We start from the raw sequence: 57,671 nt of genomic DNA, 5'->3' as shown, positions 1-57,671 counted from the left end.
CCAGCGGTAATCCCAGTGGAGGTGCCACTGCGCAATGACCGCCGGGAGGTTAATCAACACGCCGAGCAGCACCAGCCCGACCCCCGTTCGCCGATAGTGACGCAGGCTGAATTCGCCTTTCAGCCAGCCGGTGCGCATCAGTGACGCGCCCATCAGCATCATCCCCGCCAGCTGCCAGCCGTATTGCGCCCCCAGCGCAAGGAGATTATCCCCCAGCATATCCGCGCGGTTGCTTATCGCTTCCGTACCGCCCTTCAGCTTCCAGTACTGTTCGTACTGCAGGTTTGCGGCATCCGGGATCCAGGCACGGTTTGTCGCCTCGCCGGAGATCATCCCCAGCAGCAGCAGTACAGCAAGCCCCATGACGTAGAGCATCGCGCCGGTGTTAAACAGGCTTTTTACGCTGTGCGCATCGCGAATGAGACGCCAGCAGATGAGCCCGACTAACCCATACGCGAGAAGAATATCGCCGTCCCAGAAGAACAGGCCGTGGATAAAGCCGAGGAGAACCAGCAGCGTCAGGCGCGACTGGATCCAGCGCGTACCGCGTTTGAGGAGCAGTTGCAGACCAGCGCCAAACAGCAGGGCAAACAGCGTGAGGAATTTAACCTGAGCGAAGAGATCGAGGGCAGCCCACGTCCAGGCATCACTGCGCGTGATGTCGCCATACCAGGCAGGATTGAGATAAGCCGCCTTCGGCAGGCCGAAGGCGCTGATATTAAGCAGCAGGATACCGAGAATGGCGACGCCGCGAACAAAATCGAGCGTGACGTTTCGCTCCATGGTTCCTGCCCTGTAAGACTTAGTTGTGGTGACGTACCGCGCGCAGGAACTCCTGGCGGGTATTCTGGCTCGATTTAAACAGGCCGCCCAGCGAGGTTGTTGTGGTCGCGCTGGTTGCATCACGCACGCCGCGCGCCTTCACGCAGTAGTGAACCGCGTCGATAGAGACGGCCACGTTATTGGTGCCCAGCAGCGTTTGCAGCGCGGTCAGGATCTGCTGCGTCAGACGCTCCTGCACCTGCGGACGCTGAGCAAAGAACTGCACGATGCGGTTGATCTTCGACAGGCCAATCACCGTATCTTTTGGGATATACGCCACGGTCGCTTTACCGTCGATGGTCACAAAATGGTGTTCGCAGGTGCTGGTCAGCGTGATATCGCGTACCGTCACCATCTCATCCACTTTCATCTTGTTTTCAATGACGGTGATTTTCGGGAAGTTGGCGTAGTCCAGCCCGGAGAAAATTTCGTCGACGTACATTTTCGCGATGCGGTGAGGCGTCTCCATCAGACTGTCGTCACTCAGATCGAGATTCAGCAGTTCCATGATATCGGTCATATGACCGGCAATCAGACGCTTGCGGGTTTCATTGTCCAAATCCTGTACGGGCGGACGCAGTGGCGTTTCAAGACCGCGCGCAACCAGGGCTTCGTGGACCAGGGCAGCTTCTTTACTGAGTGATGACATTTTGTTCTCCTGCAGGTGTGGCGTCTTTTGCCCTCGTTGTGGCAAAAGTATGCGCTCATTGTGCGTGAGGCCGCGCACATAATCCAGTATTCACGACGATAATTATTGCAATTGCTGTTGCCTTTCAGCGTGACGATTCCAGACCAGGGCTCCCCCGACGAACAGCGCAACGCCCGCCAGCCCCAGCGCAGGCTCCAGCCGGTGGGTAAGCCAGGTTGATAACGCCGAGGTCATCGGGCCAATCAACTGACCAACCGCATACCCGGTGGTGAGCAGGCCGGCCATATAGCGCGTGTGGTTTGGCGCCAGCTCGCGACCGTATAAAAGAGAGAGCTGCACGGCACACAAAAAGCCGCCGCCCACCAGCAGCCCGCCCGTCAGCAAACCGCCAATCCCCGGCAGCAGCCAGGCCGCCAGCACGCCAGCCCCCTGTAACCACAGCACGATAGCCAGCCTGCGGTTAGCCGTTGAGGTGTGGCGTAAAAGAATACTGAGCGCAATGCCCACCACGGCGGCGATGCCAAAAATCGGCCAGACAAACTGGGCAAACAGGCTGCCGGGAAAACGCACCGCCGCCATTTGTGAAAGGAAGGTCGCCGGGAGGATATAGCCAAACCCGGCCAGGCTGTAGCTCCAGACCAGGCGCTTTAAATCCGCCGTCAGCACCAGCGGCTCCGGCGCGGTGCCTGGCCGATGGAGCTGCCCGGACCGCGGCAGGTAACGCGCCACCAGGGCAATCAGCACCAGCGCCAGCACGCCGTAGATTTGCCATGCCGCCCCGGCCGAAAGGGATTTCGCCTGAATATAGACGGCGAGCAGCCCGCTCAGGGCAATGCCCGCCCCCGGTCCGGCAAACACGGCAGCGCTCAGGCCCGGTTTACCCAGCTGCCCCAGCCGTTCGTTGGTCCAGGCGGCAATCAGTACCATGGACCAGCCGCTCATGCAGCCAATCACGAAGCGCAGCAGGCCGTGCACGACGGCATTATCCGCCGCCGCGGAGAGCAGCGTCAGCGCAACCGCACCGGTGATGCCAAGCCAGAGGCGCGTTTCTACAAAGCGATGCGCGCGCATGGCATCCCATGCGCCCACCAGATAGCCCAGATAATTCATCGCCGCGACCAGACCCGCGCTGGTCAGCGTAAGCTGCCCGGCAGCAATCATGAGCGGCACCTGAGGCGTAAAGGCAAAGCGCCCTATCCCCATCGCCACCACCAGAACGACAAACCCACTGAGCGCAATACGCAGCGCCATGACGGCTCCAATTGTTAAAGAAAAGTAAATTTATGATGCAGCATCTCGCCGTCTGGCGAAAGTGAAAGTTACTCACAGGTCAATGAAAAGGCTGTATTATGGTTTTTATGAATACGCATTCTCATTAAGGAGCCCTGCATGGAACTGCTCGAAGAGCACCGTTGTTTTGAAGGTCGACAGCAGCGCTGGCGGCATGACTCCACCGTCCTGAACTGTGCGATGACGTTCAGCATTTTCCTGCCGCCGACGGAAAATCCGCCGGTTCTGTTCTGGCTGTCAGGCCTGACCTGCAACGACGAAAACTTCACCACCAAAGCAGGCGCGCAGCGGCTTGCCGCCGAGCTGGGCATTGCGCTGGTGATGCCAGACACCAGCCCGCGTGGCGATGATGTGGCCGACGATGCAGGATATGACCTGGGCAAAGGCGCCGGGTTTTATCTGAATGCAACCGAGCAGCCCTGGGCGCGCCACTACCGCATGTATGATTACATTCGCGACGAGCTGCCCGCGCTGGTTCAGTCCGGGTTTGCGGTAAGCGACCGCTGCGCCATCAGCGGCCACTCCATGGGTGGACACGGGGCGCTAATCATGGCGCTCAAAAATCCGGGAAAATACGTCAGCGTGTCGGCATTTGCGCCAATTGTGAACCCTACTCAGGTGCCGTGGGGGCAGAAAGCCTTCACCAACTATCTGGGTGAAGATGAAGCAAAATGGCAGGAATGGGACAGCTGTGCGCTGATGCTGGCCAGCAGCTCGGCAAATGCGATCCCGATGCTTATCGATCAGGGCGATGCGGATCAGTTCCTCGCCGGACAGCTACAGCCTGCGGTGCTGGCAGAAGCGGCACGCCAGAAGGACTGGCCGCTAACGCTGCGCATCCAGCCGGGGTATGACCACAGCTATTACTTTATCGGGTCCTTTATTGAGGATCATGTCCGCTTCCATGCGGAGCATTTGTTTGGGTAAGTGCGGGTGATTGCCGGGTGGCGGCTTCGCCTTACCCGGCCTACATTCGTGGTTGTTGTAGGCCCGGTAAGCGAAGCGCCACCGGGCATAAAGGTTACATCAGAACTTATAATCCACACCGACAAAGTAGCGACGGCCATCTTCCGTGTAGCTGTAATCGTCACGGCTGAGATCTTTATCCAGCAGGTTCTGCACGCCCGCGCGCAGCTTCACGCTTTTCGTCGCCTGCCACGCGGCGCCGGTATTCCAGATGACGTAGCCACCCGGCGTTGCTGCACTGCTGGTCAGCGCGCGTTTCTCGCCGGTGTAGTTGCCCTGTACATAGAACGACCAGTCCTGCGTCGCCTTCCAGTCAACGGTACCGTTGGCGGTGTGGAACGGCAGATCGGACAGCGGCTTGTTGCCGCCGTTGCTGATGTCACGACCGTCGTTGTAGGTGTAGTTCAGCGTCACTTTCCAGTCGTCCGCCAGCGGGAATTTCAGCTCGGTCTCCACCCCGCGGATGCGCGCCTTGTTAACGTTGTAGTAGCGGAAAATCGGTTCACCGTCCGCATTCAGGCCAACGTAGTTAGGGTAGCTTTGGGCCTGATTTACATTGGCCGTACGGTTAATGCTGATGCGGTCATCCACATTATTCTGGAAGGTGGTGACGCTGGCCTGCACGCCCTCTAACCAGCCCTCTTCCCCGCTGTAGTAGAGACCGAATTCGAAGCTCTCGCTGGTTTCCGGCTTCAGATCAGGGTTACCGACAATCTCACAGGCACCGCGGCACGAGCCGGTGACCCAGTCCGGGCTTAGCTGCAGCAGCGACGGCGCTTTAAACGCGGTGGCCCAGCCCCCTTTCACCGTTACGGTATCGGTCGCGCTGTAGACCAGATAGGCTCGCGGACTCCAGTGATCGCCGTAGGTATCATGGTCGTCCATACGGATGCCGGTGGTCAGCGCCAGAGGTTCAAAAATACGCCACTCATCTTCCAGGAACAGGGCATACTGGCTTGTCGACGTACTGCTGCTGGAACCGCCCGTCAGGTTGACCGGATCTTTCAGCTTATCGTGACGCCATTCGCCGCCGAAGGTCAGCAGCTGGTTGATTTCGCCCAGCGGCAGCACGTATTTTCCGTCCACCGCGTTGCTCTCGGAGGTGATCGGATTGCTGTTGCCCGGGTTTTTGTTATCCACCTTTTCGCCGTAGACCTTCAGCTCGCTGTTGCCGACGCCCCAACGACCGTTGTGGCTGAGAGAGTAGTTCTGACGCTCAAGGCGGTTTTTATCGAGGGAATCCGAGTCACGATCCTGACGGTCGAAACCGTAGCCCGCCGTAAAGTCATGATTTTCAGACGGTGTCCAGGCGAACTCCACATTCGCATCGCGGCTGGTGAAGCCTTCAATGCGCGGCGTTTCACCGCTCGCCGTGGTAGAGGATTTCTGCTGACCGTCTTTCTCACGCTTCGCGAGGCTACCGTAGGCTTTCAGCCCCAGCAGGCCGTCCACCAGCGGACCGCTGGTATAGAACTGGCCGTTGTACGTATCTCCACGGTCGCGGTGTTCCTGAATCGTGGAGTCGGCGCTCAGGGTGCCCGTCCATTTCTGGCCGATTTTCTTGGTGATAATGTTCACCACGCCGCCCAGCGCATCGGAACCGTACAGAGAAGACATCGGTCCGCGTACCACTTCGATTCGTTCGATGGCGTCAACCGGCACCCAGTTGAGGTCGAAATCATTATGGCGGAACACCGCGTTACGCGAGTTGACGCGCTTGCCGTCGACTAGGATCAGCGTATAGCTGCTGTCCAGTCCACGAATACTTACCCCTTTACGGTTGTCCCCTTCGCTCGTGAGCTGAACGCCCGGCACATCCCGTAACACATCTTTCAGATTCTGAACGGGCTTGCGCTGCAAATCTTCCTGGGTAATCACGCTGATGCTTGCGGGTGCATCTTTCAGGTTTTGCTCGGTCGCGGAGGCCGTTACAACCATTGTGTCGCCGGATTCCGCTGCGATAACAGGCAGGGCCAGGGACATTGCGGACGCAAAAAGTCCTCCCCTGACGAAGGGATTCAACCTAAACATTCCATATCTCCATGAGGTAAATACAACTAAATCAAATCATCATTGCTCACAGCGTCTTCCCTGCCGCCCACATCTGCGGTGGGTCGGTGACACGCTTATTTTTGATAACGATAAAGCAAACGATAATTATTATCAATTAAATTGTTAAGAAATATATCTTTGTTTCAGCCTGCGGGAATAAAAAAACCCGCTCGAATGAGCGGGTTAAAAGAGAGGAAGTGCGGTTATTGTTTAAATCGTTCCGGGAATTCCATTTCACTGTAGCGAACGAATTTTGTTCCTTTCGTCAGCTTGTAGCCAAACCAGATGACGAGGAACAGCGGAATACCAATGTAGGTCGCCGTGACGGCGCCCCAGTCAATGGTGTCCGCCAGGAACGCTTCATAGTTCTGCCCAAGCGTAATGATCAGGCACAGAATGAAAGCGAAAATGGGACCCAGCGGGAAGAAGCCGGAGCGATACGGCAGCGAGTTAATATCGTGACCCTGCTTGACGAAGCCGCGGCGGAAACGGTAGTGGCTAATGGCAATCCCCAGCCAGGCAATAAAGCCCGTCATCCCGGACGTGTTAAGCAGCCACAGGTACACCGTCTGGTTACCAAACATGGAGGTCAGGAAGCACAGACCGGCAATCACCGTTGTGGCATAGAGCGCGTTACGCGGTACGCCGCCACGGGACAGCTTCGCGAAGATACGCGGTGCTTTACCGTCGCATGCCAGCGTGTAGAGCATACGGGTGGACGCGTACATCCCGGAGTTACCGGCTGAAAGCACAGCGGTCAGGATAACGGCGTTCATCACTGCCGCGGCTGAAAGCAGACCGGCGTGCTGGAAGACCAGCGTGAACGGACTGACGCTAATGTCTTTTACGTCATTACGCAGCAGGCTTGGATCGGTGTACGGGATGATCAGGCTGATAATCAGGATCGCGAACACATAGAACAGCAGGATACGCCAGAAGACCTGACGGACCGCACGCGGAATATTTTTCTCCGGGTTCTCTGACTCACCGGCGGCGATACCAATCAGCTCTGTCCCCTGGAAGGAGAAGCCGACAATCATCGCCACGCCAATCATCGCCGACAGTCCCCCGGCAAACGGCGCATCGCCTATCGCCCAGTTACTCCAGCCAGCAGGTTCTGCGCCTTTGAAAATACCAACGATCATCGCCACACCGACGACGATAAAGATGATGACGGTTGCCACTTTGATCAAAGAGAACCAGTATTCCGCTTCGCCGAAACCGCGCACGGAGATGTAGTTCAGCAGGAAGATGACGACCAGGAACAGGGCGCTCCAGATCCAGCCCGGCGTATCCGGGAACCACCAGTTCATCACCAGCTGTGCGGCGACAAGGTCAACGGCGATAGTGACCGCCCAGTTGTACCAGTAGTTCCAGCCCAGCGCGAAGCCGAAGCCTTCTTCAACGTATTTTTGACCGTAGGTCGAGAACGAACCGGATACCGGCATGTACGCGGCCAGTTCGCCGAGACTGGTCATCAGGAAGTACACCATCAGGCCAATCAGGATATAAGAGAAGAGTGCCCCACCCGGGCCTGCTGCCGAAATTGTTGCGCCAGAGGCAACGAAAAGACCTGTACCGATTGAGCCGCCAATAGCGATCATCGTCAGGTGACGCGCCTTGAGTTCACGACGTAGCGTGGGCGCTTCTGTGGTTTTAATTTCTGAAACCATATGAAAATGCTGTCCATTTAATAAATGAGGCGCGATTGTAGCAGACGATCCGCGTTCCTTCCGGCAGAAATACTCAGTTATAAGAGAGCTTCATGACTCGGCCAGGATTATAAGTAAAGCATAAAAATGTGGGGTGACAGGCGCGCGTAGCCCCGGTAAGCGAAGCGCCACCGGGGAGCGTTAAATGGCGCAGTAGCGCAGAAAACGCTGCAGAGAGCTGGAAAGGTGTTTCTGGCGGTGATGAATGCACCATAGCGTGCGCACCAGCTTCGGCAATGGAACCGGGATTTCAACCAGCGACCCCGTTTCAAGCTGTTCGGCAATGACGCGCCGCGAAAGACAGCTGATCCCCAGGCCATGACGCACCGCGTGCTTGATGGCCTCGGAGTTCCCAAGCTCCATCCCTAGCTGGAAATGCGGCAGATGGGAAAGCAGCAGATAATCGACAATTTCACGCGTGCCGGAGCCCTGTTCGCGCAGGATCCACTGCGCCTGCGCCAGGCGCTCCAGCGTCACCTCGCCCTGCAATAACGACGAGGCCGGGGACGCAAACACCACCAGCTCGTCTTCCAGCCAGGGCTCGGCAATGATATCGACGTTATGGCAAGGCCCTTCGATGAGGCCGATATCCACGCGGAAATCGATCACCGCGTTGATCACGTCCTGGCTATTGCCCACGCTCATCTCCAGCGGCAGGGTGGGGAAATCCCGGCGGTAGCGGGCAATCACTTCCGGCAGGATGTAGTTCCCAATGGTGCTGCTGGCGTAGACGCGGATCGCGCCGTTGTCCTCGCGGAACAGCTGTTCGATTTCGATAGCCTGCTCGAGCAGCGCCAGCGCGCGTGGATAAAGAAGACGGCCGTGCTCGTTGACCACCAGACGCTTCCCTACCCTGTCGAAAAGCTGAACGCCCAGCTGTCCTTCAAGATCGGTCAACGCCGCGCTGACCGCAGACTGCGAGAGCGCCAGCATTTGTGACGCCTGGGTCGTCGAACCGCTTTTCAGCACCTCGGCAAACACCTCCAGCTGACGCAATGTAATGTGCATGGTTGCTTACCACTTATATAGATTGATTATAAGTATATAATCAATTTTATTTTTAAGCCAGAGCGCCGTAACCTTTAGCCAGACAAAGGAGAAGGTTATGTCAGAAATCACCTTACAACATCATCGTACAGTGTGGCACTTCGTGCCGGGCCTCGCGCTTAGCGCAGCAGTGACCGCCGTAGCATTATGGGGCGGCAGCATCCCGGCTATCGCAGGCGCAGGCTTTAGCGCGTTGACGCTGGCCATTTTGCTGGGCATGGTCGTGGGAAATACCGTTTACCCGCATATCTGGAAATCCTGCGACGGCGGCGTGATCTTTGCCAAACAGCACCTGCTGCGTCTCGGGATCATCCTTTACGGCTTTCGCCTCACCTTTTCGCAGATTGCGGACGTGGGCGTGAGCGGAATCGCTATCGACGTCCTGACCCTGACCAGCACCTTTTTACTGGCCTGCTTTATCGGCCAGAAAGTCTTTGGCCTGGATAAGCAAACCAGCTGGCTGATCGGTGCCGGGAGCAGTATCTGCGGAGCGGCGGCGGTGCTGGCAACAGAGCCCGTGGTTAAAGCCGAAGCCAGCAAGGTGACCGTGGCGGTGGCGACGGTGGTGATCTTCGGTACGCTGGCGATCTTCCTCTACCCGGCGATGTATCCGCTGGTGGCACACTGGTTTAGCCCGGAAACCTACGGCATCTACATCGGTTCGACCATGCACGAAGTGGCCCAGGTGGTGGCGGCAGGACATGCCATTAACCCGGAAGCTGAAAACGCGGCGGTGATTGCCAAAATGCTGCGCGTGATGATGCTGGCGCCGTTCCTGATTTTCCTCGCCGCGCGGGTTAAGCAGCTGGCACCGGCGGACAGTAATCAGAAGAGTAAAATCACCATTCCGTGGTTTGCGATCCTGTTTATCGTGGTGGCGATTTTCAACTCCTTCCACCTGCTGCCGAAAGCCGTTGTCGATATGCTGGTAACGCTGGATACCGTGCTGCTGGCGATGGCGATGGCGGCGCTGGGGGTCACCACACACGTCAGCGCGCTGAAAAAAGCCGGTGCCAAACCGCTGCTGATGGCGCTGGTACTCTTCATCTGGCTGATTGTCGGCGGCGGTGCCATTAACCTCGCGGTGCACAGCCTGATGGCATAAACCATCTCGTCCTTCTCCTGCTAACCCGCTATCATAAGCGTTTCGGGTTAGCAGGAGTTTTTTTATGAAATACGTTGGAGCGCACGTCAGCGCTGCAGGTGGCCTTGCGAATGCCGCCATTCGCGCCGCCGAAATCGAGGCGACCGCTTTCGCCCTGTTCACCAAAAACCAGCGCCAGTGGCGCGCCGCAGCGCTCACCGCTGAGGTGATTGATGATTTCAAAGCCGCCTGTGAGAAATACCACTACGGGCCCGGCCAGATCCTCCCCCACGACAGCTACCTGATCAACCTCGGTCACCCGGTTGAAGAGGCGCTGGAAAAATCCCGCGAGGCGTTTCTTGATGAAGTACAGCGCTGCGAACAGCTGGGGCTGACGCTGCTGAACTTCCATCCTGGTAGCCATCTGATGCAAATCGACGAAGATGCCTGCCTGGCGCGCATTGCCGAGTCCATCAACATCACGCTGGACAAGACTAAAGGCGTCACCGCGGTGATTGAGAATACCGCCGGTCAGGGCAGCAACCTCGGCTTTAGGTTCGAACATCTGGCGGCGATTATCGACGGCGTGGAGGATAAATCCCGCGTTGGCGTGTGCATTGATACCTGCCACGCGTTTGCCGCCGGTTATGACCTGCGCACCACCGAGGCAACGAAAAACACGTTTGATGAGTTCGAGCGCATTGTGGGCTTTCAGTACCTGCGCGGCATGCACCTGAACGATGCAAAAAGTGCGTTCGGCAGCCGCGTTGACCGCCACCACAGCCTGGGCGAAGGCAACATTGGCCACGATGCGTTCCGCTTCATCATGCAGGACGCCCGCTTCGACGGTATTCCGATGGTGCTGGAAACCATTAACCCGGACATCTGGGCGGAAGAGATTGCCTGGCTGAAGGCACAGCAAACCGCTGAACAGGCGGCATAAAAAAAGCCGGGTTGCATTATGCACCCGGCTTTTTTGTTGTTTAACGCTTACGCTACTTTTGCCACGACTTCCGCTTCCGGACGCTTCAGCACCGCGTAAGACAGACCCGCCACCAGCGTACCCGCGATAATCGCCAGCAGATAGCCCAGGACCGGGGTGATGGCGCCCGGGATCAGCAGCACGAACAGACCGCCGTGCGGTGCCATCAGCTTCGCGCCAATCGCCATGGAGATTGCCCCCGTTACCGCGCCACCGACGATACAGCATGGCAGAACGCGCATTGGGTCACGAGCTGCGAACGGAATCGCGCCTTCGGTAATGAAGCACAAGCCCAGCACCAGCGCCGCTTTACCGCCTTCCTGCTGCGCTTTATCGAACTTACGACGGGCAATAATCGTCGCCAGACCGAGCGCCAGAGGCGGCACCATGCCTGCCGCCATGATGGCAGCCATCGGTGCGTAGGTCTGGGTACTCAGCAGGCCAACACCAAAGGCGTACGCCGCTTTGTTCACCGGACCACCCATGTCGGTACACATCATGCCGCCGAGGATAGCACCCAGCAGAACCGCGTTCGCGGTACCCATGGTTTGCAGCCAGTGGGTCAGACCCGCCAGGATGCCTGCAACCGGCTTACCAATCAGGTAAATCATCGCCAGACCGACCACCAGGCTGGAAATCAGCGGGATGATCAGAATCGGTTTCAGCGCTTCCATACTCTGCGGCAGCTTGAGCTTCGAGCTGATGAGCTTCGCGACGTAACCGGCCAGGAAGCCCGCGATAATACCGCCGATAAAGCCAGAACCGGTGCTCACGGCCAGCATACCGCCGATAAGACCCGGCGTCAGGCCAGGACGGTCAGCGATGGAGAAGGCAATAAAGCCTGCCAGAACGGGGACCATCAGTGCGAACGCGGATCCGCCGCCAATCTGCATTAACGCAGCGGCCAGCGTGCCTTGCTCTTTAAACGCGGTAATACCAAATGCGAACGAGAGGGCAATACACAGACCGCCCGCAACCACCATCGGCAGCATGTAAGACACACCGGTCAACAGATGGCGATAGGCGCCTGCAGACTCTTTCTTACCTTCCGTCGCGGTTGGACGCGCGCCGGTTGCCTGATACGGCTTCGCTTCCACCAGCGCTTTATCAAACTCCTGCGCGGTCTTTTTCAGCGCCAGGCCGGTAGACGTACGATACATTGGCTTACCGGCAAATTTCGCCAGGTCCACTTCGATATCCGCCGCCACGATCACCAGATCGGCCTCAGCCACTTCTTCTGGGGTGATAGCGTTACCGGCACCGACGGAGCCGCGCGTTTCAACTTTTACCCACCAGCCGCGTTTTTTCGCTTCGGTTTCAATGGCTTCAGCTGCCATAAAGGTGTGAGCCACGCCCGTCGGGCAGGCCGTCACAGCAACAATGCGTTTCGGCCCCGTGGCCGCAGCCGGTGCCGTCGCGACTGGCGCGCTGTAGACAGACGCGTGACCTTTCGCTTCGCTCAGGAACAGTTCGGGATGTGCCACCGCGCGATTAATATCGCCCAGCCACACTTTTTTGCCGTTCAGCGCACTGTCAGCCGGGATTTTGTCGCCCAGTACAATGGCCAGTTCTGCATCGCCTGGATTATCGATAATGTCCAGATGTGCTTTTTGTGCCGCCGCGCCCAGCAAGGTCTTCGCCATATAGGCGCGAGCCTGTCCGAGACCGGAGTCAATGATCAGCAGCGTTTTCATTATTCCTCTCCTGCTGTTAGTTAAAAGGTTTTAAGTCAACGCGCGCCATCATCGCGGCTAACTGGGTACGATCGGTAATGCCGACATTGCTCTGGCTTACGGCCAGGGCAGCAACGGCGGTGGCAAGACGTAAAGTATGTTCACTGGATTCACGCATCAGCAGACCATAAATCAGGCCGCCAACCATGGAATCCCCTGCGCCAACGGTGCTGACAACTTCCATTGACGGCGGTTTGGCGATCCATTCACCAGACGCGTTAACCCACAGCGCGCCTTCTGCACCAAGAGAGATCACCACGTGAGCGATACCCTGCTCGCGCAGCGCATGGGCAGCGTCAATCACATCTTTTAATTCTGGCAGCTTACGACCCGCCCAGATCTCCAGCTCGCGGCGATTCGGCTTCACCAGCCACGGCGAGGCTTTCAGGCCCGCAACCAGCGCGTCGCGGCTGCTGTCAAAAATGATGCACGGGCACTGGCTGCGCAGGCGCGTCATCCAGTCGGTAAACGCTTCCGGGCTCACGCCGGACGGCAGGCTGCCGCTGACGCAGACCATGTCAAACTGACCGAGCCAGGTCAGAGAGTCGTTCACAAAACGCTCCCAGTCCGACGGCGTCACTTCGAAGCCAGAGAAGTTCAGATCGGTCACTTCACCGTCTTTCTCGGTAAGCTTAACGTTGATGCGGGTACGGCCCTGAACAACCTGAAAACGGTTGGCAATACCCAGCTCGCTGAACAGCTGCTGGAAACCATCCTGGTTATCTTTACCGAGGAATCCACCCACGGTGACGTCGATACCGAGATCCTTGAGCACTTTCGCGACGTTAATCCCTTTACCCGCAGCATGCAGGCCAGTGGTACGCACGAGGTTGACTTCGCCGCGCTCAATTTCCGGGCAAAATCCTACCAGGTCATAAGCCGGGTTCAGCGTAATAGTCGCAACACGTCTGCTCATTATGCGCCCTCCCCCAGACCCGCCGCGATGGCGTCGCCAATCGCTTTCAGCGCCTGTTCAGCATCGGCACCCTGCGCGGTGAAACGCAGACGGTGGCCTTTCTTCACGCCCAGCGCGACAACTTTCATCAGACTACGGCCGTTGGCCGGTTTGCCCGTGCCATCAAGATTCGTCACGGTGATCTCACTCTCGAATTGTTTAATGGTATTCACCAGCATGGTGCCCGGACGGGCATGCAGGCCGTGTTCGTTACGTACCACGAACTCAGCGGTAAGCACGTCTTCAGTCGGCGCATCATCACTGGTCAGCAGAGCCAGCACGGTGGAGGCATCAGCGTTCAGCAGTTTTTCAGCTTTGTTGTTCAGCAGCAGATCGCCCAGACGCTTCAGCACGGAAACCGGCTGTTCATCGTTCATCGCCACGGTCACCAGCATGGCCGCGCGCTCGCCTTCCACGTCAAACGCATTGGCCGCGCGGCTCACGGCGATAGCGCTGCGCAGGTTGCCTTCAGCACTGTCGTTCAGCCAGATACCCTGACCCAGATTCAACGGCTTATCGTTAATTACGCGCGTCACAAACGTGGCATCCGCCGCGCCGGCTTCCTTCAGACGACCCGCGTTCAGCGCCTGCAGCGTCACCAGATCGGAGGCAGCCACATCCAGCGTCAGCGTTTCATTATCCAGTTTCAGCGCTTCGCTCTGTTTTTCGCCCATCAGCAAGGCGCGCAGCTCTTCAGCTGTGGTAGCGGACTTCAGCTGTTCAGCCACATCGTCATCGCTCAGGACATGCGTCAGCTGACGCAGCAGACCTAAGTGTTCATCGCTGCTGGCCGCGATGCCGATAGCCACATAGGCCACCTGACCGTCGCCCCAGAGCACGCCCTGAGGGAACTGATAAACCTGAACGCCGGTTTTCAACACCTGATCGCGGGTGTCGGTTGTGCCGTGCGGAATGGCAATGCCATTGCCGAGGAAGGTTGAGGTCTGCTGCTCGCGGGCCAGCATGCCGTTGACATAGCCGTCCGCGACGTTACCCGCCTGCACAAGCGCAGCGGCAACCTGGCGAATAGCTTCTTCTTTATCCCCGGCCTGAGCGCCCGGGTGGATATCCTGAACAGATAACTGGAACATGGTTCTCCACTCCTGCTGAACTTGAATCGTTTCAGCTTTAATGAGAAAAAATGCGCTAGCCTGCTCCGTTTGTTAAAACAAGATAGCGCTGAAACGTTTCAAAAAGTCTTGCGCTTTCTGCAATGTCTTGCAAGTAAACTCGTATTTCCGATCTCAGAATTTAGAGATACAGCACATTTCTTCTTCGTTCAGCTGAATTTTGCTGAAGTTCAGCAAGACAGTTTCAGCTAAGTTCAGCCGGATGAGAGATAAGTTGAAATGCCATTTTGATTTTTCGTGGCATCATTGACCGCACCCACTGTTTATTTTTTAGCTGACGGCGTAAACTCCGCCTCCTCTCTGCTACTCCCTAATTATAAAACATGCATAACACCCCTGCGGCCGTCTCGCCGAAGCCCTTTGATTTGACCTCAGCGGCATTCCTGGTTGTTGCCTTCTTCACGGGCATTGCCGGTGCGTTACAGACGCCGACATTGAGCTTGTTCCTGACAAATGAGGTTCACGTCCGCCCGGCAATGGTCGGCTTCTTTTTTACCGGAAGCGCCATCATCGGCATCCTGGTCAGCCAGTTTCTGGCGGGGCGATCCGACAGAAAAGGCGATCGTAAAAGCCTGATCGTTTTCTGCTGTCTGCTGGGGGTATTCGCCTGCGTTCTGTTTGCCTGGAACCGCAACTATTTCATTCTGCTCTTCGTCGGGGTATTCCTGAGCAGCTTTGGCTCAACGGCGAACCCCCAGCTGTTCGCCCTTGCTCGCGAACACGCCGACCATACCGGTCGTGAAGCGGTGATGTTCAGCTCTGTCCTGCGTGCCCAGGTGTCGCTGGCATGGGTGATTGGCCCGCCGCTGGCCTACGCGCTGGCGATGGGTTTTGGCTTTACGGTGATGTACCTGAGTGCGGCCGTCGCGTTTGTGGCGTGCGGCGCGCTGGTGTGGTTCTTCCTGCCGTCCATGCGCAAAGAGCCGAAAGTGGCAACGGGCGTGCTGGAAGCGCCGCGCCGCAACCGCCGCGATGCCCTGCTCCTGTTTGTTGTCTGCACGCTGATGTGGGGTACCAACAGCCTGTATATCATCAATATGCCGCTGTTTATTATTAATGAACTGCACCTGTCGGAGAAGCTGGCGGGCATTATGATGGGTACCGCGGCCGGGCTGGAGATCCCGACCATGCTTATAGCGGGCTATTACGCAAAGCGTTTCGGGAAGCGTTTTTTAATGCGCATCGCCGCCGTCGCCGGTCTGCTGTTCTATATCGGTATGCTGACGGTAAATACGCCGGGGCTGTTGCTGGCTTTACAGCTGCTGAACGCCATCTATATTGGCATTCTCGCCGGGATAGGCATGCTCTATTTCCAGGATTTGATGCCGGGTCAGGCAGGCTCTGCCACCACCCTTTATACTAATACCACCCGCGTGGGCTGGATTATCGCGGGCTCAATGGCCGGTGTTGTGGCCGAAATCTGGAACTATCACACGGTATTCTGGATTGCGCTGGTGATGTGTACCCTGACGATCGGCTGTCTGGCGAGGATTAAAGACGTTTAAGGCGCGGTGAGCGCTTCCAGCTCAAGAAGATACGTCATCGCCTGCCCTCGCGTGCTGCCACACATTTCGGCAGCGGGCTGAAGCCCGGAGCAGACTTTCGGGCGCAACGGTGAGCCAAAGATCATGCATAGATTGGTTTCAGAGAGCTGAACGCAGCGGGTATTGGCAGGCTTACCCTCCGGCATTCCTGGAATGGGGCTTGAAATGGACGGTGCAGTACAGCACGCGCCACAGTCTGGACGGCAATCCATAAATGCTCTCTTTCGCTGACGATCGCCCGCGCAGTCGGGCATCGCGCGCACAGTAACACCTTTTGCGTATTGATAGCAAAAGCCACGAATTCCTCTTGCCTGAAAGGCCGCGCGCGAGTAATTTGGCGCGATATTTTTTACCTCCCGTAAACAGGATTACTGCAATGCCAAGAGCGAACGAAATTAAGAAAGGTATGGTGCTGAATTACAACGGCAAACTGCTGATTGTGAAAGATATCGACATTCAGGCCCCGAGCGCCCGTGGTGCAGCAACGCTGTACAAAATGCGTTTCGCCGATGTGCGTACCGGCCTGAAAGTGGAAGAGCGCTTTAAAGGTGACGATATCGTCGATACCGTGACCCTGACCCGTCGCTATGTTGATTTCTCCTACATCGACGGCAACGAATACGTGTTCATGGACAAAGAAGATTACACCCCGTACATCTTCACCAAAGATCAGATTGAAGAAGAGCTGCTGTTCATCCCTGAAGGCGGCATGCCTGACATGCAGGTCCTGACCTGGGACGGCGTGCTGCTGGCGCTGGAGCTGCCTCAGACCGTCGATCTGGAAATCGTTGAAACCGCACCAGGCATCAAAGGCGCATCCGCAAGTGCCCGCAACAAACCGGCTACCCTGACGACTGGCCTGGTTGTGCAGGTGCCGGAATACCTCTCCGCTGGCGAGAAAATCCGCATCCATATCGAAGAAAAACGCTATATGGGTCGCGCTGACTGATTGTGGCGTTTGTCGGGTGGCGGCTTCGCCTTACCCGACCTGGAAAAACAAAAAAACCGGCTCTCAGGCCGGTTTTTTTGTAGGCCCGGTAAGCGCAGCGCCACCGGGCAACAGAGCTTACAGAAGCTCCGGATACTTCGTCATCTTCAGCGCCAGCTCAACGCCGCGCACTTCCGCCATTCCTTTAAGACGACCAATCGCCGAATAGCCCGGGTTGGTTTTCTTACGCAGATCGTCCAGCATCTGGTGGCCGTGATCCGGACGGAACGGAATAGGACGCACATCGCCCGCCTGCTTGCGACGCGCCTCTTCAGCCAGAATGGCGTCTACCACCGCCACCATATTCACATCGCCGCCCAGGTGCGCCGCCTCGTGGAAGGTTTTTGGATTCTCTTCGCGGCAGGTCGCGCGCAGATGCGTGAAGTGGATACGATCGCCGAAGGTTTCGATCATCTGCACCAGGTCGTTATCCGCACGCACGCCGTAGGAGCCGGTACACATGGTAAAGCCGTTATAGATGCTGTTTACCGTCTCTTTCAGCCACTGCATATCTTCAAGGGTGGAAACGATACGCGGCAGGCCGAGGATAGGACGCGGTGGATCGTCCGGATGCACGGCGAGGCGTACACCCGCCTCTTCTGCGACCGGCACGATAGCGCGCAGGAAGTACGCCATGTTTTCACGCAGCTGGTGCTTATCAATATCGCCGTATTCCGCCAGGCGCGCGCGGAACTGCTCCAGGGTATACCCCTCTTCCGCCCCCGGCAGGCCCGCAATAATATTACGGGTCAGCTTTTCGATGTCTGCGTCACTGGCGGCGTTAAACCACGCAAGCGCCTGCTGCTGCTCTTCCGCGGTGTAATCCGCTTCGGCGCCAGGGCGTTTCAGAATGTGCAGCTCGAATGCCGCAAAGGCAATCTGATCGAAACGCAGCGCTTTCGAGCCGTCCGGCATCTGGTATTCAAGGTCGGTGCGCGTCCAGTCGAGGATGGGCATAAAGTTATAGCAGACCGTATCAATGCCGCAGGTCGCCAGGTTGCGAATGCTCTGCTGATAGTTAGCAATCCAGGTCTGGTACTCACCGGAATGGGTTTTGATGTCTTCGTGAACCGGAATGCTTTCCACTACAGACCAGGTTAACCCCTTCTCCGCCAGCAGCGCCTGACGCTGTTGAATTTCTTCAACCGGCCATACCTGACCGTTTGGAATATGATGCAGCGCCGTGACGACACCCGTTGCGCCAGCCTGACGCACATCATCAAGAGAAACCGGATCGTTCGGCCCGTACCAACGCCAGGTTTGTTCCATTGCCTCACCCTCTTAAGTTGTTATACCAATATGCGTTACTGCAATGACGACTACCATACATGTTTACCGCTAAGGGTCAACATACCGCCACACATTGATTGATCAAACTCACAGAACGGGGATATTTACGGCTCACCAATTTTATTTGCTGTCATATAACTTTACACTGGCATTGTTAATTAATGGTTAATCAGGTGTGTATCTCATGAAGACAATTGCCTCCACCGCCCTTCCTGCCCACGTTCAGCAACCTCGCTACGATCGCACGCAGTTACGCTCCCGCATCGTCCATTTTGGCTTTGGTGCCTTTCACCGCGCGCACCAGGCTTTGTTAACAAACCGGGTGCTGAATGAAAAAGGCGGCGACTGGGGGATTTGTGAGATTAGCCTCTTCAGCGGCGACGTGCTGATGGGCCAGCTGCGCGCGCAGGATCACCTGTTCACCGTGCTGGAGAAAGGTGCAGAAGGCAATGAGGCGATTATTGTCGGTGCCGTTCATGAATGCCTGAACGCAAAGCTGGACTCTCTGCCCGCCATTATTGAGAAATTTTGCGAGCCTCAGGTCGCTATTGTGTCGCTCACCATCACGGAAAAAGGCTACTGCATCGATCCCGCGACCGGGAAACTCGATCTGCACAACGCCCGGATAATTCACGATCTTGAAAACCCCTCAGAGCCGCATTCCGCCCCCGGGATCCTGGTCGAAGCGCTTCACCGCCGCCGCGAGCGAGGCTTGTCTGCGTTTACCGTGCTTTCCTGCGACAATATCCCCGACAACGGGCACGTGGTGAAAAACGCGGTGCTGGGCATGGCGCAAAAGCGTTCCGCGGCGCTGTCAGAATGGATTGATAGCCACGTGAGTTTCCCGGGAACGATGGTCGACAGAATTGTTCCCGCCGCGACGGACGCCTCGCTGGCGGAAATCACCGACGCGCTCGGCGTTGAAGATCCGTGCGCCATCAGCTGTGAACCGTTTATTCAGTGGGTGGTGGAAGATAATTTTGTCGCCGGTCGTCCGGAGTGGGAAGTCGCGGGCGTTCAGATGGTGCAGGATGTTCTGCCCTGGGAGCAGATGAAACTGCGCATGCTCAACGGCAGCCACTCTTTCCTGGCATATCTGGGGTACCTCGCGGGCTACGCCCATATTAATGAATGCATGGAGGACGCTGCGTTCCGTGCAGCCGCCCGTCGTCTCATGCTGGACGAGCAGGCACCCACATTACGCATTAAGGATGTCGACCTCACCGCCTACGCCGATAGCCTGCTGGAGCGCTTTGCCAACCCGGCACTCCAGCATCGGACCTGGCAAATCGCGATGGACGGTAGCCAGAAGCTTCCGCAAAGAATGCTGGACGGGATCCGCGTTCATCTTGAGCGAAAAACACCGTGGCCGCTGCTGGCCCTGGGCGTGGCCGGCTGGATACGCTACGTCAGCGGCACCGACGACCGTGGCAACGCGATTGATGTTCGCGATCCCCTCAGCGAGAAAATCCGCACGATTGTCGACGCCAGCAGCGACGCCGACCGCGTTAACGCCCTGCTGGGGCTGAGCGAGGTCTTTGGTCACGATCTCGCGCAAAACAGCGTGTTTGTGGAGGCGGTCAGCCTGGCATACCAGCGCATTACCCGCCACGGCGCACGTCAGGCTGTTATAGAAACGTTAAATATTTAACGATTATTGCGCTTAACGCGAACGGATGAGGCCTCCGTTCGCCCTTCCTCTTCTCACAGGTCACGTTTTTCGCCAGGATAGAGAGAACAGTGTTATAGCATCACAATTCTCTTTCGGAGCACACGTGACCAAAACCAACCTCATCACCGGTTTTCTCGGCAGCGGTAAAACCACCTCAATTCTCCACCTGCTGGCAAATAAAGATCCGGCCGAGAAATGGGCCGTGCTGGTCAATGAATTTGGCGAGGTGGGCATTGACGGCGCGTTGCTGTCATCCAGCGGCGCGATGATTAAAGAGATCCCCGGCGGGTGCATGTGCTGCGTCAATGGCCTGCCGATGCAGGTCGGGCTCAATACCCTGCTGCGTCAGGGCAAACCCGACCGCCTGCTGATCGAACCCACCGGGCTGGGTCACCCGAAGCAGATCCTCGATTTACTGACCGCCCCGGTTTACGAGCCGTGGATCGAACTGCGCGCCACCCTGTGCCTGCTCGATCCGCGTCAGCTTCTGGATGACAAGGCGGTGGCCAATGAGAACTTCCGCGATCAACTCGCCTCGGCGGACGTTATTGTCGCGAATAAAGAAGATCGCGCCACGGCGGAAAGCCAGGCCGCGCTGGACGCGTGGTGGCAACATTTCGGCGGCAATCGCACGCGGGTGCAGACCACCCAGGGGAATATTGATAGCGCCCTGCTTGACCTTCCTCGTCTGAACCTCACCGAGCTGCCTGCCAGCGCCGATCATGCGCACAGTCATCCGGTTAAGCAGGGCCTGGCTGCCCTCAGCCTGCCGGAGCACCAGCGCTGGCGTCGTAACCTGAACAGCGGCCAGGGATATCAGGCCTGCGGATGGATTTTTGATGCTGAAACCGTTTTCGATACCATCGGGATCCTGGAGTGGGCCAGACTTGCTCCCGTCGATCGCGTGAAAGGGATCATGCGCACGCCGGACGGGCTGGTGCGGATCAACCGTCAGGGCGACGATTTCTTTATTGAAACCCAAAATGTGGCGCCGCCTGACAGCCGAATAGAGTTAATTAGTGCGGTTAACGCCGACTGGAATGCCCTCCAGTCCAGCCTGTTGAGGATTCGTTTAAGTTCGGGCGGCTAACGTTGCCCCAGTTTTCACTCTATGCAGAACGTTATGACAACTCGATTTCCCCTGATATTACTGCTTAATGTCGCCGGTCTGGCGCTTTTCTTCTCCTGGTATATCCCGGCGGATCATGGTTTCTGGTTCCCGCTGGATTCTGCCATTTTTCACTTCTTCAACCAGGAGCTGGTGAAGAGCAACGCGTTCCTGTGGCTGGTAGCAATTACCAACAACCGCGCCTTCGACGGCTTCTCGCTGCTGGCCATGGGCTGCCTGATGCTCTCTTTCTGGCTGAAAGAGGATAAAGCCGGGCGTCGGCGTATTCTCATTATCGGTCTGGTGATGCTGCTGTTTGCCGTCGTCATTAACCAGCTGGCAACCGCGATTATTCCGGTTAAGCGTTCAAGCCCAACGCTATTCTTCACCGATATTAATCGCGTCAGCGAACTGCTGCATATTCCAACAAAAGATGCGTCGAAGGACAGTTTCCCCGGCGATCACGGCATGATGCTGCTTATTTTTTCCGCAATTATGCTTCGCTATTTCGGCAGAAAAGCCTTTGCCATAGCCCTGATTATTTTTGTGGTTTTTGCCTTCCCGCGCGTAATGATTGGCGCCCACTGGTTCACCGATATTGCCGTCGGTTCGCTCTCCGTGGCGCTGATTGCGCTGCCGTGGTGTTTAATGACCCCACTGAGCGACAGGATAATAGCGCTGTTCGATCGCTATCTTCCCGGTAAAGCGCAACAACAATTAAACAAATAACTAACCTAAATTAACGTGGGCTATCAGGGATCGACATGATCCCTGATAGCGTTCTCGCCGCGATCTTTCCCCGCTGTCATATTCTCGTCATCATATTCATGTTAAAAATGAAGCAATTGCATACTGGCGCAGCGGATCCGTCGCTATTTTGCGCAATTCTATGTTTTTACTTTCTGTATCACATTTTCTTATAAAAAAAAGGCTTTTTTTACTCGCAATACCCCTGGCAATCGGTTAATCTCGAACTCGTTTTGCCCCATAGAGATAATTATTTCCTTGGTGAATAATTTTGTGCGCTGTGCCACAAATGTGACCAGAAACAATTGTCTCAATGTGAACAGATAATTAGTCTCGTCACGTTTGGCATTTTTATAACGATATTTGTCGTTAAGGACTTCAAGGGATAATAAACAACATGGTCAAATCTCAACCGTTTCTGAGATATATCTTACGGGGGATCCCGGCGATAGCAGTCGCGGTACTGTTGTCTGCATGTAGTACATCGAACACCGCAAAGAATATGCATCCTGAGACGCGTGTTGTGGGAATGGAAGATTCCTCGTCACTGCAAGCCTCTCAGGATGAATTTGAAAATATGGTACGTAATCTGGACGTTAAGTCCCGTATTATGGACCAGTATGCAAGCTGGAAAGGCGTGCGCTATCGTCTTGGCGGCAGCACAAAAACAGGTATTGATTGTTCCGGTTTTGTACAGCGTACGTTCCGCGAGCAGTTTGGGTTAGATCTTCCGCGTTCAACCTATGAACAGCAGGAGATGGGCAAGTCGATTTCACGTACCAAACTGCGCACCGGTGATTTAGTCCTGTTCCGTGCCGGTTCTACAGGTCGACATGTTGGCATCTACATTGGTAATGACCAGTTTGTACATGCCTCCACCAGCAGCGGTGTGACCATTTCCAGCATGAATGAACCATACTGGAAGAAGCGCTATAACGAAGCACGCCGCGTACTGACCCGCAGTTAATATGACTATTGTATCGTTGGTTATCCCTTGGCTGACGATATGATGAAAAAAAGCACTGCTTCGGCAGTGTTTTTTTTTGCCCGTTACACTGAATACATCCAGCGGCATTTCAGGAATCACGACGTCTATGTTCACCCGCTACTTCTCCAGCAATCGCAAGATATTAATCCTCAGCATTATCACAGGCCTGATCGCCGCCCTGCTCCTGGGTTCGTTGCAATTTTTCTGGAGCTACCACAAGCGGGAAGTCAAATTCGACACCCTGATCCACGACGTGAGCAGCTATATGGAGAGCTATTTCGATGAGTTGAAAAACGCTGTCGATACCCTCCAGCCGCTCACGCTGAACAACTGCCACGACGTCAATCAGGAACTTACCTCGCGCGCGGCCTTTAGCATTAACGTTCGCGCATTCCTGCTGGTCAGAGATAAAATGGCGTTCTGTTCTTCCGCCACCGGCCCGATGAATTTCCCGATGGAGGAGCTGATACCCGAGCTGCACATCGATAAGCAGATCGATATGGCATTGCTTCCAGGCACCCCGATGTTGCCCAACAAGCCTGCCATCGCCATCTGGTATCGTAACCCGTTAGTGAAGGACGGCGGCGTGTTCACCTCGGTGAATCTCAATTTGACGCCTTACCTGCTCTACACCGCGCGCCAGGACGAATTCACGGGGATAGCCATCATCATTGGCGATCATGCGCTGTCAACGCGGTCCAGCACGCTGCTCAACGCGCATGACCTGGATGAAATCCCGGCCCGTACCGCAACGCTGAAAGACATTCCCCTGACCATAAACCTGTATGCGGACGCATGGACCAGCGATGAAATTCTCTACGCCCTGTTTTTCGGGCTGGTGTGCGGTATATGTGCCGGATCGCTCAACTACTATATCCTCAGCATTCGGCTCAATCCGGGTAAAGAGATTTTAAGCGCCATTAAGCGCGGCCAGTTTTACGTGGTCTATCAGCCCGTCGTTGATGCCAAATCGCTCAAAATGACCGGCCTTGAAGTGCTGATGCGCTGGAAACACCCGACAATGGGGGAAATTCCGCCGGACGCGTTTATCAACTTCGCCGAAGCGCAGAAGCTGATCGTCCCGCTGACGCTGCATCTCTTTGACCTTATCATTCACGATGCCCCCGTGTTACAAACCCTGTTACCTCCGGGCGCAAAGGTGGGCATTAACATTGCACCGGGGCATCTGCATGCGGAAAGCTTCAAGGACGATATGCGCACCTTCAAAGCGTTACTGCCGCCGGATTACTTCCAGATCGTGCTGGAAATTACCGAGCGCGACATGCTGAATCATCGGGAAGCCAACAGCCTCTTCGAATGGCTACATAACGAAGGGTTTGAAATCGCCATTGATGATTTTGGCACCGGCCACAGCGCGCTGATTTATCTTGAGCATTTCACCATGGACTACCTCAAAATCGACCGTGGTTTTATTAATGCGATAGGGACTGAGACGGTAACGTCACCGGTGCTGGATGCCGTGCTGACGCTGGCAAGACGGCTGAGTATGTTGACCGTCGCCGAAGGGGTGGAAACGCCGGAACAGGCCGCCTGGCTGCGCGAACACGGCGTTAACTTCCTTCAGGGGTACTGGATTAGCCGCCCGATGCCGCTGGAACAGTTCCGCAAATGGCGTCCTGACGTTTCACCCGACGGTGAATAATTTCACATTGCCCGTGACGTCACTTATTATTCAGCTTAACCGAGCCGGTCTGTAAAAGAGGGAGCTGCCGCGAGATGCTTATGCGCTTTATGTTGCTGATGTTGGCATTAACGAGCCTGTCCAGCCAGGCGCAGGCCATCAAAGAAAATATCGCCTTCGCGGTGATTGGCGAGCCGAAATATGCGGTCAATTTTACGCACTTCGATTACGTTAACCCAGCCGCGCCGAAGGGTGGAAAGGTCACGCTTTCCGCTACCGGCACCTTCGACAACTTCAACCGCTTCGCCCTACGCGGCGTGGCGGCCGCGCGAACGGAATCGCTTTACGATACGCTCTTTGTCACGTCTGATGACGAGCCCGGCAGCTACTATCCGCTGATTGCCGAGAACGTGCGTTACGCCGATAACTTCGCCTGGGCGGAAATCTCGCTGAACCCGCGGGCACGTTTTCATGACGGTACGCCGGTGAAGGCCAGCGACGTCGCCTTCACCTTCCATAAATTCATGACCGAAGGCGTCCCCCAGTTCCGCATCGTATATAAAGGCGCATCCGTCAGAGCCATCGCGCCGCTCACCGTGCGCATCGAGCTGAGCGAACCGAACAAAGAGAATATGCTTAGCCTGTTCTCGCTGCCGGTTATGCCTGAGTCGTTCTGGAAAAATCATAAGCTAAGCGACCCGCTTTCCACGCCGCCGCTGGCGGGCGGCCCATACCGCATCACCGACTGGCGCATGGGGCAATATGTCGTTTACTCTCGCGTTAAAGACTACTGGGCGGCAAACCTGCCGGTAAACCGCGGGCGCTGGAATTTCGACACCCTTCGCTATGATTACTACCTCGACGATAACGTGGCGTTTGAAGCGTTCAAAGCCGGCGCCTTCGATTTACGCGTAGAGAGCAGCGCCAAAAACTGGGCGACCCGCTATATCGGCAAAAATTTCGCAAAAGGCTATATCGTCAAAGACGAGCACAAAAATGAGTCTGCCCAGGATACCCGCTGGCTGGCGTTTAATATTCAGCGTCCGGTATTTAATGACCGCCGGGTGCGGGAAGCGATATCTCTGGCCTTTGATTTTGAATGGATGAACAAAGCGCTGTTTTACGGGGCTTACAGCCGCGCCAACAGCTATTTTCAAAATACCGAGTACGCCGCGCGTGATTATCCGAAAGCCGACGAGCTGGTTCTGCTGGCACCGCTGAAAGCGGAGGTTCCGCCGCAGGTGTTCACCACCGTGTTTCAGCCGCCCGCCTCGAACGGGGACGGTTACGACCGCGACAACCTGCTCAAGGCCAGCAAGCTGCTGGATGACGCGGGCTGGCACCTGAAAAATCAAAAGCGTGTGGACGCCAAAACGGGTAAGCCTCTCAGCTTTGAGCTGCTGCTCTCGTCCGGGGGCAACGATCAGTGGGTACTGCCGTTCAAGCATAACCTTGAGCGGCTGGGCGTGACCATGAACATCCGCCAGGTCGATAACGCGCAGATCACCAGCCGCATGCGCAGCCGTGATTACGACATGATGCAGCGCCTGTGGCCCGCCCAGCCGTGGCCCAGCTCGGACCTGCAAATTTCCTGGGCCTCCAGCTACATCGACTCCTCATACAATGCGCCAGGGGTAAAAAGCCCGGCAATTGACGCGCTGATTGCGAAAATAGTGGCGGCGCAGGGGGATAAAGAAAAGCTCCTGCCGCTCGGGCGCGCCCTCGACAGGGTCTTAACCTGGAACTACTACATGCTGCCGATGTGGTATATGGGCGAAGATCGCCTTGCGCGCTGGGACAAGTTCTCCGTGCCCGCCGTGCGCCCTGTCTATTCCCTGGGCTTTGATACCTGGTGGTATGACGTTAACAAAGCCGCCAGACTTCCCGCTGAGCGGCGCTAAGGAATCATCATGGGTGCCTATCTTATCCGTCGTCTCCTGCTGATCGTCCCCACCCTGTGGGCCATCATCACGATTAACTTTTTTATCGTGCAAATCGCCCCCGGCGGCCCGGTCGATCAGGCGATTGCCGCTATTGAATTTGGCAACAGCGGCGGCATGCCCGGCGGTGGCGGTGAAGGGATGGGCGCGAGCCATGCGCGAACCGGCGTAGGGAATATCAGTGAAAGCCATTATCGCGGCGGCCGCGGGCTGGATCCGGAAGTGATCGCCGAGATCACCCACCGCTACGGCTTTGACAAACCGATTCACGAACGCTATTTCAAAATGCTCTGGGATTACATCCGCTTTGATTTTGGCGACAGCCTGTTTCGCAGTGCCTCAGTGTTAACGTTGATCAAGCAAAGCCTGCCGGTTTCAATAACGCTGGGGCTGTGGGGAACGCTGATTATCTATCTGGTCTCTATACCGCTCGGGATCCGCAAAGCGGTGTATAACGGCAGCCGCTTCGATATCTGGAGCAGCACGTTCATCATCATTGGCTATGCCATTCCGGCGTTTCTGTTTGCTGTCCTGCTGATTGTCTTTTTTGCCGGGGGAAGTTATTTCGACCTCTTCCCGCTGCGGGGGCTGGTCTCCGCCGATTTCAGCTCCCTGCCGTGGTATCAGAAAATCACTGACTATCTCTGGCATATCACGCTGCCGGTGCTGGCCACGGTCATCGGCGGGTTTGCAGCCCTGACCATGTTGACCAAAAACGCCTTTCTCGATGAAATTCGTAAGCAGTACGTCGTGACTGCCCGCGCCAAGGGCGTGAGCGAGAAGCAGATCATGTGGAAACACGTGTTCCGCAACGCCATGCTGCTGGTGATCGCCGGATTTCCGGCCACGTTCATCGGCATGTTTTTTACCGGCTCGCTGCTGATAGAGGTGATGTTCTCGCTCAACGGCCTGGGGCTGCTGGGCTATGAGGCTACCGTGTCGCGCGATTATCCGGTGATGTTTGGCACACTCTATATTTTCACCCTGATTGGCCTGCTGCTGAATATCATCAGCGATATCAGCTATACGCTGGTCGATCCCCGAATCGATTTTGAGGGCCGCTGATGCCGCGTTTAAGCCCCGTCAACCAGGCCCGCTGGGCCCGCTTTCGCCACAACCGCCGCGGCTACTGGTCGCTGTGGATTTTTGCCGTGCTGTTTGCCTTAAGCATGTGTTCGGAGCTGATCGCCAACGACAAACCGCTGCTGGTGCATTTTAACGACCGCTGGTACGTGCCGGTTATCGCCAACTACAGCGAAAGCGACTTTGGCGGCCCGTTTGCGACCCCGGCGGAGTATCAGGATCCGTGGCTTCGCCAGCAGATTGAGCAGCACGGCTGGGCGCTCTGGGCGCCGGTGCGCTTTGGCGCAAACAGCATTAACTTCTCCACCACAACCCCCTTCCCTTCCCCGCCCTCCGCGCAAAACTGGCTGGGAACCGATGCGAACGGCGGCGACGTGCTGGCGCGCATTCTTTATGGCACGCGAATTTCTCTTCTCTTTGGGCTGATGCTGACGATCTTCTCAAGCGTGATGGGCGTCGTGGCGGGCGCCGTTCAGGGCTACTACGGCGGGAAAATCGACCTGTGGGGCCAGCGGGTTATTGAAGTATGGTCAGGTATGCCAACGCTGTTTCTGATCATCCTGCTTTCCAGCGTGGTGCAGCCTGGCTTCTGGTGGCTGTTAGGCATCACCGTCCTGTTCGGCTGGATGGCGCTGGTGGGCGTGGTGCGGGCGGAGTTCCTGCGCACCCGTAATTTCGACTATATTCGCGCCGCGCAGGCGCTTGGCGTGAGCGACCGCGGGATCATCTTCCGCCATATGCTGCCCAACGCGGTGGTCGCAACGCTCACCTTCCTGCCGTTTATTCTGTGCAGCTCCATCACCACCCTCACCTCACTGGATTTTCTGGGTTTCGGGCTACCGCTGGGTTCCCCGTCGCTCGGCGAACTGCTGCTGCAGGGCAAAAACAACCTGCAGGCGCCGTGGTTAGGCATCGCCGCCTTTCTTTCCGTGGCCGTGCTGCTTTCGCTGCTGATTTTTATTGGCGAAGCCGTGCGCGATGCCTTCGATCCGAACAAGGCGGTATAAAATGACCCAGCCCCTTCTCAGTATTGATAATCTGTCGATTGCTTTTTCAACGCAGGGCGAGACGCGCACCGTGGTCACCGACCTGTCGCTGCAGATCCAGCCCGGGGAAACGCTGGCCCTGGTGGGCGAGTCGGGTTCAGGCAAGAGCGTTTCGGCACTCTCCATCCTGCGGCTGCTGCCTTCTCCGCCGGTGAGCTACCCGCAGGGAGATATTCTGTTTCACGGCGGTTCGCTGCTGCATGCCGACGAACATACCCTTCGCGGCATTCGCGGCAACAAAATCGCCATGATCTTCCAGGAGCCGATGGTTTCGCTTAACCCTCTGCACAGTCTTGAAAAACAGCTCTATGAAGTGCTCTCCCTGCATCGGGGGATGCGCAAAGAGGCCGCGCGGGGAGAAATTCTGGACTGTCTGGAACGAACGGGCATACGCAACGCGGCCAAACGGCTGAACGATTTTCCGCACCAGCTCTCCGGGGGCGAACGCCAGCGCGTGATGATTGCCATGGCGCTGCTCACGCGCCCCGAGCTGTTGATTGCCGACGAGCCTACAACGGCGCTGGACGTGACGGTACAGGCGCAAATATTGACGCTGCTGCGGGAGCTGCGTGACGAGCTGAACATGAGCCTGCTGTTTATCACGCATAACCTGAGCATTGTAAGAAAGCTGGCCGACAGCGTCGCGGTGATGCAAAACGGACGGTGCGTTGAACAGAATACCGCGTCCACGCTGCTGAGCGCGCCGCAGCACCCCTATACGCAGCGTTTGCTCGACAGCGAACCCTCCGGCGACCCGGTTCCTCTCGCGGCTGACAGCACACCGCTGCTGCGCGTTGAGGATCTGTCCGTCTCGTTCCCGATCCGCAAAGGTATTCTGCGCCGCATTGTCGATCGGAACCCGGTGCTGAAAAACATCCGCTTCTCGCTGCGCCCGGGAGAATCCCTCGGGCTGGTGGGCGAATCCGGTTCGGGCAAAAGCACCACCGGTCTGGCGCTGCTGCGCTTAATTGCCTCTGAGGGCGAGATCCTCTTCGACGATATGCCGCTGCACCGCTGGAACCGCCGTCAGATGCTGCCCGTGCGGCCCCGGATGCAGGTGGTGTTTCAGGATCCTAACTCCTCGCTTAACCCACGGCTCAGCGTGTTACAGATTATCGAAGAGGGTCTGCGCGTGCATCAGCCCGGCCTGAGCGCTCAGCAGCGAGAGCAGGAAGTTACGCGGGTGATGGCCGAAGTGGGCTTAGACGCCGAGACCCGCCACCGCTATCCGGCTGAATTCTCCGGCGGACAGCGCCAGCGTATCGCCATTGCCCGCGCGCTGATCCTGAAACCGGAGCTGATTATTCTGGATGAACCGACGTCGTCGCTGGACAGAACCGTTCAGGCGCAGATCCTGGCCCTGCTGAAAGGGCTTCAGGAAAAGCACCGGCTGGCCTATATCTTTATCAGCCACGATCTACAGGTGGTGCGGGCGCTATGCCATCAGGTGATTGTGTTGCGACAGGGAGAAGTGGTCGAGCAGGGTGAGTGCCAGCGCGTATTTAGCGCGCCAACGCAGCGCTACACGCGCCAGCTGTTATCGGCAGACTAGCGGTCAGAAGGGATACTGGCCGGAGAAAGGCTCAGCGATGGCAACGCCAAAATTCTTCAGACGGCAGGTGGCGGCAAACTCGTCCTGGCTTTTCACAAACAGGCACGGCTCACCTTCACACTCCAGTACGGAGCTGTCCACTTCGATATCCGTCAGGGCCTGACTGAGACGCTCCATCACCCGCCATGCATTTTCGTCGCTCGGGCTCAGCAGCTTGAGCGCGACCAGGCAGTTTTCGCAGCCCGCGACGCTTTGCGGAATCGGTTCAACTTTCGAACCTGCAAAACCCGCCGACCAGCGATAGCTCTGGGGCAAGCGATGGACAATGGAGAGTTGTAATGTATTCACGTTCGTTCCCCGGAAGCAAAATTTACTTCACAATTTATTTACATTTATAGTAACACATCATCGCCAGCCTGCACTATTCAGCGCTTTTTTATCCATTTCCAGGCTCGCGTCGGCGCTATATGTACCCGTTTCTGCGATCTAACTCAACCTTTTTGAATACAATGATGTGACTTTTTACACAAATAGATTTTACATAAAATAAACAAACACGGAATAAACGAACGGGGGTTTGGTTGATATGCATCAACAAAAAAGGCCCTGTCGGGCCTTCTCTGTGTTTTAGTGGGCCGCTTTTCGCGGTCGGCTGGCGTAAAGATAGAAGAGTATCGAGCTGGTTGCGCAAAAAGCCATCGCCCACAGCATCGGCCATGCCGTCGTAAAGGTAGCCATCGAAAGCAACGCGCCAACGATAGCGCCGATGCCGAAGCGGAACGTCCCCGCCAGCGACGATGCGGTGCCCGCCATGTGCGGAAACTCATCCAGGATCACCGCCATCGCATTAGATGACACCATCGACACGCAGCCGACAAAGGCCGCCACGCCGACCACCAGCGCCCAGAAGCCGACGCCCAGAAACGCGCTTACCACCAGCCAGATAGCCATCACAAACTGGATCCACAGCCCGGCGCGGAACATGTTCAGCGCCCCCACCCGCCGGACAAATCGGCTGTTGATGATGGTCATGATAAACAGGAAGACGATGTTAAGCGCAAAGTAATAGCCGAAGTGCTGCGGCGAAACGTGGTTCAGCTCGATGTAGACAAACGGCCCGGCGCTCAGGAAGGAGAACATCCCGGCGAAGCTGAACCCGCTTGCCAGCATATAGCTGAGCACGCGCTTGTGGCGAAACAGCGAGGCAAAGTTGCCTATTGTGGTTCGGATGTGGAATTTCTGACGGCGCTCAACGGGGAGCGTTTCATCAATAAAGAAGAAAATCATCGCGGAGGCCAGCAGCGCGGCCAGGGCCAGGATCCAGAAAATCACATGCCAGCTAAACCACACCAGCACCGCGCCACCGGCCATGGGTGCCACCAGCGGCGCAATCGTCGTCACCAGCATCACGAACGACATCATGCGGGAGAACTCTTCCTTCGGGTAGATATCGCGCATCAGGGCGTTAATCACCACGCTTGCCGCTGCTGCCGCCAGACCGTGGAAGAAGCGCATGATAATCAGATGATCGATGGTCTGCGCCAGCGCACAGGCAACCGCTGCGGCCGCAAAGACCAGCGTCCCGCCCAGAATGACGGGCTTGCGTCCAAGGCTATCCGCCATCGGGCCATAAAACAGCTGGCCGAGGGCAAAGCCGAGAATATAGGTGCTGAGCGTCATCTGCGCGCTGCCCGCCGGGACGCCAAACTGTGCAGAAATCACCGGCAGCGCGGGCAGGTACATATCTATAGACAGCGGCATCAGCATGGCCAGCAGGCCAAGAATGAAGACGATTTTGAACGACGAGTGTGGCCTGGTGGTCACAGAGCTCTCCTGAAATTAGTGCGAAGGCAGACCGACGCTGGCGATCTCTTCTTCCGTTAACGGGCGATATTCGCCTGGCGCCAGGTCGGGATCGAGTTCAATCGCACCAATCCGCTCACGGTGCAGGCCAACAACGCGGTTCCCCACGGCGGCAAACATACGTTTCACCTGATGGTAACGCCCTTCGCTGATGGTCAGACGGACTTCGGTCGGCGCGATCACCTCAAGCACGGCGGGTTTGGTCAGATCTTTTTCATTATGCAGCTGAACGCCTTTCGTGAATTGCTCTGCCGTGTCATCCGACACCGGCGACTCCAGCGTGACCAGATAGGTTTTCTCGCAGTGGTGACGCGGGGAAGTAATGCGATGCGACCACTGCCCGTCGTCGGTCATCAGCACCAGACCCGTGGTGTCGATGTCGAGGCGTCCTGCGGCGTGCAGCTTGTGCGCCACCGGTTCATCGAGGAAATAGAGCACCGTCGGGTGATCCGGATCGTCCGTTGAGCAGACGTAGCCTTCAGGCTTATTGAGCATGAAGTAGCGCGGACCGTGCTGCTGGGTCAGCGGATTGCCGTCATACTCCACCTGATGCTCAGGCTGAAGTTTGAAAGCGGTGTCTCTCACAATGTCGCCATCCACGGTAACGCGGCTGGCGCGAATTTCGCGCCCGGCAATAGCGCGGCTTACGCCGAGTTGCTGAGCGATAAACTTATCAAGTCGCATGAAATCTTTTTAGCCTTAATGGTGCTGGAAGTCGGACTACGGGTCCGAAAAAAAGAAGCAGTCTGGAACGGTTCAGTATAATGGTCTGGTTGCGCCACTCAAGGGAAAAAGTTTCGTGGCATACTATCTATACCCTAAATAATTCGAGTTGCATGCAGGCGGCAAAGGAGTGAATCCCCGGGAGCTTACATAAGTAAGTGACCGGGGTGAACGAGTGCAGCCAACGCACAGGCAACTTGAAGTATGACGGGTATATGTGCGGAATAACGAAACCGAGACCCTATGACTTTTACACTTCGTCCCTATCAGCAGGAAGCCGTTGACGCCACCCTCGCCTGGTTCCGTAAACACCGCGAGCCAGCGGCGATTGTGCTCCCGACCGGCGCAGGCAAAAGCCTGGTCATCGCCGAACTGGCGCGTCTGGCGCGCGGTCGCGTGCTGGTGCTGGCACACGTCAAAGAGCTCGTCGCGCAAAACCACGCCAAGTATTGTGCGCTTGGGCTGGAAGCCGATATCTTCGCCGCCGGGCTGAAGCGCAAAGAGAGCCACGGTAAAGTGGTCTTTGGCAGCGTGCAGTCGGTGGCGCGCAATCTGGACCTGTTTCGCAGCGAATTTTCGCTGCTGATTGTCGACGAGTGTCACCGCATCAGCGATGACGACGACAGCCAGTACCAGCAAATCCTGGCTCACCTGAAAGCGGTGAACCCTCACCTGCGCCTGCTGGGCCTGACGGCGACCCCGTTTCGCCTGGGGAAAGGCTGGATCTATCGTTACCATTATCACGGCATGGTGCGCGGCGATGACAAGGCCCTGTTTAGCGACTGCATTTACGAACTTCCGCTGCGCTACATGATTAAACATGGCTACCTGACGCCGCCTGAACGGCTGGATATGCCGGTGGTGCAGTACGATTTCAGCCGTCTGCAGGCGCAGAGCAACGGATTATTCAGCGAAGCGGATCTCAACAAGGAGCTGAAAAAGCAGAAGCGTATTACGCCGCATATCATCAGCCAGATAGAGGAGTTCGCCGCGACGCGCAAAGGGGTGATGATCTTTGCCGCCACCGTTGAGCACGCGCGAGAAATCACCGGGTTACTACCCTCCGGCGACGCGGCGTTAATCACCGGCGAGACGCCCGGCCCGGAGCGCGACGGCCTGATTGACGCCTTTAAGGCCCAGCAGTTCCGCTATCTGGTAAACGTGTCGGTTTTGACCACCGGCTTTGACGCCCCGCACGTCGACCTGATCGCCATTCTGCGCCCGACCGAATCGGTCAGTCTGTATCAGCAAATTGTTGGCCGCGGCCTTCGTCTGGCGCCGGGAAAAACCGACTGCCTGATCCTGGATTATGCGGGTAACCCGCACGATCTCTATACGCCTGAAGTCGGCGCGCCAAAAGGGAAAAGCGACAACGTGCCCGTGCAGGTCTTTTGCCCTGCCTGCGGGTTTGCCAACACCTTCTGGGGAAAAACCACCGCCGACGGTACGCTGATCGAACACTTTGGCCGCCGCTGTCAGGGCTGGTTTGAAGATGATGACGGGCATCGCGAGCAGTGCGATTTCCGCTTCCGGTTCAAAAACTGCCCGCAGTGCAACGCCGAAAACGACATTGCCGCGCGCCGCTGCCGGGAATGCGACACGGTGCTGGTTGACCCGGACGACATGCTGAAAGCGGCGCTAAAGCTGAAAGATGCGCTGGTGCTGCGCTGTTCCGGCATGGCGCTGCAGCCCGGCGCCGATGAAAAAGGTGAGTGGTTGAAAATCACCTATTACGACGAAGACGGGGCGGACGTCAGCGAGCGCTTCCGGGTCCAGACGCCTGCTCAGAGAATGGCCTTCGAACAGCTGTTTATCCGCCCGCACACCCGAACGCCGGGCGTCCCCCTGCGCTGGATAACCGTGGCCGATATCGTGCGCCAGCAGGTGCTATTGCGCCATCCGGATTTCGTCGTCGCCCGTAAGAAAGGCCAGTTCTGGCAGGTGCGTGAGAAACTCTTTGACTACGAAGGTCGCTTCCGTCGCGCCAACGAATTGCGCGGTTAGCGGGACTTTTCATTGATGTGAGGGGCATTTGAGTATAAAATGCCGCCCGCTTCACATCCGTGAGGCAGAACACTCACCTGCTGCTGGGTCGCCTGTAGCAGGGTTTTAAATACAGAGAGAAATCAATGTTCACTATCGAAGCAGAAGTACGTAACGTGCAGGGTAAGGGTGCGAGCCGCCGCCTGCGTAACGCTAACAAGTTCCCGGCTATCGTTTACGGTGGCGAAGCTGCTCCAGTTGCAATCGAACTGGATCACGACAAACTGTGGAACCTGCAGACCAAAGCTGAATTCTACAGCGAAGTTCTGACCATCGTTGTTGGCGGTAAAGAAGAAAAAGTGAAGGTTCAGGCTGTTCAGCGTCACCCGTTCAAGCCAAAACTGTCTCACATCGACTTTGTTCGCGCGTAATCGCAAACACGTCGAAAAAAAACCCCGCTTCTGCGGGGTTTTTTTATGGCTGTTATTTCCCGCCCGAGGTGCGGCGCTGAAGCTGATCGCGCAGGTTCGGCGGCGTGCCTTTAATGGTCAGCGTATCGGTGGCCGGATCCCAGAAGATGCGTTCCCCCAGCAACATTGCGTCAAAGTTGATGGTTAACCCACCGCCGCTGCCGGCAAACTTGGTTAACTGACGCAGCGTACTGCGATCCGCCGGGAAGCTCTCTTCCAGTTCATAGCCTTTTTCAGCCGTAAATTCCTGGAAGCTGACTTCGCTGACGCCAGCCAGCTCTTTTGACAGGGACTCCAGCTCGATCTCCTCCCCTGCCTGCAGCTGTTCGTTGCAGTAGCTGTAGACCTGCTGACGCACGGTCTGGCGCTCAGATTTATCGAGCTGCGCTTCTGCTGTGAAGTCGTCAACCGCCTGGAGCAGCCCTTTGTTCTGCGCTTTGGCATTGAGACCTTCGCTGGCACCGAGGAAATCCATAAAGAAATCCGCCACTTTGCGGCCCACGCGCCCCTTCAGGAATGTCAGGTAGCGGGTCGACTCCGGGTTGGTTTCCCATTCGGTCAAATCAATACGCGCCACGATATCCGCATGGTTGATATCCAGATAATGCGTTGAGCTGATATCCAGCTGCTCGTTCACGCGCATGCTGCTTAAGTTATTCAGCACGGTAACCAGCAGATACTCTACCGCCAGATAGCGGTAGTGGCAGAACAGCACGATCCCGCCGTCGGCAAACGGATATTTCGCCAGCTCGTCGCGCAGACGCCCGGTTGCGGCGCGGCTAAACGCCAGAAAATCCTCTTCGCCCTGACGCTGCAGGCGCAGACTATCAGCCAGTTCACTCTCTTCGCTGAACAGGCCATAGGCTTTATTTTTGGCACTGTAGACGCGATGCAGCTCTGCCATCATCTCCACAACGGTCGCCGTGGGTTCCAGTAACGAATCGCGCAGCACCACTTCAAGGGTTTGCTCATCACGCTTGATAAGCTGGTGCAAGGCAATCTGGTTGATTTCCAGACTCATGATAAACTCTCCTTTTAGACCGGGCGGTATTCAACCACCACCAGGACATGTGTGCAACAACAGATAAAAAAGGGGAAAAAAAGCTGTTGCTACGGTAATATGTTGCCCTTTCATCAACAAACTGATTTTGATTTATGCCACAACATTCCCGCTACAGTGATGAACACGTTGAACAACTGCTCAGTGAGCTGGTCAACGTACTGGAAAAACATAAAACGCCGACCGATCTCTCCCTGATGGTTTTGGGAAATATGGTCACCAACCTGATTAACACCAGCGTTGCTCCGGCTCAGCGTCAGGCGATCGCAAAATCGTTCGCCCAGGCTTTACAGTCGTCCGTCAGCAACGACCCGGCCCATTAAGGGATACGAACAACAGTTTATGGTGACGAATCGTCAGCGCTACCGTGAAAAAGTCTCCCAGATGGTCAGCTGGGGGCACTGGTTTGCCCTGTTCAACATTCTGTTGGCGACGGTCATTGGCTGTCGTTATCTGTTTGTCGCAGACTGGCCAACAACGCTAACCGGGCGTATCTACTCCTGGATAAGCGTTGTCGGTCACTTTAGCTTTTTGGTTTTCGCCACCTATCTGCTGATCCTGTTCCCCTTGACGTTTATCGTCATGTCGCAGCGTCTGATGCGATTCTTGTCCGCCATCCTTGCGACGGTGGGGATGACGCTGCTGCTTATTGACAGTGAAGTGTTCACCCGCTTCCACCTGCACCTCAACCCCATCGTCTGGGAACTGGTGATTAACCCCGACCAGAACGAAACGGCCCGTGACTGGCAGCTGATGTTTATCAGCGTCCCGGTGATCCTGTTGATTGAGATGCTGTTTGCCACCTGGAGCTGGCAAAAACTTCGCAGCCTGACCCGGCGACGCCATTACGCGAAGCCCGTCGCCGCACTCTTCTTCGTCTCCTTTATCAGTTCGCACATCATGTATATCTGGGCGGATGCGAACTTCTATCGCCCTATTACCATGCAGCGCGCTAACCTGCCGCTCTCATATCCGATGACGGCCCGTCGCTTCCTCGAGAAACACGGCCTGCTTGATGCGCAGGAGTACCAGCGACGCCTGGTCGAACAGGGTAACCCGGAAGCGGTCAGCGTTCAGTATCCTCTGAGCGACCTGCAGTACCGCGATATGGGACGCGGGCAAAACGTCCTGCTGATCACCGTCGATGGCCTGAACTACTCGCGCTACGAGAAGCAGATGCCTGCGCTGGCCGATTTCGCCAGTAAAAACGTCTCCTTTACTCAGCATATGAGCTCCGGTAACTCAACCGATGCGGGCATTTTTGGCCTCTTCTATGGCATTTCAGCTGGCTACATGGACGGCGTACTGTCTACCCGCACGCCTGCGGCGCTGATCACCGGGCTGAATCAGCAAGGCTATCAGTTAGGGTTGTTCTCCTCCGATGGATTTAACAGCCCGCTCTACCGCCAGGCGCTGCTGTCCGATTTCTCACTGCCAACGGCACAAAATCAGTCCGATGCGCAGACCGCCAGCCAATGGATAAACTGGCTGCAGCGCTACGCCCAGGAAGATAACCGCTGGTTCTCATGGGTTGCCTTTAACGGCACAACGCTTGCTGACAGCAATAAGAAGGACTTTGCGCGCCGTTATGGCCGCGCGGCTGGCGATGTTGATGCGCAGATAGGCCGCGTGCTCGACGCGCTACGTGAGTCTGGCAAGCTGGACAACACCGTGGTGATCGTAACCGCGGGTCATGGCGTGCCGTTAGGTGACGAGACGAAGAGTATGAGCTGGTCTCGTCCGAATCTGCAGGTTCCGCTGGTGATCCACTGGCCAGGCACCCCGGCGCAGCGCATCAATATGCTCACCGAGCATAAAGATGTGATGACTACCCTGATGCAACGCCTGCTGCACGTCAGCACGCCGGCAAACGAGTATTCGCAGGGGCAGGATCTCTTCAGCGCCGCGCGCCGCCACAACTGGGTAACGGCTGCGGGGAATAATACGCTGGTGGTGACCACGCCGAAGCTGACGCTGGTGCTGAACAGCAACGGGAATTATCAGACGTATAATCTGCAGGGTGAACGGTTGAAAGACCAGAAACCGCAGCTGAGCCTGCTGCTGCAGGTCCTGACGGATGAGAAGCGGTTTATCGCTAACTGATTAATAATAAACCAGTTAGCGACAGATTCCCTTGCATTCAAAACGGAATCGAGTAGTATTCTTTTTATGCGTCGGCACGTAGCGCAGCCTGGTAGCGCACCGTCATGGGGTGTCGGGGGTCGGAGGTTCAAATCCTCTCGTGCCGACCAAAATTATTATCAAAACCAGCCTCTTACGGCTGGTTTTTTTATTCCATTTCGTCAGGTGTTTTTCGCAGATAAATCAGCGTCGCCAGACAAATCACCGCCCCGGCATAAAACGTATACTGCGCACCAAACGTCTCCCAGATGGCCCCTGCCCCCAGGCTGGCGACTAATAACCCCACGCCGCTGACCAGACTAAAAATACCGTAGGCGGTACCGCGCAGATCCGCAGGTGCGGTTTTCGCAATCATCGCCGCCAGCAGCCCCTGGGTCATGCCCATATGTATCCCCCAAAGCGCAACGCCTAAAATAATGCCTGCCCAGTGGGTGCTCAGCGCCAGCACAATGTCCGCGCCAATCAGCACCACCAGCCCCCACTGTAGTAATCGGGTGTGGCTCATCACGTCGGATAATTTGCCAAACGGATAGGCAGAGAGGAAATAGAGCAGATTCATGGCAACCATCACCAGCGGGATTAGCGCCAGCGGTACACCCGACTGCTGAGCGCGAAGCACAAGAAATGCTTCACTGAAACGTGCGAGCGTGAAGATGGCCCCCAGGCCAATGACCCACCAGCAGCCTTTACCGAGGCGCCTGAGGTTCTCTCTTTTGATGGGATTCGTTCGTTTATGCTCGACAGGGGTTTTAGGCTCATGCAGCCCGAAGAAAAGCAAGGCAACGGCGAGTACGCCGGGGATCACCGCAATCCAGAAAATGGTACGAAAATCATCATTCCACAGCAGCATTAAGCCGACGGCCAGGAGCGGCCCGAGAAAGGCGCCGATGGTGTCCATCGACTGACGCAAACCAAAGGCCGCGCCGCGGAGTTCCGGCGGTGTAACGTCAGCGACCAGCGCATCGCGCGGCGCCCCCCGGATCCCCTTTCCTACCCGGTCGATTAAGCGTGCCCCAAGAATCATGCCGGAGGAAGAGGCAATAGCAAACAACGGTTTACTCAACGCGCCAAGACCGTAGCCCAGAACCGCCAGTCCTTTACGCTTGCCCAGATAATCACTGATTGCGCCGGAAAACACTTTGATAAACAGCGCCGTGGCTTCAGCCAGACCTTCAATCAAACCAATGAAAATCACGCTGGCACCCAGCGTCGTGACCATAAACAACGGCAGCAGGCTGTGAATGATCTCCGAGGAGATATCCATCAACATGCTGACGCCACCCACAACCCAGACTCCTTTCGGGATCCGGCTGAGCGTTGCAAACCGGGATAACATTGCGCATCTCCTGCTTTATGTCGAACAATCTTGTTCGACACAGAATATCCTGGAAATGCGAATAAAAATCATCTGATATAAAAAAAGCCAGCCCGCAGGCTGGCTTCATTCTCTGAGGTGAATGCTTAGCGCTTCTCACGTCCACCCAGGAAGAAAATGCCCAGCGGGATGGCCAGCAGAACGGTGAACACCAGGCTGTAGACGAAGATCATCGCCGATTGCAGGACATACATGCTGGTTGTCCAGGCAGAGAGGGGGATGTTGTACTGTTCGATGACGCCAACAATGGTTGCCCGCCCCACGCACGCGGCAGCAATCATAAACACGACCAGCAGCGCCAGGAGGAATTTGCGGCCCTCAGGTGTTTTCAGTTTTGCACGAACCATCTCTCTTCCCTTTTACAGATGAATAACATTATATAAGGTCTAAAATAACACGAACTGGCACCCGACTCCACACCAGCATAAACAACCATTAAACAGGTAATTTAAAAGCGCATAACGCTATACAGAGTGAAAATGTAAGTAAATAACACCAATCATTCATAGTTGTTATGTTAACCTGCGCAGGATCGTTTTGACATAAAGGAATGACAATGAAAAACGCACCTAAATTTGCCATCGCCCTCATCGCCGCCGCGTGCGTCAGCAGCAGTGCTTTTGCCAGCGAAACCCCAAAAGAGCAGCCGCTGGAAAAAGTGGCTCCGTACCCGCAGGCGGACAAAGGGATGAAGCGTCAGGTGATTCAGCTGCCGGTTCAGCAGGATGAAGCGAACTTCAAAGTGGAACTGTTAATTGGCAAGACGCTGGAAGTGGACTGCAACCAGCACCGTCTGGGCGGTCAGCTGGAAAGCAAAACCCTGGAAGGCTGGGGTTACGACTATTACGTCTTTGATAAAGTGACTTCTCCGGTCTCCACCATGATGGCCTGCCCGGACGGCAAAAAAGAGAAGAAATTTGTGACGGCGTATCTGGGCGACAACACTCTGCTGCGCTACAACAGCAAGCTGCCGATCGTGGTATATACGCCTGAAAACGTGGAAGTGAAGTATCGCGTGTGGAAGGCCGATGAGACTGTCGGTCAAGCCGTAGTACGTTGAAATTAAGTCGGGTGGCGGCTTCGCCTTACCCGACCCGGAAAGGGTGCGCTCTGGTGCCCTCACCCCAACCCTCTCCCACCGGGAGAGGGAGAAAACACTAAAAACGGTAACGGATGTTACCGTTTTGCTTTTACCTTACAGCGCGATATCCGCAACCGGTTTGTTTTCCGGCTGAGGCTTCAGCTCCGCTTTTGGCGCAGCATCCGCAGCCTGCGGTTTGATGTACTGCAGCTGCAGTACGCGGCTGGTGTATTCCAGCTCCTGCTCCGTCGCGCTCACGTTGCCGTTCAGCTTCGTGCCGTAGGATGGAATAATGGTTTTCAGCTTCGCCTGCCATTCCGGGCTGGCGACTTTATCTTTAAACACTTTTTCCATCAGGTGCAGCATGATTGGCGCAGCGGTAGACGCGCCCGGTGACGCGCCCAGCAGCGCGGCGATGGTGCCATCCTTATCGCTCACCACTTCGGTACCCAGACGCAGCACGCCGCCCTCTTTCGGGTCGCGCTTGATGATCTGTACGCGCTGACCCGCCTGCCACAGACGCCAGTCTTCTTTCTTCGCCTGCGGATAGTACTCTTTCAGCGCCTCGAAACGGTCGTCGTCAGAGAGCATCACCTGGCTAATCAGGTATTTCACCAGGTCGAAGTTATCCAGACCCACGTCCATCATCGGCTTGACGTTAGAGGTGGTTGTGGCGCTGAGCAGATCCCACAGGGAGCCATTTTTCAGGAACTTCGTGGAGAAGGTCGCGAACGGCCCAAACAGCACCACGCGTTTGCCGTCAAGCATACGGGTGTCGATGTGCGGAACAGACATCGGCGGTGCGCCAACGGAAGCCTGGCCGTACACTTTTGCCAGATGACGGTTCACCACTTCCGGGTTATCCGACACCAGGAACTGGCCGCCCACCGGGAAGCCCGCGTAGTCGTCAGCTTCCGGAATACCGGACTCCTGCAGCAGCTTCAGCGCCGCGCCGCCCGCACCGATAAAGACAAACTTCGCCTTGATGACGTGCTCGGCTTCGTTGTTTTTCAGATCGGCAACGGTCACGCTCCAGCTGTTATCCGCGTTGCGCTTGAAACCGCGCACTTCGGTGCTGAGCTGCAGGTTGAAGTTCTCTTTTTTCTTCAGAGACGTCACCAGCTGACGGGTAATTTCGCCGTAGTTAACGTCGGTACCAATTTCGGTACGGGTCGCCGCCACTTTCTGGTTCGGGTCACGACCTTCCATGACCAGCGGAGCCCACTCTTTAATCTGCGCGTGGTCTTCGGAGTATTTCATCCCGCGGAACAGCGTGCTCTGCTGCAGAGCGGCGTAGCGCGCGCGCAGGAAGTTGACGTTCTGATCGCCCCACACAAAGCTCATGTGCGGCACGGTGTTGATGAAGGAGTGCGGATCGTGCATCACGCCGCTGTTGACCTGATGAGACCAGAACTGGCGAGAAACCTGGAATGCTTCGTTGATCTCTACCGCCTTCTCGATACTAATGGAACCGTCCTTTTTCTGCGGCGTGTAGTTCAGTTCCATGAGTGCCGAATGTCCGGTACCGGCGTTATTCCATCCGTTCGAACTCTCCTGCGCCACGCCATCAAGGCGCTCGACCATGGTCATAGACCAGTCCGGCTGCAGTTCTTGCAGATAGGTTCCCAGCGTGGCGCTCATGATACCGCCACCAATTAAAAGGACGTCCGTTTCCTGCTCTTTTGGTGCGTCAGCTTTCGCCGCCATGGAGACGGTGTTAAGCCCCACGGCCAGAGAAAAGAGCATGGCAGTCATTTTTTTCATAATTTATGCCTTAGTGTAAAAGTGCTTGATGCGTGGAAATTGCAGGTGAAAAAAGCTGCGGGGGCACGGTAACAACTTTTAAATATTGTTTAAAGGTTACGAAATTATTGTAATTGTGAAATTTAATGATGGATTGTTTGTAGGGGATTACTCTGGCGGCTGGCAATAGGGGCATTTTCTGGCTACTATCCTGCACTTTGTGATCGCGCGCACGGAAGCCTGCCCTAACCAGCGAACTGTTATGTCCTTACCCCATTCTGCCGTATCTCCCGAAAACCGCGTAGCCAACGTGCTGCGTTCCCCTAAGCAGCTGACGCGTGAAACGCTGGCAGGCGTGATTACCGCCCTGGCGCTGATCCCCGAAGTCATCTCATTTTCGGTGGTGGCGGGCGTTGATCCGAAGGTCAGCCTGATCGCCTCCGTGGTGCTGTGTCTTGCCCTGTCCGTGCTGGGCGGTCGTCCGGCGATGGTCACGGCAGCGGCTGGTTCCGTGGCGCTGGTCATTGGCCCGATGGTGCATCAGCACGGCGCACAGTACATTCTTCCCGCCGTGCTGATGGCTGGCGTGATTCAGATTCTGTTTGGCGTGCTGGGTATGGCAAGGCTGATGCGCTTTATACCCCAGTCGGTCATGACCGGGTTTGTTAACGCCCTGGGCATTTTGATCTTCTTCGCTCAGGTGCCGCATTTCTGGAGCCGAAGCCCGCTCATTGTGGGCCTGTTCGTGCTGACGCTGCCGATCGTGCTGTGGGTGCCGCGCTATATCAAAAGCATCCCTTCCCCGCTGATTGCGATTGTTGTGCTTACCGTGTTCACCGTTTCAACCGGACAAATCCTGCCGACCGTGGGCGATGAAGGCTCCATGAGCGGCGGTTTGCCGGGCCTTACCGAACTTCTGGTCCCCCTCAACGTACAGACGCTGAGCATTATCTGGCCGTGCGCGTTGAGCATCGCCTTTGTCGGCCTGCTGGAATCCCTGCTGACGGCAAAGCTGGTGGATGAGCTGACCGCGACACCGTCAGGTAAACGCCGCGAAAGCATTGGATTAGGCGTCGGCAATATTCTGGCCGGATTTTATGGCGGTATTGCAGGCTGCGCGATGATTGGGCAAACCATCGTCAACGTGGAGATGGGGAAAGGTCGAAGCCGCATTTCAACCCTTGCGGCGGGCATTGTGCTGCTTATCCTGGTGACGGCGCTCAGCGAAGTGATGGCCAAAATCCCGATGGCGGTGCTGGCAGGCATTATGGCGATTGTCGCCGTCAAAACTTTCAGCTGGCACAGCCTTCAGCCAGCCACGGTGAAAACGGCCCCGATTGCAGAAACGGTAGTCATGCTGGTCACCGTAGCCGCCACGGTATCAACCGGCAATCTGGCGATTGGCGTGCTGGGCGGGATTATCGTTATGGCGCTCCTCCCCGCCCGCATTAAGCGTCGGCTTAAAGAAGAAAAATCGTCGCCAGCCCAAGAAAAATAAAGAAACCGCCGGTATCGGTGATGGCGGTGATCATCACGCTCGACCCCACCGCGGGGTCGCGCCCCAGTTTGGTCATCGTCAGCGGGATAATGACCCCCATCATTGATGCCACCAGCAGATTCAGCACCATCGCCAGCATCATCACCCCACCTAACGCCATATCGTCATACAGCCACCAGGTGATGCCGCCCATAATGCCGCCCCACACCAGGCCGTTGATCAGCGCCACGCCCATCTCTCTGAAGATCAGAAAGGCGAAGTTACCGGGCTGAATGTTTTCCAGCGCCAGCGCGCGGACGATCATGGTGATGGTCTGGTTTCCGGTGTTGCCGCCAATTCCGGCCACAATCGGCATCAGCGAGGCCAGCGCCACCAGTTGAGAAATGGTGTGTTCAAACCCGTCAATCACCCGGGAGGCGATAAACGCGGTACAGAGGTTAATGGCCAGCCACGCCCAGCGCGTTTTCACCGCCTTGCCGACGGAGGCATGGACGTCATCTTCGGCGCTGATCCCCCCGAGCGCGCGCAGGTCGTTGTCGGTTTCTTCGTAGACCACATCAACGATCTCATCGATGGTCAGACGCCCCATCAGTTTGCCGACAGAATCCACGACGGCGGCACTGACGAGGTCGTCACGTTCGAAGGTACGCGCCGCTTTCTCCGCATCGTCTTCCGGGGAGAAGACCATCGGCTCGTTTTCCATCACCTCGCTCACCTTCCGCTGGGTGCTGTTGAGCAGGATAGTTTTCAGCTCAAGTTCGCCAAGCAGGGTTTTATCCCGGGAGGTGACAAACAGTTTATCGGTGTTGTCCGGCATCTTGCCCAGACGACGCAGGTAGCGCTGCACGGTGCCGAGCGTCACGTCCGGGCGCACCGTGATAACGCCGAACTCCATGATCGCGCCGACGCTGTTTTTCTCGTAGTGCATCACCTGACGCACGCGCGCCCGCTCCTCCGCTGGCAGCGACGCCAGCAGGCGACCGGTCAGGTTGCGCGGCAGATGCTGAACGAGATAAATCTGCTCGTCGATATCCAGGGTTTGCACAGCGTCGAGAATGTCCCGGTCGCTCATCTCGTCGATCAGGTCATCCCAGACGTTTTCAGAAGCTTCAAGCAATACCTGCCCGCGCTCGTGATCCTGCACCAGACGCCACAGGGCGTGACGTTCTTCCGAAGGAAGCGCTTCAAGGGTATCCGCGAGATCCGGCGGGGGTAAATGAGCAACCAGCGCGCCTACCTCAGCAATATCGTCGGCCAGGGTGCCGACATCATATTGCTCAGCCAGGGTCAGTTTGCCTAATAGCGTAGAAGTGACCGCTTTATCGGTCGTGAGAAGCCAGATGAGTCGCGCGCGCTCCTGGTCACGCTGCCTGGCGCTGTTTTTCTTTAATACCGACATCAATCATAAATCCATTAAATGAGTTGGGGTTAAGCATAGCGCGGGGATATGTAAATAAGAATAAACAACGGGACGGGATGGAGAAAAAAGCGGCATGCCCGGCGGCGCTACGCTTGCACGGGCCTACAAAATCGTAGGCCGGGTAAGGCGAAGCCGACACCCGGCACATTGGCATCAGGCCGTACGCGCCACCGCGTCACGCGAGGCTGCATCGCGCTCTTCACCGGTCAGCTCGCTCAGCCTGCCGTCGCGCATCTCCAGCAGGCGGTCAGCATGAATAAAGTAGTGATCGTCGTGGCTGATGGCGAAAATGGTTTTGCCCATCGCCTGCATCAGCGGCAGCAGCACCTGATAAAACTCGCGGCGGAAATGCGGGTCCTGATCGGCCGCCCACTCATCCAGCAGGATGATGTCACGCTCTTCCGCCAGCGCCAGCAGCAGCGCCACGCGCTTTTTCTGCCCTTTGGAAAGCTTCAGGTTGAGGATCTTCCCGTCCTGTAGCTCCAGCTTGTGCGACATCTGCAGCTGCGCCAGCCATTTTTCCACCAGCGCAGGATTGGCCGGCTGCCCTTCCGGCCCCAGCAGTTGGTCAAACAGCCAGACGTCGGTGAACACCGCCGAGAAAAGCTTGCGGTAATCCTCGGGCTTCTCCGCGCTCAGCGCCGTGCCATCCAGCAAAATCTCGCCCGACTGCGGCTGATAGAGTCCGGTCAGCAGCATCGCCAGCGTAGATTTACCGCTGCCGTTGCCGCCGATGAGGAACAGCAGTTCACCGCGGTGGATCGTCAGGTTGACCGGCCCCACGGAGAAGCCGCTGTCCTGATAGCGGAACGTGACGTTACGCAGCTCCAGCGTCTGCCAGTTCGGGAAGGCCTGCGGGCGCGGGAATTCGGCTTTAAACGGCGCGAGATCGAATTTTTTGAGCTTATTAAATGCCACCTGCGCACTCAGTAAGGTGGGCAATGCACCGACCGCCGAGAGCAGCGGCGTGCGCAAAAACAGCAGCGTCAGCGAGTAGGTTGCCGCTACGTTGGTGTCCGCCCAGCCCAGGCTGTTCGCCATCCAGAACACCAGGCCAATGGCCCCCAGCATCATGATGTTTGACCAGTTCACCGCGCTCAGGTGGAAGGTATCGGCGCGAATAATATGGTGACGGTATTCGCGCGCGTCCGGGATATAGAGGTGATTAAAGATATGCTCGGCGCGCTCGCGGTTCAGGGTGAGCTCTTTGCGCCCTTCCAGTACCGTCTGGTAATCGTTATAGAGCTTATCTTCGGTTTCGCGCAGCACCGCCATGTGTTTGTAGACGCGCGACACCAGCATAAAACCGCCCCAGATGGTAATGGCAATCCACAGCGCGGTCACCGCCAGCATTTTGCTGGAGAGCCAGGCGAGATATGCGGCCGAGCCAAAGGTCAGAATGATCCCCTGCACCAGCTCCGGCAGACGCACGAACGCGATGGTAATGGCGCGCACGTCGCTGGTCAGCCCCGCCAGCAGGGAAGCGCTGCCGAGCTGCTCAACGCGCTCTATCTGGGTGTCCAGGATCCGCTTGATAAACTCACTGCGCAAACGGAAAACGAAATGGTGTCCGAGCGCGGTCAGCGCAAGCTGGGAACCGAGCGTAACCGCCATCAACAGGAGCAGCAGGCCGAGAAACTCCGGCAATACGGAGAGCGAGGTGTCGACCATTTCGATCAACCGCACGTTAATAAACGCGATCAGGCCAATACCCAGCGCGGCGCTGGCAAGGCTTAATGCCATTACGGCAATGAAGGGCCAGCGGTACTGACGCCAGACGAGGAGAAGTAGTTGCATGCAGGCAATCCGGACAATAAAAAACAGCCAGCAGTGTAAACTGCCCTGCGCGGACATCAAGAATAATTCTTATTTTAGTTTACTCGCCCCCGCCTGACGGAAGGTCAGGTTAAAACGGTATTCGCCCGTAAGGGGGTGGACTCCGGGCTTCAGCGGCTGAATGCCGTGATAATAAAGCCGCGACGCCCTGCCCCACACCACCACATCGCCATGTTCCAGCATGATGCGTTTGAGCGGATCGTTGCGGCGTAATCCCCCAAACTGGAAAACGGCGGGCAGACCTAACGATACCGAGACGATAGGCGCGCGCAGATCGGGTTCATCCTTGTCCTGATGCAGCGAGAGCTTCGCGCCGACGGCGTAGCGGTTAATCAGGCAGGCATCCGGCCGAAAGTCAGGATACTCCGCTGCTACGGCGGCCTCGTGGCAGAGAGCCTGAAAAACGGCAGGTATCGGCGGCCACGGCTGGCCGGTCGCGGGATCGTTCGGGGCATACAGATAGCCCCGCTCGTTCGTCGCCCAGCCCAGTTCGCCGCAGTTGGCCATGGCCACCGACATGGTGTAGCCGCCCGGCGTCACCATATGGCGAAACGGCGAAACCGCCGTCACCTCGTCGATACCCTCAAGCAGCGCCGCCGCACGGGAGAGTGCAAAGCGACGCAGGATCACCGCCCCCGGCGCTAGCGGCTCCTGCCAGGGTTCAGCATCCGCAAAAAGATCGAGCATTATCCCTCCTGGCGTTTCGCCTCACGTTTCAGTAATAGCGCTTTTCGCGCCGTCCCCCAACGGTAACCCGACAGCGCGCCGTCGTGACGAACCACGCGATGGCAGGGGATCACAATCGCCAGCGTGTTTGCCGCACAGGCTCCGGCAACGGCGCGTACCGCATTGGGTTGGCCAATCGCCTGCGCCACCTGCTGGTAACTTGCCGTTTCGCCGCAGGGAATGTTGCGAAGGGCCTGCCAGACGCGCTGCTGGAACGCGGTTCCGCGAATATCCAGCGGCAGCGCAAGCGGTACGTCGCGGTTATCAATACTGGCAATCACCTGCTGGATCCGCTGCGCGAAGTCTTCTTCCAGCGGCGCATGCGTTGCTTTTGGAAATTGCGCGGCAAGCTCCTCGGCTAATTCAGCATCGCTGTCACCCAGCAGGATCGCGCAGATCCCCCGCTCGCTTTCTGCAACCAGACAGCGTCCTAGCGAACAGTCGCTGATGGCATAACGCACTGCCACATCCCCTTTGCGGTACTGCTTCGCCGTCATGCCCAGCGCATCGTTGGCTTTACGATAATAGCTGCTGCTGTCGGGAAACCCCGCCGCCAGCACGGCGTCGGTAATTTTGTCTCCCTGTGCCAGCGCGGTGCGCAGGCGCTGGCCTCTCGCGGCCTGCTGCCAGGCTTTTGGCGTCATGCCGGTGACGGCCTTAAACAGACGGTGGAAATGGAAAGGACTCATGGCAACCTGCTGCGCCAGCCCCTCCAGGGTTAGCGTAGGTTCCTGCTCCAGAAGACGGCAGGCGTGTTCCACTTTTGCCAGCTTCTGTTCCTGCGGATTGCGTTTGTCCGGCATGCAGCGCTTGCACGGACGAAACCCTGCCTGTACGGCATGGTGGGCATCGGGATAAAAGCGGACGTTTTTACGCAGCGCGTGGCGGGCGCGGCATGACGGGCGGCAGAAAATACCCGTGGTCTGCACGGCGAAGACAAACTGTTCGTCAGCGTGCGGATCGCGGGCCAGCACGGCCTGCCAGCGATCCTCATCGGTAATAAAGGTCGAGTTTCTCATTATCGGCTCCTCTTGTAAGCATACATAGAGCCTGCCTGAGTGCCACTGATAAAAAACCCGCAACCTTGCTTTTTAATTTTTGTCACGCACCAGGAAGCTGTCGAACTGCGGTGAATGCCAGGTTTTGAACCCGTCGCCCTCTTTGGTGATCATATACACCGCCAGCCCTTCCTGACGAACCACCTCTTTGGCTTTTTCCGGGCCGAGAACCATTAATCCGGTATCCCAGGCATCCGCTTCCAGCGCGGTGGGGGCAATGACCGTCACCGAGACCAGGTTATGCGCGATGGGACGTCCGGTCTGCGGATCGATAACATGCGAAATACGCTTCCCGTCAAGCTCGTAATAGTTACGGTAGCTTCCGGAGGTACTGATGCCATGACCGTTGATATCCACTATCGCCTGCACGGCATTTTGCCGATCGGTCGGCTTTTGAATCGCTACGCGCCACGGCTTATCGCTGGCGTTCATGCCCCGGCTAACTAGCGCGCCGCCCACGGAGACCAGATAACGGGAAATCCCTTCCTGGGCCATCAGCGCGGCAAGATGATCCGCCGCATAGCCTTCCCCAACCGTCGACAGATCGACAAACAGATCGGGGATATCCTTTTGCAGGTACTGTTGCCCGTACTGATTGATCACCGTCAGATGCTGCAACCCTGTCCTGGCGCGGGCATCATCAATGGCCGCCTGTTCGGGCGTGGTCACCGGCTGTTTGTTAGGGCCAAATCCCCAGAGGTTGACCAGCGGTCCGACGGTCACATCCATCGCGCCGTTGGTTTTGTAACCCACACGCATTGCCTCGGTCACGATATCGGCCATCGCCTCGCTCACCGGCCATAGGGAGGTGCTGGTTGAGAGGTTAAAGCGCATCAGCGCCGAGTCATTTTTATAGGTCGACAGCAGCTGATCGTCGGCGTCCAGCTGCGACTGAATTTTGCCGCGAAGTTCATCTGCGCGTGTTTTATCGAGGTTCATCACGCTGACGCGCCAGAAGGTCCCCATCGTTTTGCCTTCGAGCACCGTCGCGGCAGGTGCGTCGGTTTTCGCCACGGGGGTGGGATCGTTACATGCGGTCAGGAAAAAAAGCATAGCCAGAAAGCTGGCGCGTAAAAAAGTCATGTCCATTCATTATTATCCTCATGCCAGGGCGGCAAGAGTACACCAAAACGGGTGAGTTGTGAGAATCTGAGAGGCACAAAAAAGGGGCCATCAGGCCCCTTACGTCACACGGTGAAGCGATTAGAACTGGTAAACCAGGCCCAGCGCGACGATATCGTCAGTACCGATACCCGCCTGACGGGTGAATTCATTTTCATCAACCAGGTTGATTTTGTAATCCACGTAGGTGGACATGTTTTTGTTGAAGTAGTAAGTCGCACCAACATCAACATATTTCAGCAGATCCTGATCGCCGTAACCTTCGATGTCTTTCCCTTTAGACTGCAGGTAAGCCACGGATGGACGCAGGCCGAAGTCGAACTGGTACTGCGCAACCACTTCGAAGTTCTGCGCTTTGTTAGCGAAGCCGTAAGCGGTAGTCGGGCTGCTGCCGTTAGAGGTACCGAAACGGGTTGCGTTGTAGGTCTGAGAGTACTGCGCTGCCAGATAGATGTTGTTGGCATCGTATTTCAGGCCGCCAGAATAGACTTCTGCGTTATCGCCATGACCATAAACGCTTGCGCCGTTCTGATCGGCAGTACGTTTGGAGGAGGACATCGCGCCGCCCACGCTGAAACCTTCGCCCAGGTTATAGGTCACGGATGCACCGTAGCCGTCGCCGTTCTGTTTCAGCAGGCTGCGTCCACCGACGTTTTCACCGCTTACGCTGCCGTTTTTACCCTGATACTGCAGGGCAAAGTTCAGACCATCCACCAGACCAAAGAAGTCCTGGTTACGGTAGGTCGCCACGCCGTTAGCACGGGACTGCAGGAAGTTGTCTGCGCCATAGGTATCGCCGCCAAATTCTGGCAGAACGTCAGTCCAGGAGGTTACGTCGTAGATTACGCCGTAGTTACGACCGTAATCGAAAGAACCCGCGTCACCGAATTTCAGACCCGCGAACGCCACACGCGTCCAGGCATCATTTTCGCTTTCGGAGGTGTTGCCCTGGATCTGGTATTCCCACTGGCCGTAACCGGTCAGCTGATCGTTAACCTGAGTTTCGCCTTTGAAGCCAAGACGCATGTAGGTCTGGTCGCCGTCGGCACTCTTGTCGTCAGAGAAATAGTGCAGACCATCAACTTTGCCGTACAGATCTAATTTGTTGCCATCTTTGTTATAAATTTCGGCCGCATTTGCTGCGCCTGCCACCAGGAGTGCTGGTACCAGGAGGGACAGTACTTTAACTTTCATTTTATTAACCCTCTGTTATATGCCTTATAATTGCCACTGCTTACTGGTTAACCCTCATTAACCAGTCGGCAATTTCATTCTCCGCAAAATTACAGAATAATCCAATGCGAATATGATACGAAAACTTTGAAGATGTTTCATTTATCTATCAACATGTTTCAAAATGTAAATATCAAGGAACTTTTACAAAGCACAAATAGCTTAGAAAATTAGCATTTATAATCAAACAGAAAAATCACCATATAAACATCAAAGAGTTACAATAAAATCCGTTACAGCACTGAATGACAAAACAAGATCGCACCTAATCTCTAAAATAACTCTCGCTATCATCATTAACTTTATTTATTACCGTCATTCAGTTTTGAATGTCTGTTTATCCCTAATTGAACCGGATGCTTCGCATTCGGTTTTTTTTTACCTTTCTTTACGTAACTTCTCTTTTTTTGTGCTACCGCTCCGTAATTGTAACGACTATTAACTAAATTCTCATCGGGTATCCTGCGAGGGGATAAAATTGAGGCAAAACTTAATTTCTTGTTAATTCGTGCTATTTTCTGGCTGCATGCGCCTGTTATTTGTACGCCTGTGGCGAGTTTGTACATGTTTACTGCACGCCTCGCTGCCAATATTGTCCAGTGAAAAAGTCGCCTCTTCCCGGACGGTGGCGCTGGAAATTCAGTTATTACCCTTTATACTGCCCTATCGCCACAGAGCACGACCATAACGGGTTAAAGATATCAATGAGTCAGACTGAAACTACCGCCCCGAGCAAATTTTCCCTCCTTCCCGGGAGCATCACCCGTTTCTTTCTTCTTTTGATTGTTGTGCTGTTAGTCACCATGGGGGTGATGGTACAAAGCGCGGTTAACGCCTGGCTGAAGGATAAGAGCTATCAGGTCGTTGATATCACCCATGCCGTGCACAAGCGCATAGATACTTGGCGCTACGCCACCTGGCAGATTTACGACAATATCGCGGCTGCCCCGACCTCCTCGTCCGGGGATGGACTTCAGGAGACGCGGCTTAAGCAGGATGTCTATTATCTCGAAAAACCGCAGCGTAAGACCGAGGCGCTTATCTTTGGCTCTCACGACAGCGCGACGCTTGAGATGACGCAGCGTATTTCGACCTATCTGGATACCCTCTGGGGCGCTGAAACGGTGCCGTGGTCGATGTACTATCTGAACGGTCAGGACAACAGCATGATCCTGATCTCAACGCTGCCGTTAAAAGATCTCTCTTCCGGTTTTAAAGAGACAACCGTGGGCAGCATCGTCGATTCCCGCCGGGCAGAGATGCTGCAGCAGGCGAATGCTCTTGATGAACGTGAGAGCTTCTCTTCCCTGCGCCGTCTGGCCTGGCAAAACGGTCATTATTTTACCCTGCGCACCACGTTCAACCAGCCAGGACATCTGGCGACGGTGGTGGCCTTCGATTTACCGATTAATGATTTAATCCCGCCGGACATGCCGCTCGACAGCTTCCGTATGGAGCCAGACAGCAGCACCCAGAACATGCGTGCGGCGTCGGACAAAGAGGCCGCCGAGAGCGTATCGATCTCCTTTAACGGCTCGAAAATCGAAATTGCCTCATCGCTGAATTCGACCGGTATGCGTCTGGTGTGGCAGGTGCCGTTTGGCACGCTGTTGCTCGACACCCTGCAAAATATCCTGCTGCCTCTGCTGTTGAATATCGGTTTGCTGGCGCTGGCGCTGTTTGGCTACAGCACCTTCCGTTTCCAGTCGGGGCGTCAGAGCGACGCGTCTGCGGTTCCGGCCGGCACCAGCAATGAGCTACGCGTATTGCGCGCACTGAATGAAGAGATTGTTTCCGTGCTGCCGCTTGGGGTCCTGGTTCACGATCAGGAAGCGAATCGTACGGTGATGAGCAACAAAATTGCCGACCATCTGCTGCCGCATCTTAACCTGCAGAACATCACCACCATGGCGGACCAACACCAGGGGGTGATTCAGGCCACCATTAACAATGAACTGTACGAGATCCGTCAGTTCCGCAGCCAGGTGGCTCCCCGCACGCAAATCTTCATTATTCGCGACCAGGATCGCGAAGTGCTGGTCAATAAAAAGCTCAAGCAGGCACAAAGACTGTATGAGAAAAACCAGCAGGGGCGCGCCGCATTCATGCAGAACATTGGCGATGCCTTCAAGCAGCCGTTAAAAACGCTGGCGACCCAGGCGGCAGCGTTAAACACCGCTGAAAGCCACCAGCTTGCCTGCCAGGCCGATTCGCTGGTCAGAATGGTTGATGAGATCCAGCTGGCGAACATGCTGGAGAATGATTTCTGGAAGGGAACCCCAACCCTCTTCTCCATTCAGGATCTGATTGATGAAGTGGTGCCGGACGTGCTGCCCGTGATTAAGCGCAAAGGGTTGCAGCTGCTGATCAATAACAATCTCCCTGCGAATGACAAACGCCACGGCGATCGCGAAGCGCTGCGCCGCATTCTGCTGATGATTATTCAGTACGCCGTAACCACCACGCAGATCGGCAAGATCACCCTTGAAGTCAGCGCGGAGGAGTCGGCAGAAGACCGCCTGGCGTTCCGCATCCTGGACACCGGGGAAGGCGTCACAACGAGTGAAATTGATAATCTGCACTTCCCGTTCCTGAATGACACGCAAAGCGATCGCTACGGCAAGGCCAATGCCCTGACCTTCTGGCTATGCGATCAGCTGGCGCGTAAGCTCGGCGGCCATCTGAATATCAAAGCCCGTGAATCCCTCGGCACCCGCTATTCTCTGCACGTGAAAATGGCGGCCAATCCGCAGGAAGAAGATGAAGAACGTCTGCTGGATGATGTCGTGGTGATGGTCGATGTGACCTCGAACGAGATCCGCAATATTGTTGTTCGCCAGTTAGAAAACTGGGGTGCGGCCTGCATCACGCCGGATGAAAGACTTGCAAGTCAAGAATTTGATCTGTTTTTAACTGATAATCCGTCTAATCTTACTGCCTCCGGCTTGCTTTTAAGCGATGATGAGTCAGGCGTGCGGAAAATCGGCCCTGGCCAGCTGCGCGTCAACTTTAATATAAGCAATGCGATGCAGGAAGCTGTACTACAACTAATAGAAGAGCAGCTGGCGCAGGAAGAGATAGCGGAATCGCCGTTAGGCGGCAATGAAAATGCCGAGCTTCACGCCAGCGGATACTATTCACTCTTTGTTGATACAGTACCAGATGATGTTAAGCGGTTGTATACTGAGTCCGCTGCGAATGATTTTGCAGCGCTGGCACAGACAGCACACCGGCTTAAAGGGGTGTTTGCCATGCTTAATCTGGTTCCCGGCAAGCAGTTATGTGAAACGCTGGAACATCTAATTCGTGAGAAAGATGCCTCTGGCATTGAAAAATACATCAGCGACATTGACGCCTACGTCAAAAGCTTGCTGTAGCAAGGTAGCCTTATACATGAACAATATGAACGTAATTATTGCCGATGACCATCCGATTGTACTGTTCGGTATTCGCAAATCACTTGAACAGATCGAGTGGGTGAATGTAGTCGGTGAATTTGAAGACTCTACAGCACTGATCAATAACCTCCCAAAACTTGATGCACACGTGCTCATTACCGATCTCTCCATGCCAGGAGATAAGTACGGTGATGGGATCACGCTCATCAAATACATTAAACGTCACTTCCCGGACATCTCGATCATCGTTCTGACCATGAACAACAACCCGGCGATCCTGAGCGCGGTGTTGGATCTGGACATCGAAGGGATTGTGCTGAAACAGGGCGCGCCGACCGATCTGCCAAAAGCGCTCGCTGCGCTGCAGAAAGGCAAGAAGTTCACGCCTGAGAGCGTCTCTCGCCTGCTGGAAAAAATCAGCGCGGGTGGCTACGGTGACAAACGCCTGTCCCCGAAAGAGAGTGAAGTTCTGCGCCTGTTCGCAGAAGGTTTCCTGGTGACCGAGATTGCCAAGAAGCTGAACCGCAGTATTAAAACCATCAGCAGCCAGAAGAAATCAGCGATGATGAAGCTGGGTGTGGACAACGATATTGCACTGCTGAACTATCTCTCCTCCGTTACGCTGAGCGCAACGGACAAGGATTGATCCCCACTGTAAATGCCGGGTGGCGCTCGCGCTTACCCGGCCTACAGAGCCCGTAGGCCCGCGCAAGCGCAGCGCCGCCGGGCAAATAAAAAGGCCCTTGCGGGCCTTTTTTATATTCTGGTTTTTCTCACGCGGTCCGCGTAAATCGACAATGTCTGTTTCAGCACGTCCAGCGTCACCGGTTTCGACAGACAGCTGTCCATGCCTGACTCCAGACAACGCTGTTTCTCTTCCGCCAGCGCGTTCGCCGTTACGCCCACCACCGGCAGCGTCAGGCCCAGCTGTCGGATGCGCTGCGTCAGACGGTAGCCGTCCATGTTTGGCATGTTCACGTCGCTAAGCACGATATCAATATGATTTTTACTCAGCACATTCAGCGCATCCACGCCGTCATTGGCCGTTTTGCACTGGTAGCCCAGCGATCCAAGCTGGTCAGCCAGCAGGCGGCGGTTAATCGGATGGTCATCCACCACCAGAATCATCATATCGTCATTCACCGACGCCAGAGAGTCCGGTGACGGCAATCCGCCCGCGCCGTCGCGCTCTTCCAGCTCCACTTTGTAGATGCGCGCCAGCAGGCTCAACAGCTCGTGCGGCGTAGCGACGCTGTGTACCCATTCCCCAGGCGCACGCTCGACAGGAATGCCAATGTGGCGACGACAGAAGAGCACCGACCCTCTCCCCTGCCACGGCTGTTCCGGCATCTCGTCGGCGATCAGCACATCGTCCACATCCGGTGTTTGACCTTCATAGCGACACACCCTCACGCCGCTGTGGGCAAGCAGCGCCGTCAGGTAGTCATTCAGCGAGGCGTTGTGCACCGCCAGCCAGCAGCGCTTGTCGCTCAGTCCGTCCACCGTCGCTTTTGCCGGATACTGCGCCGAATAGAGCGGAATGCGGATGGTGAACTGGCTGCCCATGCCGGGCTCGGTATCCACGGAGATATCACCGTCCATCATGCTGACGAGCTTCTCACAGATCGCCAGCCCCAGCCCGGTGCCCTGGAAGTTACGCTGCACGCCGGTCCCGACCTGGAAGAACGGGTCGAACAGGCGAACCACTTCCTTCGCCGGGATGCCGACGCCCGTGTCGCGCACGCGAATGCTCAGGTAATCCCCCGCCCGGCAGACGTGCAACACAATACAGCCAACATCGGTGAATTTGATGGCGTTGCTGAGCAGGTTAGAAATGACCTGCTGCAGGCGCATCGGATCGCCGTGCAGCGTAAGCGGCACGTCCGGTTCGATAAAGCAGTAGAGCCCCAGCTGTTTACGCACCACCAGCGGCAGATAGTTGGCGCTGATGTGGTTCATGACCTCGCGCGGCGAGAACTCCCGCGGCTCGATTTTCAGCTGCTCAGACTCGATTTTAGAGAAGTCGAGAATATCGCTGATGATTTTTAGCAGCAGGCTGGAGGAGTTGTTCATCGCCGTCACCAGCCTGTCGACCCCTTTCGGCAGCTCTTTCGTCTGCAGCAGATCGAGGTTACCGATGATCCCGTACAGCGGCGTTCGCAGCTCGTGGCTGACGGTGGCAAGGAACATGGATTTCGACTGGCTGGCCTGCTCCGCGGCCTGCGCCATCTCCTGCAGCGACTCTTCCATCTTCACGCGCGCGGAGACATCCACCAGAACGCAAATCGCCACGTTTTCATTGCGATAGCGGGAATGGACAAAGCTAATCTGCAGGTTGGTGTGCGTGCTGGTGAGCACGTCGACAAAGTTAACCTGCTGACCGCAGATAATCTGCGTCAGTCTCTGCCGATCCTCATGCGTCAGCATGTTCAGGTAGTTATGCGCCAGTTCGTTACTCAGGATATTGGTCCCGTCCTGAGTACGCAGAATACAGATCCCCACCGGCGCCGAAGCGACGATCTTCCGGTTAAACTGCTCGTGTTCCTCCAGCCGCTGGGCGTCGCTTTCGGCGGGAATAAAGATTTTCCGCTCATACATGCGCGCCAGGGTGAACAGCGCCCCACCCGCGATCAGGTTCAGCAGAATGGCATTCATGATAAGAATGCGGATCCGCTCAAGCACCATATCCACCGGCAGCGAATAGACAATACTCAGCGACGAAGGCGGCAGGCTCTTCTTCAGCACCAGCTCGCGGAAACCTGATGTATAGCCAAACCACGACCGCTCCTGCATCCAGTGCGGTTCGACGTTTAACCGGCTATCCGGCCCGGCGAGCGAGATCAGCTGATGACCGTTTTCATCCAGAATGGTCACCCCCATGGGCAGGCTGCCTGGGGTGAAGAAGTTTTCCATGCGAA

General features: G+C 56.3%; 48 protein-coding genes and 1 tRNA gene (2 of these 49 cut by a window edge). 23 read left to right on the top strand and 26 right to left on the bottom strand.

Annotated elements, in window-relative coordinates; all coding sequences use genetic code 11:
• From yeiB to AB8846_RS14085, 3 genes are all read right to left on the bottom strand, one after another.
• Nucleotides 1–783, bottom strand: partial view of a DUF418 domain-containing protein YeiB gene (yeiB, locus tag AB8846_RS14095; RefSeq protein ID WP_370732963.1) — the 5' portion only. Its footprint begins 375 nt before the window's first position; 783 of the gene's 1,158 nt are visible here — the first part of the coding sequence; the start codon lies at nucleotides 781–783; its stop codon lies off the left edge, out of view.
• Between the two features lie 19 nt (nucleotides 784–802).
• Complete coding sequence (gene folE, locus AB8846_RS14090) at nucleotides 803–1,471, bottom strand: GTP cyclohydrolase I FolE (RefSeq protein WP_008500927.1); 669 nt, start codon at nucleotides 1,469–1,471, stop codon at nucleotides 803–805.
• A gap of 102 nt (nucleotides 1,472–1,573) precedes the next feature.
• On the bottom strand, nucleotides 1,574–2,722 hold the full coding sequence (locus AB8846_RS14085) for a YbfB/YjiJ family MFS transporter (RefSeq protein WP_370732962.1): 1,149 nt from the start codon (nucleotides 2,720–2,722) through the stop codon (nucleotides 1,574–1,576).
• Between the two features lie 138 nt (nucleotides 2,723–2,860).
• Here AB8846_RS14085 and fghA point away from each other — a divergent pair, with 138 nt between their 5' ends.
• Nucleotides 2,861–3,688 (top strand): S-formylglutathione hydrolase, encoded by an 828-nt coding sequence (fghA, locus tag AB8846_RS14080; protein ID WP_370732961.1) that lies wholly within the window; start codon nucleotides 2,861–2,863, stop codon nucleotides 3,686–3,688.
• Nucleotides 3,689–3,787: 99 nt separating this feature from the next.
• On the opposite strand, the gene cirA is transcribed toward fghA, so the two are convergent.
• From cirA to yieE, 3 genes are all read right to left on the bottom strand, one after another.
• Nucleotides 3,788–5,758 carry a catecholate siderophore receptor CirA gene (gene cirA, locus AB8846_RS14075; RefSeq protein ID WP_370732960.1) on the bottom strand — a complete coding sequence of 657 codons (1,971 nt, stop codon included), beginning with the start codon at nucleotides 5,756–5,758 and terminating at the stop codon, nucleotides 3,788–3,790.
• Between the two features lie 224 nt (nucleotides 5,759–5,982).
• Nucleotides 5,983–7,452 carry an amino acid permease gene (locus tag AB8846_RS14070; RefSeq protein WP_063143776.1) on the bottom strand — a complete coding sequence of 490 codons (1,470 nt, stop codon included), beginning with the start codon at nucleotides 7,450–7,452 and terminating at the stop codon, nucleotides 5,983–5,985.
• Between the two features lie 180 nt (nucleotides 7,453–7,632).
• A complete protein-coding gene (gene yieE / locus AB8846_RS14065) occupies nucleotides 7,633–8,499 on the bottom strand; it encodes a DNA-binding transcriptional regulator YeiE (RefSeq protein WP_023312476.1) in 867 nt (288 codons plus the stop codon).
• Nucleotides 8,500–8,596: 97 nt separating this feature from the next.
• Here yieE and AB8846_RS14060 point away from each other — a divergent pair, with 97 nt between their 5' ends.
• Together AB8846_RS14060 and nfo are read left to right on the top strand one after the other, a co-directional pair.
• Complete coding sequence (locus tag AB8846_RS14060) at nucleotides 8,597–9,643, top strand: YeiH family protein (RefSeq protein WP_023312477.1); 1,047 nt, start codon at nucleotides 8,597–8,599, stop codon at nucleotides 9,641–9,643.
• Between the two features lie 64 nt (nucleotides 9,644–9,707).
• Nucleotides 9,708–10,565 (top strand): deoxyribonuclease IV, encoded by an 858-nt coding sequence (gene nfo / locus AB8846_RS14055; RefSeq protein WP_063143775.1) that lies wholly within the window; start codon nucleotides 9,708–9,710, stop codon nucleotides 10,563–10,565.
• 47 nt (nucleotides 10,566–10,612) lie between these two features.
• Here the strand turns inward: nfo and fruA are convergent, their stop codons facing one another.
• From fruA to fruB, 3 genes are read right to left on the bottom strand one after another with little or no spacing between them, the layout of a single operon-like run.
• Nucleotides 10,613–12,298: a PTS fructose transporter subunit IIBC gene (fruA, locus tag AB8846_RS14050; RefSeq protein WP_370732959.1), complete on the bottom strand. Its 1,686-nt coding sequence runs from the start codon at nucleotides 12,296–12,298 to the stop codon at nucleotides 10,613–10,615.
• 16 nt (nucleotides 12,299–12,314) lie between these two features.
• A complete protein-coding gene (gene fruK, locus AB8846_RS14045) occupies nucleotides 12,315–13,253 on the bottom strand; it encodes a 1-phosphofructokinase (protein ID WP_008500936.1) in 939 nt (312 codons plus the stop codon).
• The gene (gene fruB / locus AB8846_RS14040; protein WP_370732958.1) at nucleotides 13,253–14,383 is read right to left on the bottom strand and encodes a fused PTS fructose transporter subunit IIA/HPr protein; all 1,131 of its coding nucleotides are present in this window, start codon (nucleotides 14,381–14,383) and stop codon (nucleotides 13,253–13,255) included. The genes fruK and fruB overlap by 1 nt, the downstream gene beginning before the upstream one ends.
• A 362-nt stretch (nucleotides 14,384–14,745) precedes the next feature.
• On the opposite strand from fruB, the gene setB reads away from it, so the two are divergent.
• Entirely contained in the window at nucleotides 14,746–15,927 is a 1,182-nt protein-coding gene (setB, locus tag AB8846_RS14035; protein ID WP_370732957.1) for a sugar efflux transporter SetB, read from the top strand.
• Here setB and AB8846_RS14030 read toward each other — a convergent pair.
• Nucleotides 15,924–16,178, bottom strand: a complete 255-nt coding sequence (locus tag AB8846_RS14030; protein WP_063143815.1) for a YkgJ family cysteine cluster protein — start codon at nucleotides 16,176–16,178, stop codon at nucleotides 15,924–15,926. The two genes, setB and AB8846_RS14030, sit on opposite strands and share 4 nt — an antisense overlap.
• A gap of 164 nt (nucleotides 16,179–16,342) precedes the next feature.
• Between AB8846_RS14030 and yeiP the strand changes: the two genes are divergently transcribed.
• The gene (gene yeiP, locus AB8846_RS14025) at nucleotides 16,343–16,915 is read left to right on the top strand and encodes an elongation factor P-like protein YeiP (protein WP_008500940.1); all 573 of its coding nucleotides are present in this window, start codon (nucleotides 16,343–16,345) and stop codon (nucleotides 16,913–16,915) included.
• 117 nt (nucleotides 16,916–17,032) lie between these two features.
• Here the strand turns inward: yeiP and uxuA are convergent, their stop codons facing one another.
• The gene (gene uxuA, locus AB8846_RS14020) at nucleotides 17,033–18,223 is read right to left on the bottom strand and encodes a mannonate dehydratase (protein ID WP_370732956.1); all 1,191 of its coding nucleotides are present in this window, start codon (nucleotides 18,221–18,223) and stop codon (nucleotides 17,033–17,035) included.
• Nucleotides 18,224–18,428: 205 nt separating this feature from the next.
• Here uxuA and AB8846_RS14015 point away from each other — a divergent pair, with 205 nt between their 5' ends.
• The 9 genes from AB8846_RS14015 (at nucleotide 18,429) to yejF (ending at nucleotide 30,022) form a co-directional block, all read left to right on the top strand.
• Entirely contained in the window at nucleotides 18,429–19,895 is a 1,467-nt protein-coding gene (locus AB8846_RS14015) for a mannitol dehydrogenase family protein (RefSeq protein WP_370732955.1), read from the top strand.
• 124 nt (nucleotides 19,896–20,019) lie between these two features.
• Nucleotides 20,020–21,006 (top strand): GTP-binding protein, encoded by a 987-nt coding sequence (locus tag AB8846_RS14010; protein WP_370732954.1) that lies wholly within the window; start codon nucleotides 20,020–20,022, stop codon nucleotides 21,004–21,006.
• Nucleotides 21,007–21,039: 33 nt separating this feature from the next.
• On the top strand, nucleotides 21,040–21,753 hold the full coding sequence (locus AB8846_RS14005; RefSeq protein WP_331411876.1) for a phosphatase PAP2 family protein: 714 nt from the start codon (nucleotides 21,040–21,042) through the stop codon (nucleotides 21,751–21,753).
• 415 nt (nucleotides 21,754–22,168) lie between these two features.
• Nucleotides 22,169–22,738, top strand: coding sequence for a bifunctional murein DD-endopeptidase/murein LD-carboxypeptidase (gene mepS, locus AB8846_RS14000; protein WP_047346578.1), 570 nt, complete (start codon nucleotides 22,169–22,171; stop codon nucleotides 22,736–22,738).
• Nucleotides 22,739–22,865: 127 nt separating this feature from the next.
• The gene (locus tag AB8846_RS13995) at nucleotides 22,866–24,422 is read left to right on the top strand and encodes a cyclic di-GMP phosphodiesterase (protein WP_063143767.1); all 1,557 of its coding nucleotides are present in this window, start codon (nucleotides 22,866–22,868) and stop codon (nucleotides 24,420–24,422) included.
• Nucleotides 24,423–24,496: 74 nt separating this feature from the next.
• The gene (locus tag AB8846_RS13990; protein ID WP_331411874.1) at nucleotides 24,497–26,302 is read left to right on the top strand and encodes an extracellular solute-binding protein; all 1,806 of its coding nucleotides are present in this window, start codon (nucleotides 24,497–24,499) and stop codon (nucleotides 26,300–26,302) included.
• A gap of 9 nt (nucleotides 26,303–26,311) precedes the next feature.
• Nucleotides 26,312–27,406, top strand: a complete 1,095-nt coding sequence (locus tag AB8846_RS13985; RefSeq protein WP_370732953.1) for a microcin C ABC transporter permease YejB — start codon at nucleotides 26,312–26,314, stop codon at nucleotides 27,404–27,406.
• Nucleotides 27,406–28,431, top strand: a complete 1,026-nt coding sequence (locus AB8846_RS13980; protein WP_032641492.1) for an ABC transporter permease — start codon at nucleotides 27,406–27,408, stop codon at nucleotides 28,429–28,431. The genes AB8846_RS13985 and AB8846_RS13980 overlap by 1 nt, the downstream gene beginning before the upstream one ends.
• A gap of 1 nt (nucleotide 28,432) precedes the next feature.
• On the top strand, nucleotides 28,433–30,022 hold the full coding sequence (gene yejF, locus AB8846_RS13975; protein WP_370732952.1) for a microcin C ABC transporter ATP-binding protein YejF: 1,590 nt from the start codon (nucleotides 28,433–28,435) through the stop codon (nucleotides 30,020–30,022).
• A gap of 3 nt (nucleotides 30,023–30,025) precedes the next feature.
• On the opposite strand, the gene AB8846_RS13970 is transcribed toward yejF, so the two are convergent.
• The 3 genes from AB8846_RS13970 to rsuA all read right to left on the bottom strand — a co-directional run bounded on the left by AB8846_RS13970 (nucleotide 30,026) and on the right by rsuA (nucleotide 32,569).
• Nucleotides 30,026–30,370, bottom strand: coding sequence for a YejG family protein (locus tag AB8846_RS13970; protein WP_028013883.1), 345 nt, complete (start codon nucleotides 30,368–30,370; stop codon nucleotides 30,026–30,028).
• 279 nt (nucleotides 30,371–30,649) lie between these two features.
• Nucleotides 30,650–31,846: a Bcr/CflA family multidrug efflux MFS transporter gene (locus tag AB8846_RS13965; RefSeq protein ID WP_008500953.1), complete on the bottom strand. Its 1,197-nt coding sequence runs from the start codon at nucleotides 31,844–31,846 to the stop codon at nucleotides 30,650–30,652.
• A 15-nt stretch (nucleotides 31,847–31,861) separates the two neighbouring features.
• Nucleotides 31,862–32,569: a 16S rRNA pseudouridine(516) synthase RsuA gene (gene rsuA / locus AB8846_RS13960; RefSeq protein WP_370732951.1), complete on the bottom strand. Its 708-nt coding sequence runs from the start codon at nucleotides 32,567–32,569 to the stop codon at nucleotides 31,862–31,864.
• Nucleotides 32,570–32,851: 282 nt separating this feature from the next.
• Between rsuA and AB8846_RS13955 the strand changes: the two genes are divergently transcribed.
• Together AB8846_RS13955 and rplY are read left to right on the top strand one after the other, a co-directional pair.
• Nucleotides 32,852–34,612, top strand: coding sequence for a DEAD/DEAH box helicase (locus AB8846_RS13955; protein WP_370732950.1), 1,761 nt, complete (start codon nucleotides 32,852–32,854; stop codon nucleotides 34,610–34,612).
• Between the two features lie 125 nt (nucleotides 34,613–34,737).
• Complete coding sequence (rplY, locus tag AB8846_RS13950) at nucleotides 34,738–35,022, top strand: 50S ribosomal protein L25 (RefSeq protein WP_029740955.1); 285 nt, start codon at nucleotides 34,738–34,740, stop codon at nucleotides 35,020–35,022.
• Between the two features lie 52 nt (nucleotides 35,023–35,074).
• Here the strand turns inward: rplY and yejK are convergent, their stop codons facing one another.
• Complete coding sequence (gene yejK, locus AB8846_RS13945; RefSeq protein ID WP_008500957.1) at nucleotides 35,075–36,082, bottom strand: nucleoid-associated protein YejK; 1,008 nt, start codon at nucleotides 36,080–36,082, stop codon at nucleotides 35,075–35,077.
• A gap of 134 nt (nucleotides 36,083–36,216) precedes the next feature.
• Between yejK and AB8846_RS13940 the strand changes: the two genes are divergently transcribed.
• From AB8846_RS13940 to AB8846_RS13930, 3 genes are all read left to right on the top strand, one after another.
• A complete protein-coding gene (locus AB8846_RS13940; RefSeq protein ID WP_008500958.1) occupies nucleotides 36,217–36,444 on the top strand; it encodes a YejL family protein in 228 nt (75 codons plus the stop codon).
• Nucleotides 36,445–36,463: 19 nt separating this feature from the next.
• On the top strand, nucleotides 36,464–38,224 hold the full coding sequence (gene yejM, locus AB8846_RS13935; protein ID WP_331411868.1) for an LPS biosynthesis-modulating metalloenzyme YejM: 1,761 nt from the start codon (nucleotides 36,464–36,466) through the stop codon (nucleotides 38,222–38,224).
• 72 nt (nucleotides 38,225–38,296) lie between these two features.
• Nucleotides 38,297–38,373, top strand: a tRNA-Pro gene (locus tag AB8846_RS13930).
• A 38-nt stretch (nucleotides 38,374–38,411) separates the two neighbouring features.
• On the opposite strand, the gene AB8846_RS13925 is transcribed toward AB8846_RS13930, so the two are convergent.
• Together AB8846_RS13925 and AB8846_RS13920 are read right to left on the bottom strand one after the other, a co-directional pair.
• The gene (locus AB8846_RS13925; protein WP_370732949.1) at nucleotides 38,412–39,599 is read right to left on the bottom strand and encodes an MFS transporter; all 1,188 of its coding nucleotides are present in this window, start codon (nucleotides 39,597–39,599) and stop codon (nucleotides 38,412–38,414) included.
• Nucleotides 39,600–39,724: 125 nt separating this feature from the next.
• Nucleotides 39,725–39,985, bottom strand: coding sequence for a DUF2534 family protein (locus AB8846_RS13920; RefSeq protein ID WP_063143759.1), 261 nt, complete (start codon nucleotides 39,983–39,985; stop codon nucleotides 39,725–39,727).
• A gap of 209 nt (nucleotides 39,986–40,194) precedes the next feature.
• Between AB8846_RS13920 and eco the strand changes: the two genes are divergently transcribed.
• Nucleotides 40,195–40,698: a serine protease inhibitor ecotin gene (eco, locus tag AB8846_RS13915; protein ID WP_370732948.1), complete on the top strand. Its 504-nt coding sequence runs from the start codon at nucleotides 40,195–40,197 to the stop codon at nucleotides 40,696–40,698.
• Between the two features lie 135 nt (nucleotides 40,699–40,833).
• Here eco and mqo read toward each other — a convergent pair whose 3' ends face one another.
• Nucleotides 40,834–42,483, bottom strand: a complete 1,650-nt coding sequence (mqo, locus tag AB8846_RS13910) for a malate dehydrogenase (quinone) (RefSeq protein ID WP_063143757.1) — start codon at nucleotides 42,481–42,483, stop codon at nucleotides 40,834–40,836.
• A gap of 187 nt (nucleotides 42,484–42,670) precedes the next feature.
• Between mqo and AB8846_RS13905 the strand changes: the two genes are divergently transcribed.
• On the top strand, nucleotides 42,671–43,960 hold the full coding sequence (locus AB8846_RS13905) for a SulP family inorganic anion transporter (RefSeq protein WP_370732999.1): 1,290 nt from the start codon (nucleotides 42,671–42,673) through the stop codon (nucleotides 43,958–43,960).
• Here the strand turns inward: AB8846_RS13905 and mgtE are convergent.
• The 7 genes from mgtE to AB8846_RS13870 all read right to left on the bottom strand — a co-directional run bounded on the left by mgtE (nucleotide 43,923) and on the right by AB8846_RS13870 (nucleotide 51,921).
• The gene (gene mgtE, locus AB8846_RS13900; protein ID WP_109846102.1) at nucleotides 43,923–45,359 is read right to left on the bottom strand and encodes a magnesium transporter; all 1,437 of its coding nucleotides are present in this window, start codon (nucleotides 45,357–45,359) and stop codon (nucleotides 43,923–43,925) included. The two genes, AB8846_RS13905 and mgtE, sit on opposite strands and share 38 nt — an antisense overlap.
• Before the next feature lie 174 nt (nucleotides 45,360–45,533).
• Nucleotides 45,534–47,177: a multidrug ABC transporter permease/ATP-binding protein gene (locus AB8846_RS13895; RefSeq protein ID WP_370732947.1), complete on the bottom strand. Its 1,644-nt coding sequence runs from the start codon at nucleotides 47,175–47,177 to the stop codon at nucleotides 45,534–45,536.
• Between the two features lie 69 nt (nucleotides 47,178–47,246).
• Nucleotides 47,247–47,903: a DNA oxidative demethylase AlkB gene (alkB, locus tag AB8846_RS13890; RefSeq protein ID WP_331411862.1), complete on the bottom strand. Its 657-nt coding sequence runs from the start codon at nucleotides 47,901–47,903 to the stop codon at nucleotides 47,247–47,249.
• Nucleotides 47,903–48,961 carry a bifunctional DNA-binding transcriptional regulator/O6-methylguanine-DNA methyltransferase Ada gene (ada, locus tag AB8846_RS13885; RefSeq protein ID WP_370732946.1) on the bottom strand — a complete coding sequence of 353 codons (1,059 nt, stop codon included), beginning with the start codon at nucleotides 48,959–48,961 and terminating at the stop codon, nucleotides 47,903–47,905. Before ada ends, alkB begins: the two co-directional genes overlap by 1 nt.
• Before the next feature lie 72 nt (nucleotides 48,962–49,033).
• Nucleotides 49,034–50,089 (bottom strand): FAD:protein FMN transferase ApbE, encoded by a 1,056-nt coding sequence (apbE, locus tag AB8846_RS13880; RefSeq protein ID WP_370732945.1) that lies wholly within the window; start codon nucleotides 50,087–50,089, stop codon nucleotides 49,034–49,036.
• Between the two features lie 114 nt (nucleotides 50,090–50,203).
• Entirely contained in the window at nucleotides 50,204–51,316 is a 1,113-nt protein-coding gene (locus tag AB8846_RS13875; RefSeq protein WP_063441564.1) for a porin OmpC, read from the bottom strand.
• A 341-nt stretch (nucleotides 51,317–51,657) separates the two neighbouring features.
• Nucleotides 51,658–51,921 (bottom strand): hypothetical protein, encoded by a 264-nt coding sequence (locus AB8846_RS13870; protein WP_370732944.1) that lies wholly within the window; start codon nucleotides 51,919–51,921, stop codon nucleotides 51,658–51,660.
• A gap of 138 nt (nucleotides 51,922–52,059) precedes the next feature.
• Between AB8846_RS13870 and rcsD the strand changes: the two genes are divergently transcribed.
• Complete coding sequence (gene rcsD, locus AB8846_RS13865; protein WP_063143751.1) at nucleotides 52,060–54,732, top strand: phosphotransferase RcsD; 2,673 nt, start codon at nucleotides 52,060–52,062, stop codon at nucleotides 54,730–54,732.
• A gap of 16 nt (nucleotides 54,733–54,748) precedes the next feature.
• Nucleotides 54,749–55,399 carry a response regulator transcription factor RcsB gene (rcsB, locus tag AB8846_RS13860; RefSeq protein WP_003859405.1) on the top strand — a complete coding sequence of 217 codons (651 nt, stop codon included), beginning with the start codon at nucleotides 54,749–54,751 and terminating at the stop codon, nucleotides 55,397–55,399.
• A 110-nt stretch (nucleotides 55,400–55,509) separates the two neighbouring features.
• Here rcsB and rcsC read toward each other — a convergent pair whose 3' ends face one another.
• Nucleotides 55,510–57,671: the 3' portion of a two-component system sensor histidine kinase RcsC gene (gene rcsC, locus AB8846_RS13855; RefSeq protein ID WP_370732943.1), read on the bottom strand. Its footprint extends 685 nt past the window's final position; the window shows 2,162 of its 2,847 coding nt (coding positions 686–2,847); its start codon lies off the right edge, out of view; its stop codon occupies nucleotides 55,510–55,512.

Source organism: Enterobacter sp. KB-221C9 (assembly GCF_041320715.1).
GTDB lineage: Bacteria > Pseudomonadota > Gammaproteobacteria > Enterobacterales > Enterobacteriaceae > Enterobacter > Enterobacter asburiae_D.
This window is presented reverse-complemented; position numbering and strand designations above follow the sequence as displayed.

Excerpts from the sequence above, each read along its gene's own strand:
- folE (WP_008500927.1), bottom strand. The coding sequence starts at position 1,471 with ATGTCATCACTCAGTAAAGAAGCTGCCCTGGTCCACGAAGCCCTGGTT.
- AB8846_RS14085 (WP_370732962.1), bottom strand. The coding sequence starts at position 2,722 with ATGGCGCTGCGTATTGCGCTCAGTGGGTTTGTCGTTCTGGTGGTGGCG.
- fghA (WP_370732961.1), top strand. The coding sequence starts at position 2,861 with ATGGAACTGCTCGAAGAGCACCGTTGTTTTGAAGGTCGACAGCAGCGC.
- cirA (WP_370732960.1), bottom strand. The coding sequence starts at position 5,758 with ATGTTTAGGTTGAATCCCTTCGTCAGGGGAGGACTTTTTGCGTCCGCA.
- AB8846_RS14070 (WP_063143776.1), bottom strand. The coding sequence starts at position 7,452 with ATGGTTTCAGAAATTAAAACCACAGAAGCGCCCACGCTACGTCGTGAA.
- yieE (WP_023312476.1), bottom strand. The coding sequence starts at position 8,499 with ATGCACATTACATTGCGTCAGCTGGAGGTGTTTGCCGAGGTGCTGAAA.
- AB8846_RS14060 (WP_023312477.1), top strand. The coding sequence starts at position 8,597 with ATGTCAGAAATCACCTTACAACATCATCGTACAGTGTGGCACTTCGTG.
- nfo (WP_063143775.1), top strand. The coding sequence starts at position 9,708 with ATGAAATACGTTGGAGCGCACGTCAGCGCTGCAGGTGGCCTTGCGAAT.
- fruA (WP_370732959.1), bottom strand. The coding sequence starts at position 12,298 with ATGAAAACGCTGCTGATCATTGACTCCGGTCTCGGACAGGCTCGCGCC.
- fruK (WP_008500936.1), bottom strand. The coding sequence starts at position 13,253 with ATGAGCAGACGTGTTGCGACTATTACGCTGAACCCGGCTTATGACCTG.
- fruB (WP_370732958.1), bottom strand. The coding sequence starts at position 14,383 with ATGTTCCAGTTATCTGTTCAGGATATCCACCCGGGCGCTCAGGCCGGG.
- setB (WP_370732957.1), top strand. The coding sequence starts at position 14,746 with ATGCATAACACCCCTGCGGCCGTCTCGCCGAAGCCCTTTGATTTGACC.
- AB8846_RS14030 (WP_063143815.1), bottom strand. The coding sequence starts at position 16,178 with ATGGATTGCCGTCCAGACTGTGGCGCGTGCTGTACTGCACCGTCCATT.
- yeiP (WP_008500940.1), top strand. The coding sequence starts at position 16,343 with ATGCCAAGAGCGAACGAAATTAAGAAAGGTATGGTGCTGAATTACAAC.
- uxuA (WP_370732956.1), bottom strand. The coding sequence starts at position 18,223 with ATGGAACAAACCTGGCGTTGGTACGGGCCGAACGATCCGGTTTCTCTT.
- AB8846_RS14015 (WP_370732955.1), top strand. The coding sequence starts at position 18,429 with ATGAAGACAATTGCCTCCACCGCCCTTCCTGCCCACGTTCAGCAACCT.
- AB8846_RS14005 (WP_331411876.1), top strand. The coding sequence starts at position 21,040 with ATGACAACTCGATTTCCCCTGATATTACTGCTTAATGTCGCCGGTCTG.
- mepS (WP_047346578.1), top strand. The coding sequence starts at position 22,169 with ATGGTCAAATCTCAACCGTTTCTGAGATATATCTTACGGGGGATCCCG.
- AB8846_RS13995 (WP_063143767.1), top strand. The coding sequence starts at position 22,866 with ATGTTCACCCGCTACTTCTCCAGCAATCGCAAGATATTAATCCTCAGC.
- AB8846_RS13990 (WP_331411874.1), top strand. The coding sequence starts at position 24,497 with ATGCTTATGCGCTTTATGTTGCTGATGTTGGCATTAACGAGCCTGTCC.
- AB8846_RS13985 (WP_370732953.1), top strand. The coding sequence starts at position 26,312 with ATGGGTGCCTATCTTATCCGTCGTCTCCTGCTGATCGTCCCCACCCTG.
- AB8846_RS13980 (WP_032641492.1), top strand. The coding sequence starts at position 27,406 with ATGCCGCGTTTAAGCCCCGTCAACCAGGCCCGCTGGGCCCGCTTTCGC.
- yejF (WP_370732952.1), top strand. The coding sequence starts at position 28,433 with ATGACCCAGCCCCTTCTCAGTATTGATAATCTGTCGATTGCTTTTTCA.
- rsuA (WP_370732951.1), bottom strand. The coding sequence starts at position 32,569 with ATGCGACTTGATAAGTTTATCGCTCAGCAACTCGGCGTAAGCCGCGCT.
- AB8846_RS13955 (WP_370732950.1), top strand. The coding sequence starts at position 32,852 with ATGACTTTTACACTTCGTCCCTATCAGCAGGAAGCCGTTGACGCCACC.
- rplY (WP_029740955.1), top strand. The coding sequence starts at position 34,738 with ATGTTCACTATCGAAGCAGAAGTACGTAACGTGCAGGGTAAGGGTGCG.
- yejK (WP_008500957.1), bottom strand. The coding sequence starts at position 36,082 with ATGAGTCTGGAAATCAACCAGATTGCCTTGCACCAGCTTATCAAGCGT.
- AB8846_RS13940 (WP_008500958.1), top strand. The coding sequence starts at position 36,217 with ATGCCACAACATTCCCGCTACAGTGATGAACACGTTGAACAACTGCTC.
- yejM (WP_331411868.1), top strand. The coding sequence starts at position 36,464 with ATGGTGACGAATCGTCAGCGCTACCGTGAAAAAGTCTCCCAGATGGTC.
- AB8846_RS13925 (WP_370732949.1), bottom strand. The coding sequence starts at position 39,599 with ATGTTATCCCGGTTTGCAACGCTCAGCCGGATCCCGAAAGGAGTCTGG.
- AB8846_RS13920 (WP_063143759.1), bottom strand. The coding sequence starts at position 39,985 with ATGGTTCGTGCAAAACTGAAAACACCTGAGGGCCGCAAATTCCTCCTG.
- eco (WP_370732948.1), top strand. The coding sequence starts at position 40,195 with ATGAAAAACGCACCTAAATTTGCCATCGCCCTCATCGCCGCCGCGTGC.
- mqo (WP_063143757.1), bottom strand. The coding sequence starts at position 42,483 with ATGAAAAAAATGACTGCCATGCTCTTTTCTCTGGCCGTGGGGCTTAAC.
- mgtE (WP_109846102.1), bottom strand. The coding sequence starts at position 45,359 with ATGTCGGTATTAAAGAAAAACAGCGCCAGGCAGCGTGACCAGGAGCGC.
- AB8846_RS13895 (WP_370732947.1), bottom strand. The coding sequence starts at position 47,177 with ATGCAACTACTTCTCCTCGTCTGGCGTCAGTACCGCTGGCCCTTCATT.
- alkB (WP_331411862.1), bottom strand. The coding sequence starts at position 47,903 with ATGCTCGATCTTTTTGCGGATGCTGAACCCTGGCAGGAGCCGCTAGCG.
- ada (WP_370732946.1), bottom strand. The coding sequence starts at position 48,961 with ATGAGAAACTCGACCTTTATTACCGATGAGGATCGCTGGCAGGCCGTG.
- apbE (WP_370732945.1), bottom strand. The coding sequence starts at position 50,089 with ATGGACATGACTTTTTTACGCGCCAGCTTTCTGGCTATGCTTTTTTTC.
- AB8846_RS13875 (WP_063441564.1), bottom strand. The coding sequence starts at position 51,316 with ATGAAAGTTAAAGTACTGTCCCTCCTGGTACCAGCACTCCTGGTGGCA.
- AB8846_RS13870 (WP_370732944.1), bottom strand. The coding sequence starts at position 51,921 with ATGTACAAACTCGCCACAGGCGTACAAATAACAGGCGCATGCAGCCAG.
- rcsD (WP_063143751.1), top strand. The coding sequence starts at position 52,060 with ATGAGTCAGACTGAAACTACCGCCCCGAGCAAATTTTCCCTCCTTCCC.
- rcsB (WP_003859405.1), top strand. The coding sequence starts at position 54,749 with ATGAACAATATGAACGTAATTATTGCCGATGACCATCCGATTGTACTG.